Below are 56,016 nucleotides of genomic sequence, written 5' to 3'. Positions count from 1 at the left end.
TAGTTTTCCAGCGCCAGGAGCCGGAGCGGCGCCAGATAGGCGCCGGTCGGGGCCGCGCTCAGGGCCTGCAGAGCCGCATAGGTCTTTCCCGAATTCGTGGGCCCCATATGGAAGAGGATGCGCCGGTTCAGCCGGCGGGCCGCGGCGAATTTCTCGATATAGGCACCGAACCCAACTTGATCCCGCAGCCGCCGCAGGCGCGAGCCCTCGCGCGCCACGGCTTTTGCACGCTGGCGGACCGGCGTCAGGGCGTCCGCGAGGGAGCGGGCGAGTTTCGGACCGAAGGTGAACGGGCGAGAGCGCAACGAGCGGTCCAGATGCTCAAGATAGGCCGCCGCATCGGCGCCCACCTCGCGAAGATCGTCGAGGATCTGATACCTGAGCCGATCGACCGGTTTGCGTAGGTCGCGCGTGGTCTGGATCGCCATCTCCGCCACGGCGGCGCGCAGTTCTTCCAGCCGGCGCGTCGGATCGTTCCGCGCGGCCATTCCGTGGAGGATCTCGGCGGTGATCGGGTCCGGCGCAGCATCGATGCGCAGGTCCATGCGGCCGGCATCGAGCAGGGGGATGCCGACCCGGACGCTCCACCGGATGCTCTGGTCCTTGGCCACTGTGGCCCTGAGGACGGGGACCGCTCGCTTCAGGGCCGGAATGCCGGCCTCGACGAAGGCACGCGCCGTCTTCATCTCTCGCAGAGCGTGCGCCACACGATCATCCTCGACCGCCGCTCCGAACTCCGGCAGTTCGAGGTGGATGCGCAGAGCCTCGACATCGATCGCTGCCGGGGACAGGCCGAGACGGCCGGCGGCCTCGATCAGGCTTTCGGCTGTGGGGCGAAGACGCTTGCGGGCCATGCACTCACTTTCGACGACGTCCGTCCCGAAGCCGGATCGCCCAGCCTCACCTTTCCGTCGTTCATAACCCGTTTCGGTCGGGGTGTTCTCCGGGGTGGCGAGCGCCAAGGCGCCGCGGGCGACACGTGCCTCGAAAGAGTGAGGCTCGGAAAGGTCAGGTGTGCCGCCGGTCTCGCATTCCTAAACTGTCACTCACCTGCGGAACCGCCGCCTCGAACGGGCATGGGATCGGTCGGCACAGGGGGGATCGATGACGACGCTTGTTCTCTCGCAGAATTCTGACGGTCTCTGGACGGTTTCGACGGTAGGGCTTGTCGTCACGGGCTTGCGTCGACAAGAGGCAGAGGCATTCATCGCGTCTTACGAGCGTTGTTCGGCTGCTGTGAGCTGCTGACATCCTTGCGATGCGCGTGCGAATAAAGCCGTCCGATCGGTCGATCGCAACTGGCGCGCTCGTGCCATTTTGGTAACAGTGCGGTTAACCCTTTTCGCCTAAAAGGCCTGTTCACAGAAATGGACAGGCCTTCATGACGAGAACCGCTCCGAAGCCGGTCGCCCGCAAGCCCGAGGCTGCAAAGTCTGCGTCTTGGAGCGATTACGATCCGTACTTCTCGCCTCGGAAGGCACCGGCCGGCTCACAGGGGCGACCGACCGCTCCCGCTCTGAACCGCAGCAACAGCCCGTATTTCCCGAGATTATCCGGCGTGTCACAGGGCTGATTGGGAGGTTCTGAGGCAGTTGGGGGCTGCGCTGCGAGCTGAAGCCATGGTGCTGGCGACGGTGATGCCCATGAGTGCGGCACGCTCACATCGGCCTCGCATTTTGACGCTTCGCCACCATGTGCGGGCCGGTTCGAGCACGCCGCCCTGTTCGGCCCATGCCGCGGCGCGTGGCTCGTTAAAAGGTTGAAGCGGGCGCGGAAACCGCGACAAAAACGATGCTCGGGCGGTGGAACGACGAAGGCATCAGCATCGTGGCACGTCGCTATCTCGATCACGCGCCCGTGGCCATCGGTTCATCCATTCCCGTGGTGTAGAGCACCCTGCGCTCAGGTGTGCTCGCGTGAGGGACGGCGATGGCGAGGCGGCAACCGGAGCGACCTGATCGGCGGGATGAGGCGTTCCGGCTTCGGCTTGCGATCGGCGGCTTGCTCATCGGCCTGTTGGTCTATGGCGGCTGGCAGGCTGTCGCTTGGTTCGCGGCCTCATTCCCAAGGGATTTTCGGTAACGGCTTCCCCCGTCTCGGCCCTAACGCAGCGATCCGGCAGGAGACCGAGGGGGGCGGTGGAAGTCGGCCGCTTAACGTCAGTGCCGACAACCGGATGATCGCGGGGCTGAGGCGGATGCACGCGATGGGCGCGCACGCACGAAAAAACCCCGCCGCGGCTGGGCCGGGCGGAGCAAGGTGGGATTTACGAAACCCGCTTGAGGCGGGCATGAAATAGACGGGTCGTGAGCGCCGTTCAGTCCGGCGGCCCTGCCGCGCGCTCAACGCACGGCGCCTGCATCCCCCTGATCATGGCGACGCCGACCAACCGGTCCGTTGCACCCTGAGCCGCGCTGAGCGCCCACGGTCGAGCCGGCCGATCAGCGCCCGCTGTGATGCGGTCAGGGGCACCATCCTACCGAGCCACCCGCTTCGGCAGGACGGCGGCCGTGGGAGCGGCGGCCTCGGGAGCGGCGGCCTCCCATTGGCGGTCCTGCTCCTGCAGCAGCTCGGCGCGCTCGCGTGCGGCATCGGCTTCGGGCGCAGCCGCAGGGGCCGGCACACGCGGCCGTTCCGGCAGCAGCGCTCGGGCGAGAGCGGCGGCGATCCGGTCGAGGTCGGTCGCGGGGATATCGAGTTCCGCTCTGATATCGGCGCAGCGCCGCAGGGCGAGATCCGCGCAGGTCTCGCCGGCCCAGCCGAACCGTCCGCCCGGCATGGCGCGCAGCCGCTCCAACCGTCGCCGGTCGGTCGCCTCGCTGTCGTGATCGGCTCGCGCGCCAGGGACCAGCCGCGCGAGTTCGCCGAGCAGATGGACCCGGATTGCGGTGACCCGGAGCGGGCCGATCTTGCGCACCGCCATCAGCTCGACCGGCGAGGCGAGCGCCAGCGCGGCCATGTCGGCGAAGCCGGCCTTGCGCAGCTGGGCCCGGAGCGAGGCCGTCAGCAGCCCGCGCCCGTAGCCGACGGCCGCGAGGCGTTCGACGGCTCCCTCCGGCAAGTCGTCGAAGAGCGGCAGATGCGTGGAGACCTCGTCGAAGAGCGTGGGCTGGAGCTTTCTCATGCCTTGGCCGGATCGGTTTCACCCGCTCCTACAGCGACCGCTCGTCGATGTCTGTGGCGTTGCGGTCGGCCAGAGGCTCCTGAGCCGCGCGGTCGATCAGCCGCGCGGCGTCGTAATGGTGGGCGAGTTCGTGTGTCGCCTCAAGCGGCACGCACATTGGCCAGGAATTTCTCGACCTCGGAGCGCAGGGCGGCGGATTGGTCCGCGAGACCGTCGGCGGCGATTGCGACGGCTCGGGCGGCCTGTCCGGCGCCTTCGGCCTCCTGTGCGACTTCGGCGATATTGGTCGTCACCTCGACGGTTCCGGACGAGGCCTGGGACATGCTGCGCACGATCTCCTGGGTGGTCGCTCCCTGCTCCTCGATCGCGGTCGCGATGTTCGTCGTGACGCTGCGCATCGCCTGAATCTGCCCCGCAATGTCTTGGATCGCCTGCGAAGCGCCCTCGGTGGCACCCTGGATCGCGTTGATCTGCTGGCCGATCTCGTCGGTGGCCCGCGCCGTCTGGCTGGCGAGTTCCTTCACCTCGGCCGCGACGACGGCGAAGCCGCGCCCGGCCTCGCCCGCACGGGCCGCCTCGATCGTGGCGTTGAGCGCCAGAAGGTTGGTCTGGCTGGCGATGGTCGAAACCAAACCGACCACGTCCCCGATGCGGGTCGCGGCCTGGGCGAGCGCGGCCATCGTCTCCTCGGTGCGGGAGGCCGCCTGCACGGCCGCGGCGGACATGCCGGTGGCCTGCTCGACTTGCCGGCCGATCTCTTGGACGGTCGCTTCGAGTTCCTCGGCCGCTGCCGCCACGGCGTTGACGTTGCTGGCCGTCTGCTGGGCGGCGCCAGCGACGCTGGTCGAGCGCTGCGCGGTGCCGGACACGGCGTTTTGCATCGTCGCGGCCGAGCCCTGCAGACCCCCGACTGCTTGGGCCACCCCGGCGACGATGCCACCGACGGAGTCCTCGAAACGGTCGGCGAGGTCGCGCAGAAGGGTTCGGCGCGCCTGCTCCTCGCGCAGCCGTGCGGCCTCCGTCGTCTTGAGCTGCTGGGCGGCCTCTTCCAGAGACATGTCGCGGATCGTCACCACGGCACGGGCGATATCGCCGATCTCGTCCCGGCGGCGGCTGCCCGGCACCTCGGCCAAGGTCTCGCGGGCGGCGAGCGCGGTCAGGGCGCGGGTGAGCGCGCTGAGCGGCCGGACGATCGAGCGGGCCAGTAGCAGCCCGAGGATGGCCGTCCCCAAGAGCACGACGAGCGCGGTGAGGGCGAGCGTGCGCGAAAGGGCCTGCACGGCACCGACGGCTTCCGCCTCCGTCTGCTCCGCCACCACCGTCCAGGGTGCGCCGAGCACCGAAACCGTAGCGCTCGCCGCCATGTGGCGACCATCCGCCGCCGGATAGGCGAAGCTGCCGCCCGCGAGTTGCGCGGCGGAGAAGCCGAGGTCCGAGACCGGCGCGCCGGCCTTCACGGCGGGGTTGAGAGGAGGATTCGAGCGGAGACGGCCATCGGCGCCCGCGGCCAGGATTTGCCCGGTGTCGCCCAGACCCGCCCTTTTGGCGAGCGTCCGGTCGAACAGGGCAGGGGTCACACGAAGCGCGACGAAGCCGATCCGCTCCACCGCCTGCGCCGTGCCCATGGCGACGTTGGCGCGCTTGGTCATGGCCCGGCCGATGAAGGCCGAGGGTCCGCCGCCGACCGGATAGGCCGCGAAATCCTCGAACGCCGTCGCTGCCGGATCCTGGCTCTTCAGGCGCGCGACGAGGCGCGCGAGCCCGGTATCCTTGAGGCTCGGGTCGTCGAGCGACTTGGCGAAGTCCGTGCCTTTGGTCGTCGTGTAGACGATGCGTCCGCTCTCATCGAGAAAGATCAGATCGGCATAGCCCGGTTCGGCGACGATCCGGCGGGCCACTTCCTGCACCTTGACGTGGCGTCGGCCGTACATCGCGGTCGCGGGCGTGCTGTCCAGGGCAATGCGTGCTTCGACCGTCGGGGGGCTCTGGTAAGCCTCGACGATGCCGGCAAAATCGGGCTTCGCAGGGTCGAGGGTCTCGACGAGATCGGGGAAGTTCGAGACGATCTGCGGGTGACCGGCGGCCGTCAGAAAATCCGCCTGCATTCTGTCGGCCACGAGCTCGATGCCATCGCGTCGCGCAGCCGCAGCGAGTTCGAGACGAGCCCCCGCCGCTTCGATGAGGCCTGACTTGGCCGATGACCAGCTGAACCCCCCCATGGCCGCAGCGCTTAAGAGGGCGAGACCAATGGTCGTCGCGGGCAAACGGACCCCGAGACGGGATGCAGCGATCATAGTTCAGCGAGCCAAGTAGCAATTCGTCGGCCCAGAGAAGTGCCGTCCCGGCGCTTAAGTTTCTTATAACGGCTGGCCGGGCAGTCGATCACAGAGGGGCGCGGTCCGGAATTTTCGTGAATTCGCACGCTATACCTAATGCCAAGCTTACTAACCACAGTTTGTAGCTTGGAAACACGCGCAACTGAAAGCGCTATGCTCTCTCCGCCCCACGGCCTCCAAACGGTTGGATCCGCAGCGCTGCATCGGTCTCGTTCCTGGCCCTGCCTCGCTCTCGGATGTCGCTGATCAATCTGACGCGGTCAGCCGTTCGGCGAGCGCCCTGTTGTTCGGGCGGCGTGAGGTCCGTTCGCTCCGACACAAACGGGGACCAGGGATTGGCTGAGATGCGGGGGTGGACGCGCGCGGAGGCGCCCACAGGCCCGAACCGAAAATCTGCCGCGGCTGCGGGCAGGGCCTCGACAGGGCCACAGTACTGCAACAGACGCCGCCCCTCGTCAGAGTGAAAGGTCGAGCATGGTGTGCGCGGTGGCCGCAGCGCGAGCGGATGAGGTGGAGGTGCTCGTCGAACAGTATCTCGACGTCGAGGGGCAATGCCGTGGCCGCACTCCGACAGGCCATCTCGGACGCGCTGCAAGATGCTGTCGAGTGCCGCCATAGACTGGAGGCCGCGGAACGGGCCGCCTCGCGCGGATTCAAGCGGCAAGTGCCTCTGCCGCGAATGACAGGGACGGCCTCCAACTAGGCAGTCCGTCCCTCTCGTAGGGGGCGCGGACGCTAGCCAGCGGCCCGGCCGAGGTTGCGGTCGTTGATCGCGGTACCCATCACGAGCTGCCCGGTTCGGCCACCCTGGGTTCGGCCCGCCGATGCCTGTTCGCGGGCGGCGCCGAAGGTCAGCGCTTCGACCTTCAGACCCCTGCGCATGGTGTCCGGAAGATCGGAGTGGTCGTAGTAGCCAGCGTCATGGGCCATCGCATCCATGGCCTGAATTTCGTTGGCCGCCGCGCCAGTCCAGAGAATTGCGCCCGTGCCGCCCTGACGAATTTGGAAAACCGACATTGTCGCGTCCTCACTGGGTGTTCCAGGATGAGACGCGTGAAGCGAGGCGTCGTTCCCCGAGCTAAGGCGGGAACCTGTCGGCTCGGTGGTTCAGATCAGGGGGCGTGAGCCTGCACTGGAATACCCGCCCGTCGGATGTGTCCGACGACGAATGGGCGCTGGTCGTGCCGCATCTGACACGGGTGCGTGAGGATGACGGTTTGGACCCCTAACGCCGCGCCAGCCTCGATGAAGCGGGGACGCGCTCTACGATTCACTCTTTGAGGAGCCGGTAGGGCTTGTCGCTAGGACAGGCTGCGCGCCTTTCTAAGAAACGACGGCATCGTCATTGGGCTGATGGAATTTCTGGCGGAGGGAGCGGGATTCGAACCCGCGATACCGTTTCCGGTATACACACTTTCCAGGCGTGCGCCTTCAACCACTCGGCCACCCCTCCGGAACCAGCCGGGGACCGACGCGGGCGCTGGGCGCGGGCGGTGGTCTCTTGCGGCAGGTGCGGGTCTGTAGCCGGGGCGTGGGCGTCTGGCAAGGCGAAGAATGCCACAGACGCACGCCTTGTGCGCCGCCCGGCTAGAGTCCGGGCGGCGTGGGGCTTCAGGCGATGCGGCGCGGACGGTCCGCCGGGGTGGCTTGCGCGGCCGGTGACGGGCCGGGGGGGCCGTTGACCGGAGCGGACGTCGGCACGACCGAGGGGGTGCCTGCACCGGTCTGGAGGAAGCCGGGCGCGGACGCGGCCGGGCTGTCCGTGGTGACCGGAGCCGGCACAGGCGTGGCCGGGATCGCGGCCGGAGCGGTGGACTCGGCGGGAGCCGGGGCAGGGGCGTCGTCGTCCTCGGGGCCGGCCAGGATCTCCGGCGGGGTCTTCCACACGAAGGCGTCGAGGCGGCCGGAGACTGGCGAGACCGGGGCCCAGCGCTCGGAGATGATGCCGTCGGCGACCCAGGCCGGGTCGCGCGGGGCGCGGGCGGCCCGCGCGAGCCACTCGCGGGAGCGCCCGCTCTCGGCCCCGTGCTCGGCGGCCTCGATCCGCGCCATCATCTGGCAGACGCGCGCCGTCGGCCGGTCGTCGGTCAGAGGCGCCAGCGCCTCGCGGGCGCGGCCGAAATCCTTGGCCTCGGTCGCGGCCTGGGCGATCACCAGACGCGATTCCGGCTCCCAGGACGAGAGCTTGGCGAGATTCTCGGCGCGGGCCAACCGGTCGCGGGCGGAATCGCCCGTGCGCAGGTTGAGGTAGACCTTGGCGAGCTCCGGATGCGGGGTCGTCTTCCAGGCGGCTTCGATGATCTTGGCAGCTTTCCGCAGATCGTTGCGCCGGGCGAGCAGCCGGCCGGCGATGACGGCGGCCGGCACCAGATCGGGGGCGAGCTTGACGGCCTTGAGCGCCTGCTCGGTGGCGGTGTCGGGCTCGCCGGCCTCGTGGCGCTGGGCGGCCGCGGTGAGCAGTACCGCCCGCTGGCGACGGGCGGCATGCTTGTCCATCAGCCCCAGCGCCGCGCGGCGCTCCACGGTCTCGGTCGCGGCGGACCACTCGCCGTCGGCGCATTGCGCCTCCAGCACGGCCTCGTTGGCCCAGGTGACGCTCGGCGCGAGCCGGGCAGCCTCGGAGGCGTAGGCGCGGGCCGCACCCTCGTCCTCGCGGCGGCGGGCTTCCACGAACAGGCCGCGCAGACCCAGAACGCGAGTCTCCGGATCGTCGGCCATGCGCTTGAACGCCTGTTCGGCCGCGTCCCGGTCGCCGGAAATCTGGGCCGCCTGGGCCTTGAGCAGGAGCGTCAGCGGCTGGCTGCCGAGCAAGCGCTCGGCATCGCCCGCATGGCGGCGGGCGGCGAGCGGGTCACCGGAGCCGACGGCGATCATGCCGCGCGAGAGCGAGGCGAGACCCTTGTTGCGGCGGCGCTCGCGGGTCGAGCGGCTGATGCTGGCGGGCAGGCCGATCACGCCGGTCACGATCGCCCAGATGAGGCCGAGGATGATCGCCGCCACCAGCACGCCGGTAAGGGCGATGGCGAGGCTCATGCCGATCTCGTAGCCGTTCCAGACGACGGTCACGGTGCCCGGATGGTCGGCGATCCACACCGCGCCGTAGGCGGCGACGGCCAGGAGGGCCAGGAAGACGAGGGCGCGCCACATGGGTCAGGGCCTCCTTGGGAGCACGGGGAGCGGGCGCACGCGGCCCGGGCAGAGTGGAAGGGGGGAACGCCGCGCAGGGCGCGGCTGGTTCGTCGTCATCGGTGCCGGTCCTGGCCGTCAGCGTGCCGGCGGCAGGCCGGTGAAGGCATCGGCCAGCAGTGCCTGGGCCGCGCGGCCCGCCTCGGCGCGCGCCGAGAGCCGCGCTCCGAAATCGCCGCCCTGCGCCCGCGCCTCCTCGGGCAAGGTGGCATAAGCCTTGGCCGCCTCGGCGAGGTCGCCGCGGTCGAGCGCCGCCTGAACCTGCGCGACCGACGACGTACCGGCGGCGGCCTGGGTTCCGCCCGCGCCGGGCTCGTCGGCGCGCTTCACCTGCACCAGGGAACTCGCCATGTTCATCAGACGGTCGCCCACGCTGCCGGTTTCGGCGACGGATTTGGCCTGGGCCGCGCGCTTGGCCTCGGCGATCTTCTCGGAGATCCGGCGGAACTCCGTCGCGAGGCCCGAAGCGGTCGGCGCGCCCTTGTCGGCGAAGGGGCCGAGCACGTCGAGGCGCTTGGAATCCGCCGGTTCGAGGTTGCGCAGGCTGGCCAGCGCATCCGGGTAGGGCTGGCCCGCCTCCAGCGCCGAGGCGATCCGGTCGACTGCGACGATGCGCAGGGCCGATTGCACCGTGGATTGCTTGGCGCTCTGATCGACCGCCTTGTCGAGGCCGGCGATCCGGTCCGACTGTTCCTGAAGCTTGCGCTCCAGGCCCTTCACGGCTTCGTCGGCGCGGGTCTGGGCGGCGTCGGCGGCCTGCTTGCTCGCCTGCGTCGCCTCCTGCACCGTCTGGGTCGCAGCGGCGATGCGCCCGTCCAGCGCCTTCTGCACCTCGTCCACGCGCTTGCCGAGCGCGGCCTCGGCGGCTTCATCCGCCTTGGCACGGGACGCGATGTCCGCCTGCAACGCCGCGATCTTGTCCGAGAGATCGGACGCGGCACTCTTGGCGCCGTTCGCTTCGAGCGCCTTGAGCCGGTCGTCGAGGGCAGCGAGGGCGGCCGGATCCATCGCCTGTGCGGTCTTCACCTCGGCCGTGCCGTCGCGGCCGGGCTCCTCCTGCAGCGCCGAGACACGCTGGTCGAGGGCATCGAGACGGGCCGCGACATCGGCGGGGACGGCCGACGCCGGAGCCGAACCGTCGGCCGAGGGGGTGGTGCCCGCCTTCTCTAACGCTTCGTTGGCGCGGTCGGCGGCAACCTTGGCCGCGGCCTCCGCCCGGGCCACCGCGTCGGGCAGGGGCTTGAGCGCCTGCTCGTTGGCGGCGAGGCGCTTATCGAGACCCGCCACCGCATCCTTCGTGGCAAGGCCCGCCAGGGACTTGTCGAGCGTTGCGAGGCGGGGATCGGCGCCCCGCTGATAGGTGGTGACGCCGTAGAGAAGGCCGGCGCCGATCAGGCCGCCCAGCAGCCCAGAAGCGGCCACGGAGCCGAAGCCCGCGCCACCGCGGGCCGGTGCCGCCTTCGCGGCTTCGTTCTTCCCGGCGTCCTTGGCTGAAGGGGGGGCGCTCGGGCCCTCCTTGCCGGCCTCGGGCTTCGCGCCCGGCTTGGCGGCGTCGGCCGCATCGGAGAGGCGCTTGGCCTTGAGATCGAGGATCGGGCCGTCGGTCAGCGAGGCCGTCTCCGTCACCCGCGTGGCACCGGGCGCCGCGCCCGGCTTGGCGCCCGAGGTCGCGTCCGGCTTGGTGCCGCTGGAAGCGGCGCTGCCTGCATTGGCACTTCCGGAGGCCGGCGTCTCGGGCTTCACCGTGCTGCTGCCCGTGGTGCCGGCCTTGGCGGGCGCTTCCGATTTGGCATCGGTGGCCTTGGCCCCGGTCGGATTCGGCGGAATCGCGCTGCTGCCGGTGGCGCCCGGCTTCGACGGCGCATTGCCGCCCGGCGTCCCGGAGGCGGCACCCGGCGCGCCGGACGGCTTTCCGGGCTCCGCGGGTTTGCCGGACATCGTTCCCGTGCTGGTGGAGGCGGCGCTCGACGGCGGGACCGCGCTGCTGCCGGTGGGGCCCGGCTTCAACGGCGCGTCGGTTTTGGTGTCCTGTGGGCGCGCGGACGACCCTGGCGCATTGCCGCCGGGCAGGGCGCTGCTGCCGGTCGGACCCAGTTTTCCGGGCTCGGACTTGACCGGCTCCGACGCTGCAGGCCCCGCCTTGGCCGGCTCGACCTTCGTGGTGGAGGCCGCTGCGGATGGCTCGGCCGGCCTGCCCATCGCCTTGTCGGCGGGCCGGGACGAATCCTTCGTCACGTCTTTGGCCTGCTCCGGAGACTTGGCGCCGTCCCTGGCGCCGTCCTTGGGTGAATTCACGGGCGTTCGCTCCATTCAGCCGCCGCACCGGCGCAGTGTGCTCCCATAGAAGAGCGAACCGGCGCCGTCATCCATCGGAACCGCTTCCGGGTTCCATCTCCGACGCTCCGACACGCTCTCGCGTCCCCATCGCGCAGGGGCGACGAGGCCGTTCAGTCCGAAGCCGCGAGACCGGCAAGGAGAGCCTCCTCGCTCGGGCGCACCGCTACAAAATGGGCCGCAACGCCGAGCTCGACCAGTCCCAAGGCCACGTCCGGGGACAGGCAGTAATGCGCCAGCGCCCGAAACGCTCCGCTCAGACCGGCTTTGCCGGACAAATGCACCGCGATTTCCGCGCTCCGCCGCGAAAAATGCAGGGCCGCGACGAGGGGCGGCGCGCCGTCCCGGCCCGTCAGCGCCCGGGCCGCCGGTTCCGGCAGGGTCGCCTCGGCCAGAGCCGCGTAGGCGGTCCAGGTCGTGACGCGGTAGCCCGCGGCCGTGAGACTCGCGGCGGGCTCGGCCTTGCGGTCCTCGCCGGCCGCGTGGAGGAGCGTGCCGCCCGGCCGCACATGCGCGGCGACGAGCCGGGCCAGGGCGACGGCATCCCCGTCGGCGCAGTGCACGGCGCGCAGCCCCGCCCGTTCCGCCCGCTCGGCGGTGCGGGTGCCGACGGCGAAGACCGGGGCCTCGGGAAGCTCGGCTGCGGCGAGCGGCGCGGCGGCGTTGGCGCTCGTCAGGATCAGCCCGTCGAACCGGCCGGTGGGCGGCGGTCCGTCGCTCGGCGCGATCCGCAGCACGGGCGCCACCAGCGCCGCATGGCCGAGCGCGGCCAGCCGCCGTGCCGTGCGGCTCGCGCCCGGTTCGGGCCGCGACACCCAGATCCGCATGCGCCCCTCTCCCTCATGCCATCCACAGCGTCCGTCGGTGGTCCGTGCCTCACCTGTATCCGTCGCCGGTTTCGTCGTAGACGTGTTGCCGCGACCGGTATGACCGAGCTTTCGCGAGAGATGGAGTAGGCGGGCCGGCCCCCGGCGCGCAACGGTGCGTGGACGTCAGCGTGACACTCATGAAGATCCTCGGCATCGAGACCACCTGCGACGAGACCGCCGCCGCCGTCGTGACCCTCGGTGAGGACGAGCGCGGACAGATCCTCGCCAACGAGGTGCTGAGCCAGATCGCCGAGCACGCGGCCTATGGCGGCGTCGTGCCGGAGATTGCCGCCCGCGCCCATGTCGAGGTGCTCGACCGGCTGATCGCCCGAGCATTGCAGCGGGCGGGGACGACGCTGAAGGAGATCGACGGGATCGCGGTCGCCGCCGGGCCCGGCCTGATCGGCGGCGTGCTGATCGGCCTCGTCACGGCCAAGACCCTCGCCCTCGTCGCGCGCAAGCCGCTTCTGGCGGTCAACCATCTCGAGGCGCACGCGCTGACGCCGCGTCTCACCGACGGCCTCGCCTTCCCCTATCTGCTGCTGCTCGCCTCCGGCGGGCACACGCAGCTCGTCGCGGTGAAGGGAGTGGGCGATTATGTCCGGCTCGGCACCACCATCGACGACGCCATCGGCGAGGCTTTCGACAAGGTCGCCAAGCTTTTAGGGCTCGGCTATCCCGGCGGCCCCGAGGTGGAGCGGCAGGCGCAGAGCGGCAATCCGGAGCGGTTCGCACTGCCCCGGCCGATGATCGGGCGGCGTCAGGCGGACTTCTCGCTGTCGGGTCTCAAGACCGCCCTGCGCATCGAAGCCGAGCGGCTCGAACCGCTCGCCTCGCAGGACGTGGCCGATCTCTGCGCGAGCTTCCAGGCGGCGGTGGTGGATGTGATCGTGGACCGCGTGCGCGTGGCCCTGCGCGCCTTCGCCGGTGTTGCCGGGCATCCGACGGCGTTGGTCGCGGCGGGCGGCGTGGCGGCCAACGGAGCGATCCGCCGGGCGCTTGCCGCGCAAGCCGGTGAGGTGGGCCTGAGCTTCGTCGCGCCGCCGCTGCCGCTCTGCGGCGACAACGGCGCGATGATCGCCTGGGCCGGGCTGGAGCGCCTGCGCCTCGGCCTCGTCGATGACCTCACCGTGCCGGCCCGCGCCCGTTGGCCTTTTGCCGAGGTGGCGCCGGCGGCCTGAGACCGAGCGCCCGCGATCAGGCGAGCGCGCGGGCGGAGGCGGTCACCTTCTGCACGGAGAGATCGACATCGTTCGCGGCCAGCGCGATCCCGTCGGCGTTGCGGCGCACGGAATCGACGCTGCGCGCGGCAGTCTGCATGTTGGACGCGATCTCCTGCGTGACCGCGGCCTGCTCCGTGACGGCGGAGGAGACGCTCATCGAGATCTCGCTGAGATCCGTGATGGTCGAGACGATGGCGCGGATCGCCTCGACAGCGCGGGCCGAGGAATCCTGCACGGCGGCGATCTGCTGGCCGATATCCTCGGTGGCGCGCGACGACTGGCTCGCTAGCGCCTTCACTTCGGTGGCGACCACGGCGAAGCCGCGGCCGGCCGCTCCGGCGCGGGCCGCCTCGATGGTGGCGTTGAGGGCGAGTAGGTTGGTCTGGTCGGCGATCGAGCGGATCACGGAGACCACCTCGCCGATCCGCTCGGCGGTGGCGGTCAATCCGCTCACGATGCCGCCCGCTTCCTCGGCGCGGATCACGGCCGCGTCGGCGGCGGTCTTGGCCTGCGAGGCGTGGCGGCTCAGTTCCGAGATCGAGGCCGCGAATTCCTCGGCGCCCGCGGCCACCGACTGGACGTTGTCGGCGGTGACGGCCACCGCAGCCGCCGTCTCGTTGGCCTGACGGCTCACATGCGACATGGCACCGGTGATCGTACCGAGATCGGACTCGATGGCGCGCTGACCGCTCGCGCGCCGATTGCGGTCGGCCACGGCCTGGGTGACGTCGCTGGCGAACTTCACCACGGCGCAGGGGCGGCCCTCGCTGTCGAGAACCGGATTGTAGGTGCCGTAGATCCAGATCTCCCGTCCGCCCTTGGCCAGCCGCCGGAACTCGCCGGCTTGATAGGTGCCGTTGGCGAGCGCGCGCCAGAACTCGGCATAGGCTGCGCCCTTCACCTCGTCGGGATCGACGAACAGGCTGTGATGCCGGCCGCGGATCTCGTCGAGCCGGTAACCCACCGCATCGAGGAAGTTCGCGTTGGCATCGGTGATCGTGCCGTCGAGGCCGAAATGGATCACCGCCTGCGAACGGTTGATCGCGGCGATCTGACCCTCGTAGCCCGCATTGCGCTCCGTCTGAGCCGTGATGTCGGTGGCGAACTTCACCACCTTGTAGGGCTGCCCGCGCCGGTCGAAAATCGGGTTGTAGGAGGCCTGGATCCAGATCGACCGGCCGTCCTTGGCGACGCGCCGGAACTCGCTGGCCTGAAACTCGCCGCGGCGCAGGGCCTCCCAGAATGCCTTGTATTCCGGGCTCTCGCGCTGCTCCGAGGGCATCAACATCGCGTGCGAGCGACCGCGCACTTCATCGAGGGTGTAGCCGACGAGGCTCAGGAAGTTGGCGTTCGCCTTCGTGATGGTGCCATCCATTGCGAACTCGATACGGCCTTGAGCCCGATCGACGGCGGCGAGGATGGAATCTTGTTCGGAATGGAAGATCGCCACGGCTTACTGCTCCAGGCATCGCGGAATTTGTTGAAAACAATTTCCCAGAATTCTCTTAACTCGCCCTTAATTTTGGACACTTCGACCAGTAAGGGCCGTATTTAATTGTCTACTAAGTGACAATATGGCGATTTTGAAAAGTAATCCTTTCATCACAAATTTGTTTGGTAGACTTGAAGCAAGCTGACATCCTGGAAATTAGAAACGTAAACCTAAGGTGGTATGGTGGCCGGCCGGGAAAGTTGAATTCGTGAAAAGGGCGAGAACAGATCGACCGATTTGCCAGGGGTGCGCGACGAAAACCTTTTCATTTCGATCTGCGCCGACGAATGTCAGGACATGTCGATCCCACCTCAGTCCTGCCCCCCAAAAACATCGTAAGCGATATCTTGAGCGAGCCCGGTTCGCCGGGATCGGGCCTCCCTCATCTCGGATTCGCGGATCGGTGCTCGCTCTTCCGCCAACAGATCGTTATCGCGAACCCGACGATGTGGCTCCGGGGCCGCAGCTTGGCCCCAACAGCCGAGGATGCGCCAGGTTCCCGATGGAGGCGGACATGAAGTCAGGCACGCAGCGGGGGGACGAGGTCGTCGCCGTCATCGGCGGCGGATCCTGGGGCACGGCTTTGGCCAATGCCGCCGCCGCGGCCGGGCGCCCGGTCACGCTCTGGATGCGCGATCCCGAGGCCGCCGCGCGGATGGAACAGGCGCGCGTCAACGAACGCTATCTCCCCGGCGTCGCCCTGCATCCGGGGGTGCGCGCCACGGCCGAGGCCGCCGCTTTGGGGCAGGCCGGCACGGTGCTGCTCGTCGTGCCGGCCCAGACCCTGCGCTCGGTGCTGGCGGCGCTCGCGCCCTCGCTGGCGCCCGGCGCCGCCGTGGTGCTCTGCGCCAAGGGGATCGAGCGGGGCAGCGACGCCTTCATGAGCGCGGTGGCGGCCGACGTCCTGCCGGCCGGCGCCCCAGTCGCGGTACTGTCGGGGCCGAGCTTCGCCTCCGACGTCGCCCGCGGACTGCCGACAGCGGTGACGCTCGCCGCGGCGGATGGGGCGCTGGCGGCGCGGCTCGCCGGGCTGCTCTCGGGGCCGGCCTTCCGGCTCTATCACACCGATGACGTGCGCGGCGTCGAGGTCGGCGGCGCGGGCAAGAACGTGCTCGCGATCGCCGCCGGCATCGTCGCGGGCCGCGGTCTCGGCGAGAGCGCCCGCGCCGCGCTGATCGCCCGCGCCTTTGCCGAACTGATGCGCTTTGCCCGCGCCTATGGGGGCCGGGCGGAGACGCTGATGGGGCTGTCGGGCCTCGGCGACCTCGTGCTCACCGCCTCCTCGCCGCAATCGCGCAACTTCGCCTTCGGCGAGCGCCTAGGGAAGGGCGCCTCGCCGGAAGAAGCCGCCGGCGGCAAGCTCGTGGAGGGCGCCTTCACCGCGCAGGCGCTGGTCGATCTCGCGCGGACGCGGGAGGTCGAGATGCCGGTGGCCGAGGCCGTCGCCGCCGTGGTGGCCGGGGCGCTGACGGTCGATGCGGCGATGACCGGCCTGCTGTCGCGGCCGCTCAAGGCGGAGACGGCGTAAGCACCGCCCGCCAAGGGGCCGGGGGCGAAGTGGAGCGCGCCCTTCAAGCGCGGCCGGATTTTCGATAAGCGAGGGCGCCTTTCCCGACGGAGCCGTCCCGCGCCATGGCCTACTGGCTGTTCAAGTCCGAACCCTCGACCTGGTCGTGGGACCAGCAGGTCGAGGCGGGGGAGGGCGGCACCTTCTGGAATGGGGTGCGCAACCATCTGGCCAAGAAGCAGATGCAGGCGATGCAGGTCGGCGAGCGCGGCTTCTTCTACCATTCCAACGAGGGCAAGGCCGTCGTCGGCATCGTCGAAGTCATCAAGCCCTATTATCCCGACCACACCGACGAGAGCGGCCGCTTCGGCATGGTCGATGTGCGGGCGGTGGCGCCGATGCCGCGCCCGGTCTCCCTCGACGCGATCAAGGCGGAGACGGCGCTCAAGGACATGGCCCTCGTCACCAATTCCCGCCTCTCGGTGCAGCCGGTGACCGAGGCGGAATGGGCCACGGTCTGCGCCATGGGCGGCTACGGCGCCAGCTGAGCGGCGCCCCATCCCTCAGCGGGTGAGCGCACCGGGCGCCGGAAATCGGCTGCGTAGCCGCGTGCCGGCGATGTGGAGGACACGTCCGAGGCCCGCGCGCAGGGGCGGCTCGATCCGATGCGACACCAGCAGGGATGCGGCCACGGCCGTCAGAATGCCGCCCGTCAGGCTCGCGGCGGGCGGGAACCCGGAGGCGGCCAGGAACCGCATCGCCAGGGCGCCGACGAAGGTGTGCAGCAGATAGAGCGGGTAGGTCGCCAGACCGAGATCGCGAAACCGCCGCCCGAGGCCGGGAAAGGCATCGGTCAGCGCCGTGTTTGCGCGGATCGACAGGCAGAACAGCACCATAAAGCTGGCGTAGAGGAACCACGCCATCGCGGGGCTCCGGTCGAGGCCGAGCGCGGCGCTGACGAAGCCGGCATCGTAGCGGATCTGCAGGAAGCCCCCCACCAGACAGAGGGCGAGGCCGGCGAGGCGCGGCGCCGTCAGACCGTTCCGCACCGCGCTCCACAGCAGCACGCCGATGGCGAAGTGGCAGCCATGGGTGAGAAGGGCGAGCTTGGCGATCCGCGTGCTGATGATCCGGCCGAGATCGGGCCAGAACGGCGTCGCCGCCAGCAGCCACGCCCCCGCGCTGATGACGCCGACCACCAGGATCACCGGTTCCAGCCGCTCGAACCGGTTCAGGACCAGAAGGGCGTAGACCAGACCGTAGAACATGATCTCGATCCCGAGCGTCCAATAGACGCCGTCGATCCAGCGGGGGACCGGGAACAGGACGAGGGTGCGGATGTAGCGCTCGAACAGGACCGAGACGGCCTCCGGGTAGAACAGCAGCGCGAGCCCGAAGGAGACCGTGGCGCAGAACCAGATGCCCGGCACGAGGCGCAGGATCCGCCCGGTGAGAAAGCGCGCCGCGCTCGCATGCGAGGCGGAATAGGCGATCACGTAGCCTGAGATCACGAAGAACATCGGCACGCCGACCCAGCCCTGCGCGCTAACGGGCAGCAGGGTCGGGAAAGGGATCGGCTGCCCGACGAGGGCGGCGGCCTCGCTCGACGGGACCATCCAGGCGGTGCAGGCGAGGTGATAGAGCACCACGAGGCACGCCGCGCCGAAGCGGAGCAGGTCGAGGCCGATCAGGGGCCGGGCTGCGTGCGGGCGCGACGCGGCCGAGATCGCGCTGCCGGGCTGGACGATTGACATGCCTGTGGTCCTGGTCCCCGGCGCTCGAACGTCGTCCCGAAAGGCGGATACCGACTTTCGGAACAAGACGATGCTGGTGCCGGACAATCATCCGGCAACGCGATGCTCGTTTGTTGTGTCTTCGGGCAAACCCGCGCGCGGGACAACGGCAGGAAAATACCGATGCCGCCTCTTTCCCCGCGGCAGTTTCAGATCTCGGCTAAGAAAACCGAAATCCAGTCTCACGCAGATGTGAGGCTTGACCTTGTGACCGGCACCGAGCGAAAGCCGCCCCACGCCGCTTCGATTGACGTTCCGTAAGCTGCCGACCGTCTGCACCGTTCCTCGACGCCGGCTTGCGCGTTTCGGGGGGGGGCGACCCAGGCAGCCTCGGTGGTCCGGCGTCTCTCCGGGCGTGCTCGAAACCAACGGGAGACTTCATGGCGCCGCGCGAACCCTTGCTCATCTCCGTGCCGATCGCGGAACTGCGCCCGACGCAGATCACGGTGGGCTACCGCGAGGTGGAGGAGAAGCGACGCCGCTGGCGGGCGCACGATCCCGAGAAGAAGGCGGAGTTCCTCGGCTCGCACATGATACCGGTGCTGCTGGGCCCCAAGAAGAAGCACTTCGTGATCGACCACCACCACCTCGCCCGCGCCTTGCAGGAAGAGGGCGAGGAGAACGTGCTCGTGACCGTGGTCGCCGACCTGCACAAGCTCGACAAGGACGCCTTCTGGACGGTGGCCGACCACAAATCCTGGGTCCATCCCTACGACGCCGCCGGTCAGCGGGTCGGCTTCGACGACATCCCGAAGGGGGTCGCCGATCTTGCCGACGACCCGTTCCGCAGCCTCGCGGGTGAGCTGCGCCGGGCCGGCGGGTTCGCCAAGGATACGACGCCGTTCAGCGAGTTCCTGTGGGCCGACTATCTCCGGCGCAACATGAAGCGCAAAGCGGTCGACCGCGACTTCACCGCGGCGCTGGAGCGGGCGCTGCAACTCGCGAAAGCGCCCGATGCCGGCTACCTGCCCGGCTGGTGCGGCCCCCTCGACGGCTGAGCCGAGACCCGGGCAACGAGCGCGGCCGCCGCGGCGAAGAGGCCGAGGCCGGCCGCGATCATCGCGTTCCAGCCGGCGAGCGAGAGGCCGAGGAAGCGCCACGCGGCGGCCGTGCAATCGACCGGCCGCACATTCTCGAGGTTCTTCAGGAAGTCGGATACGTCCGCCGGTCCGGCGCCGGACCCGCCGCCGCAATCGCTGGGGCCGGGCCAGAACCCCCACTCCGCGCCCGCGTGATACACGCCGAGGCCGGCGCCGTAGATCAGCACCAAGGCCACAAGGCCGAGGACGAAGCGCGCGAGCCGCGGCGGAAGCAGAGCAGCAGCGAGCGCGAGCGGCGCGGCGAGGTAGTAGGGCACCCGCTCCGTCAGGCAGAGCTTGCACGGCACGTAGCCGAGGCCGTGCTCGAACACGAGGGCGCCGCCGACGGTGAGCGCGGCACCCAAGGCCACGACGAGTGCCGCAGCGCGCAGGGGTATGCGGCTCACAGCATCACCTTGAAGGCGACGAAGCCCAGGATCACCACCGCGGCGAACAGCCCCGCCACCACGTTGAGGTGCCGGTCGAGCACCGCGCGGATGCCGATGCCGTAGCGCCCGAGCAGCCAGGCCAGCAGGAAGAAGCGTGCCCCGCGGGTGATGACCGAGAGCAGCATGAACCAGAACAGCGAGTAATGCGCGAAGCCTGAGGTGATGGTGACGAGCTTGTAGGGGATCGGGGTGAGGCCCTTCAGCAGGATCACCCAATGCCCGTAGGTGGCGTAGGAGGCCTGGAAGGTGTCGGCCTTGTCGGCGAGCCCGTAGAGGTTGAACAGCCACAGCCCGACCGAATCGAACAGCAGTGCGCCGATGGCGTAGCCGAGCAGCCCGCCAAGCACCGAGGCGACGGTGGCGATGGCCGCGTAGAGCCACACCCGGTCGGGCCGGCTCACCGCCATCGGCACCAGCATCGCGTCCGGCGGTACGGGGAAGAACGAACTCTCGGCAAAGGCCACCGCCCCGAGCGCCCAGGGCGCGGACGGCTTGGCGGCGAGCGCGAGTATCCACTCGTAGAGCCGGCGGATCATGGGGCCTCGTTGGGGTCCGGGAAGCGGAGCCCTTTCAGCACAGATGCGCCACGGACGCGAGGGTCATGCCCGATGCGGAAAAAATTCGCTCTGGTCCGTCGCCCCGGCTTGTGCCAAGAGGCGCGTGCGTCGCGGGTATGGCGGAATTGGTAGACGCGGGCGACTCAAAATCGCCAGCCGAAAGGCGTGGGGGTTCGATTCCCTCTACCCGCACCAGCCCCCCAAACGGACGCGATCACGGCAGCATCGGCTCGGCCGTGAGACGCGCGCGGATCGCGGCGCCGTCCCGGCCCGGTGGGGCTCCGAACAGGCGGCGATAGTCGCGGCTGAACTGCGACGGGCTCTCGTAGCCGATGGCGTAGCCCACGCCCGCCACGTCTCCGGCGGCGAGCAGCAGGCGCCGCGCCTCGTGAAGCCGGACCTGCTTCTGGAACTGGACCGGCGTCATCGTCGTAACGGCCTTGAAATGGCGGTGGAAGCTCGCGGGGCTCATGCGCGCCCGCGCCGCCAGATCGGCCACGCGCAGGGTCTCTGCATAGTGCTCGCGGATCCAGGCCGTCGCCCGGCCGATCCGCGCGGCGTGGCTCTCGGGCAGGCCGAGCTGCCGCAGGGCCGGGCCGAGCGGACCGCCGAGCAGGCGCCAGACGATTTCCCGTCCGATCAATGGCGCCAGCACCGGCAGGTCGCGCGGGTGATCGAGCAGGGTCAGAAGCCGCGCGAGAGGATCGCACAGATCGGGGTCGAGCGTGACGGTGCGCAGCGGCGCGAAAGCCGGGGCGGGTGCTGCCGCCTCTGTGAGGGTTTCCGCCTGGGCGCTGAGCAGGTCGGCCAGGGCGTCGAGGTCGATCGCGAGGCTCAGCGCGAGATAGGGCCGCGCCGGGCTCGCCTCTGTGATCCGCGCCGTGACGGCCAGATCGAGGGAGGCGAACAGCGCTTGACCCGCAGCGTAACGGAAGGCGGTTTCCCCGAGCAGCGTCGCCTTGGCGCCCTGCGCCACGACGCAGAAGGAGGGGCGGTAGACCGAGCGGATCGGCCCGCTCGGCGCCTCGGCGCGGTTGAGCAGCAACCCGTCGGCCGGCGTCTCCCGGCCGAAGCGATGCCATTGCCGTTCGATCAGCGCCGTGAGGCCGGAAAGGTCGGTCGTCATCGTTCAGAACTTAGCGCGCCGGCGCTGCCCGCGCATCATGGGAATGCGGCCCTGAGAGGATCGGGCAAGGGCTTGAGAGGATCGGCCGTGCGCGCGACGCCGCGGACGCCGTATCAGGGGGCGTCCCTTCCAGACGGAGATCTCTCCATGCGCCTACGCCCCCTCGGCCGGAGCGGCCTGTTCGTGTCCGAACTCTGCCTCGGCACCATGACTTTCGGCGGAAGCGACGGTTTCTGGGGCCAGATCGGCCGGCTCGGTCAGGACGAGGCCGACACCCTCGTGAAGACCGCATTCGACGCCGGCATCAACTTCATCGACACCGCCAATGTCTACGCGGGCGGGATGAGCGAGCGCATCCTCGGCCAGTCGCTCAAAAATCTCGGCATCCCCCGCGACGACGTGGTGATCGCCACCAAGGTGCTGGGTCCGATGGGCGAGGGGCCCAATGCCCGCGGCGCCTCGCGCGGGCACATCCTCAGCCAGTGCAAGGCGAGCCTCGCCCGGCTCGGCCTCGACCATATCGACCTCTACCAGATCCACGGCTTCGATCCGGCGACCCCGATCGTCGAGACGCTGGAGGCGCTCGACACCCTCGTGCGCCACGGCCATGTCCGCTACCTCGGCCTGTCGAACTGGGCGGCGTGGCAGGTGATGAAGGCGGTGGGCATCGCCGAGATGCGCCGGCTCGCGCCCCTCGTCTCGCTTCAGGCCTATTACACCCTGGTCGGGCGCGATCTGGAGCGCGAGATCGCGCCGATGCTGACCGCCGAGGGCGTGGGGCTGATGGTGTGGAGCCCGCTCGCCGGCGGCTATCTCTCGGGCAAGTATGACGGCGAGGGCGCGGCGGCGGACGGGCGGCGCACCACCTTCGATTTCCCGCCGGTCGATCGGACGCGCGGCGCCGTCGCCCTGGACGCCATGCGGTCGATCGCTGAGGCGAAAGGGTGCCGCGTGGCGCAGGTGGCCCTCGCGTGGCTCCTACACCGGGATGTGGTCACCAGCGTCATCGTCGGCGCCAAGCGCATCGGGCAGCTTGAGGACAATATCGGCGCCACGCGTGTACGGCTCAATGCCGACGACCTCGCCCGGCTCGACGCGGCGACCCGCCTACCGCCGGAATATCCCGGCTGGATGCTGGAGCGGCAGGGCGCTTACCGCGCGTGATCGAGAGCATCGCCCCGAAAGCCGGCAGCCACCTTTCAGGACGATGCACTAGGCCGCGTGGACTCTTGGTGTTCACGCGTTGAGTAAGCCGTGATTCAAAGCTGTCTTTTGGAGGACAGCCTTGAGCGTTCAGGATCGCCTTGTTCTCAGCGACGCGCAGTGGGAGCGGATGGCGCCGCTGATCATCGGTCGTCCCGATCAGCGTGGCTCGACCGGGCGCGATAACCGCATGTTCGTCGAAGGCGTTTTGTGGCTCGTGCGCACCGGCTCGCCCTGGCGCGATCTGCCTGAGGCGTTCTGCGAGTGGAACAGCGTGTTCCGCCGCTTCAGCCGCTGGAGCCGGAAGGGCGTGTGGTGGCGCATCTTCGCGGCGATGTCGGACGATCCCGACTTCGAGTATCTGATTGTGGATTCCACCATTGTGCGCGCCCACCAACATGCGGCGGGCGCGAAAAAAGGGGGGCTGGAGATCGCCCCTTGTCCGAGCCAGGGCCGGATCAGGCGCTCGGCCGCTCACGTGGCGGCCTGAGCACCAAGATCCATCTGGCAGTGCGCGGGCTCGGCTGCCCGGTGCGTTTTACCCTCACAGCCGGCCAGAAAGGCGAGGCACCGCAGGCCGAGATGCTGCTGAAGGACCTACCGGCCAACGTGATCTTGGCTGATGCCGCCTACGACAGCGACCGGTTGCGCAAGCTCGCCTCCGATAAGGGCGCAAAGGCCGTGATCCCGAACAATCCCTCGCGCGCCAGGAAGTACGATCTCGACAAGACGCTCTACCAAGAGCGCCATCTGGTCGAGTGCTGCTTTGCCAAGCTCAAGCAGTTCCGCCGCGTCGCCACCCGATACGAGAAGACCGCGCGCAACTATGCTGCCGTCGTCACGCTGGCCGCCATCGTCCTATGGCTCCGGTAAATGTCCACACGCCCTAGCGGTCGGTGAGTGGTAGCGGTAGGCCGACCAGCACCCGTTAACTGTGAAAGATAATTTTCGCCTGCCGACCGATCAGGGCACCCTTGGTGTCTCTTGGTCCGGGAGGGTTATTGCTGCCCCGTCCTGGAACAGGATGGTTCGCAAGCGTTCTCGCCCCAGCACCCGGCCGAGTTCCCGGAACGCAAAATAGGGGATCAGAGCCACGGCCATGATGAGGCCGACCGACGCGACCCCACGGGCCCCCCCACCGCCGATGACTGGCACGCTCCCAGCCAACGTCTTCCCATGCCAGAGACCAAACGCCATCTTCTCGATGGCATAGGCACATACCAGGAGTGCTGCAAATACGAAGGATCGGGCAAGGATTGGAAAGATCAACGGTCGTCCTCGGAAGATGGGGAGCATATCTAGGCTCTCGCCCACGAGCATAACCTTCGCCAAGATCCAGGCATTGATGAAAGCCAGCCCGTAAAACCCATACCCCATGCCATGGCGCGACAGCACGATGTGTTCGTGCAGGATGAGAAGCCCGAAGACGACCCAGAGATAGGCGAAGATGCCGAGGATCCGCTTGACCTCTGTGAGGAGCCAGCGCCCAATCCGGTGAGTCCAGCCATCAGCATGGTCGGCAGGCTTTGAAGGTGCGGTCATCGGGGTAGATGTAGAGGGAGGCTGGGGCATCGACGGATCGTATCAGTAACGTCGCTCCATGCGTCGGTCGTGCCGATCCATCCTCCTTTCCTGCCTATTCACCTGTCGGTCCATCCGTCTGTCGTGGCGGTCCATCCGCCGGTCATTGCGACGCTGCATTCCAAGGGTCTGGGTCTGGATGACCAGCCCGTCAGCTACGCCAGACGCTTCGATCGCAAGCCGAGAATTGCTGAGTAGAGCAGACTGGGCTCCACTTCCGAGACCGAGGGCAAGTGCCGAAGCAATAAAGAGCCTCGCAAGGTCCAGATACGACATAGCCCTATCCTTGGTCTCGTCGTGGCCGCCGGAACTGGCACGCCTCCTCCATTATTGCGGCTTCATCACGCACTGCTTGATCAGGTGGGCCAAGCTGATCGGAATGCAGGAGCTGCATGACAGATCGCCAGCGAACGTCCGTTTCAGCGAAACCGCCGAGATTGGTCGGATGGCTGAAATGGGCGCAAGGCGGAACCTCCGCTTGCGGGCGGCGAGCCAATCTCCGCTTTCCAGCACATCCGGACCTTCGGCGGAAGCGGGTCAAATGTCCGCAAGGGGTCGAATGCGGCCCCTCGTATGGTCAAGCTAGTTGAATCTTGAACCTAGATCGCCGGATCGAAGGCGGAAATCGTCGCCGGCGCTGCGGGCTTGGCCACGAGCCGCACCAGCAGTACGGCGATGCCCATGATGGCTGCGAAGATCGCGAAGATCAGTGGGTTGTAGACGATGAGCGCCCCGAGGCAGACCACGGCCATGACGAGCGCGAAGGCCGGCGCGTAGGGATAGAGCGGCGCGCGGTAGGGCCGAGCGAGATCCGGCTCGCTGGCGCGAAGGCGGAACAGCGCGGCCATGCTCATGACGTACATGGTGAGCGCGCCGAACACCGCCATCGTCACGATGCCGGCGGTGAGGGACTGCCCGGCGACGCTGATCAGGCTGTCGCTGTAGATCGCGGCGATGCCGACGATGCCGCCCGCCAGCGTCGCGATGTGCGGGGTCTGGAAGCGCGGATGCACCCGCGCGAACAGGGCGGGCAGGAAGCCGGCGCGGGCGAGCGCGAAGATCTGGCGGGCATAGCCCATGATGATGCCGTGGAACGAGGCGACGAGGCCGAACAGGCCGAGCCAGACCAGCATGTGCAGCCAGCCGCTCGACTCGCCCACCACCCGCTTCATCGCCTGGGGCAGGGGATCGTTGAGGTCGGACAGGCTCTTCCAGTCCCCGGCGGCCCCGGCGAACAGCATAACCCCGAAGGCGAGGGCGGTGAGCGTCAGCACGCCGGTGATGTAGGCGATAGGGATGGTGCGCTTGGGGTCCTTCGCTTCCTCCGCGGCCATGGCCACGCCCTCGATGGCGAGGAAGAACCAGATCGCGAAGGGGATCGCGGCGAAGATGCCGCCGATGGCCGCCGGACCGAACGTGTCTGCTCCGGCCCAGCCGCCGTCCGTGAAGTTGTCGAGGCGGAAGGCCGGGGCGACGACGCCCATGAAGACCAGAAGCTCGGCCACCGCCAGCACGGTGACGAACAGCTCGAAGGTGGCGGCGATGCGCACGCCGACGATGTTGAGGCCCATGAACAGCAGATAGGCGCCGAGCGCCGCGTGCTTCGGGTCGAGGCTCGGATACTGGACGTTGAGATAGGCGCCGATGGCAAGCGCGATCGCGGGCGGCGCGAACACGAACTCGATCAGCGTCGCGTAGCCGGCCAGTGCCGCCCCCGTGGGCCCGAAGGCACGCAGGGCATAGGCGAAGGGGCCGCCCGCCTGCGGGATCGCGGTGGTGAGTTCGGTGAAGCTGAAGATGAAGGCGACATACATCGCGGCCACGCCCAGCGTGGTGACGAGAAAGCCGAGGGTGCCGGCCTGCGCCCAGCCGTAGCTCCACCCGAAATACTCGCCCGAGATCACGAGCCCGACGGCGATGCCCCAGAGATGGAAGGCATTGAGGCTCTTGTCGAGCGTGGTCGAAGGCGTCGGCATCGTGCAACTCCGCAGTCCCGGCCTAAACGGCTTCGGCGCGAGAGGCGGCGTCCGAGCGAGGGCTTGGTGCTTGGGGCCTGGGCCAAGCAAGAGCGTTGCCGCTACTCGGGCGAGGGGCGCTGGCCGGCGGGATCGAAGGGGATTGGGGCGATCCGTCCTGTGACCGGATGCGCGCTCAGCTCGACGTTGAAGGTCTTGTAGATGAAGGCGAGCAGCTCCTCCGCCGCGCGGGCGCGCGTCTCGGACGAGGCCGCCGCCGCTTTCGCCTCATGATAGCGACGCGACAGGGTCTCCTTTTCCGACAGCGCCGTTCGTAGGGCCATCTTCGTCGCGGTGATCGTCAGCCGGCACTCGTTGATTTCGTTCATCAGCGCCGATCGTTCCGATTGCCACCGGACGCGCTCCTGCTGGACGCTCTGAATCAGGTTCAGCGCCTGCGGCTCGATCATCTCCTTCCAGCGCTGCAAGTCATGGATCGTGTCCGCGGCTTGCTTCACCAGGCCCACTGCGTCGTCGTGCCTGACCTCGACGTCGAACAGGGCCCATTCGGAGGGCTGGACCGGCGGTCCGCTCTCGCTGGCGATTGGATATGGGCTGTCGAGGTCCATCGGAACGCGTTCACGCCTTACGGCGCGTCCTGTCCGCTGTCGCCGGTCTCCGCCGGGACGGCCTTGTTCTTCGAACCGAAGGCCGTGAACACGGCGTCATAGATGCGGACCAGCCAGGTTTCCGCCTCCTTGGCCCGCGCCTCGGCGCGGCGGGCGCGGTCCTCGGCCTGGCTCAGCAGGACTTGGTTCGAGGCGAGCGTCTTCTGAAGCTGCCGCACCTCGTCCTCAGCTTGGGTAATGACGCTTCGCAGCTGGTTCTCGAGATCGACGGCGCGCTCTTCGCTGATCCGGATCGCTTCGGCGGCCTCCTGCACGAGGTCGATCGCGGAGACCCAGTCGCGTGGCGGCAGGGAGGCGGCGCCCCCGTCGGAGGCGGAATCGGAGGTGGCTGGCGAGAAGTTGATGATCTTGTCTCCCGGTCGCGTCACATTGGCCTGCCAAGCCCGCATGAGAATGGAATTGCCGGAGGAAGGGGCGGCGTCTTTCACGGCCTGTTCTGACATTCAAACATCCTCCCGAATCTTCTTTGCCGTGAAACGGCGAACTAGAGCGCATTCCGACGAAATGGTGACTGGTTCGTCGAAAGAATGCACGTCAGAATAAGGGCCTAGAGACACCGGCCTGATGCCATCAGGTCGGATGCGGCTCTAGGCCGACTTGCCCGTGGAGCTGAACGGACGAACGTTGCTCACCGCGTCGGCCGCGGCCTGCGCGGTTTCTTCGTCGAGCTCGTCGTTCACCTGCTCCCGCCACGGGCGGCCCGAGCGTTTCAGGGCATCGTGCTGCTTCTGCAGCGTGACCCGGCTTTCGCGCGCGATGTCGAGGGCGCCTTGCAGCAACGCGCGCTCCGAGCGCTCGTTCTGCAGTTCTTCCATCAATCTTCGATTGGAGGCTTCGAGATCGGCGCGGGCGGCTTCGTGCCGGTGGGTCAGGTGCTCGATGCGATCGTTGAGAACCGCGTTGCGGTTCGTCGTCTGCTCGATCGCCGCATCCTTGGCCGCGAGCGCCTTGTTGAGCATGTCGCAACGGCTGTCGAGTTCGCCGCGGATGCGCTGGATTTCCAGGAACCGCTCGGTCTGACGCGACAGGTCGGCTTGCAGGGCTTCGAGGCGGCGTTCCAGCGTGCTGCGCGCGATGGTCGCTTCCTTGAAGTTGCGATCGACCGAACGGAATTCCTCGTCCTTGTCCCGCAACTGGTTGCGGGCCTGCACCAGCAGCTGCTCCGTCGAGGTCGCCCGGTTCAGGGCGGCTTCGAGCTTCATCGCGAGGCTGGCGCGATCGTTTCGGAGCGCGGATAGCTCGGTTTCGTGCTGGGCCTCGTTGCGCTCCCTCACGGAGATTTCGGTCGCGAGCTGGGTCTCGACGATGCGCAGGCGCTGCCGGTCGGCTTCCGCCGTGGTCGTCAGGTCGCGATGGCGGGCATCGAGATCGGCGAGCTGCGTCGCCTGCTCCTCGCTCAGAAGCTGGAGCCGGCGTCCGTCGACCTCCAGCAGGCTGTTTCTTTCGCGGACGTTGTTCAACTCGTGCTCGGAACGCGCCAGGGCGCTGTCGGCGGCCTGCGCTTCCTGCCGCAGCGCCCGGCTCTCGCTCGTCAGCGCCTTGTTCTGCTCGACCTCCGAAAAGAGCTGGCGCTCCAGATTCTCGATCGCCGACACCTTGTCGCGCAGATCGATCTGATGCGCCTCGACCGCCGCATCGCGCTCGCGCAGGCTTTCCAGGGTTCGCTTCGCGTGAACCTGGGAATCCGCCAGCTCGCTGTTCATCCGCGACAGCTTGGTGGAGAGATCGGCCACCTCGTCGCGCAGGCTGCCGTTGGCGCTGACCTCCTGCGTCAGCGTGTTCTCAAGCTCGGCGATCCGCACGCTGGCCTTGGACAGCTCGCTGCTGATGCTCGCCAGCGGCTGCAGGATCAGCACGAAATCGTCTTGGAGGCTTCGCAGGTCGTCCAGGCGGCCGACCATGGCGTCGATCCGCTGCCGGACGACCTCGTCCCGCTGGCCGATGGCATCGAGGTTGGTCGGAGCGGGTTCGGGGGCCGAGCGGGCGCGTCTGCCGCCCTCCATCAGGTCGGGGACGACGGCCTTCGGCAGCCGCGGCGAGGGGGGCGGCTCCGGGTTGCGCGACCGTTGTTCCGCGTCTCGGTCGCGTGAGGCGGATGACGTCGGCAGCACGTTTCGGAACGGCATCCAAGCCATCGCGGTGTGTTTTCCCATGACCACACGACGAATTCGCGTGCTTACTGCTTTTTTAACAGATTTGCCGCGCAACGCGAGTCGCCAGCCCCTTTGGCAACAGGCTTCTTTCTGATCAAGCGAGCATCAAACTTTTGATAATTAAAGGGTGATGACCGAATATTTTATAGTATATCCTGGTTTTATTGCTGTGTTTTCGCCAGCAATGTGCTGAATTGAGAAGACTTGCCTCATAGGGCGTCGGGTTGTGGCTGACCGTGATCGAGATGGCCGTGAGGTTGCGCGGGTTTCTGTGGCTTGGATGATCCGGCCGAAAACGCATCGGCGAAGTACGCTGCGACATGGATCGAAGCGATACTCGCGGAATTCGCTCAACGGGAAGGGCGCCTCACGATCACAGCCGTAGGCCGTGGCCGGATCGGGCGCAGCCGCGCGCCACCGAAAACCGCGTCACGTCGGCGCGGAGGCTGGTCCCGGCCCCGACCCCCCTGAGGGCCGTCGCGGTCAGGCCGCGCTCGGCCCCGTTCCCAGCGCGGACGCGTCGCGGGTGCGGATGTCCATGGCATTGCCGCGCCAGACGATGGCGGTGCGGGCCCAGGCGCTCGCCCAGATCGCCGGCAACAGGGCGTCGCGGACGAGGAGGGCTGCGAGCATCCGCGGCGAGCGGTGCCAGCCGGCGCGCGCGGCCAGCGCAATCTCCGCCCCGTACCAGAGGGCGCCGGCGCCGAAGAGCCAGAGCGTGGCCTCGACGCTTCCCGCCACGAGACCGGTCAGCACCAGCGGCAGCAGGGCGCCGATGCCGATCTCGGGGGCGAAGAACAGCGGGAAGGTGACCCGCCGCAGCCGTGCCCAGCGCACCTGCCGCGACCAGACCTCCGACAGGGCGCGGTGCCCGAGCGGCTGCTGGAAGGGCGAGGCGACGAGATGCACCCGCTTGCCCGCCGCGCGCACGAGCTTGGTCGCGGCGGCGTCCTCGGCGATCTCGGCGTTCAAGGCGCGGATGCCGCCCTGCGCTTCGAGGAAGGGCTTGTTCCAGAGCATGCTCTTGCCCTGGGCAAAGCCGAGGCCCAGCGCCTCGCCGGCATATTGCCAGCGGGCCTGCAGGGTGTTGAGGAAGGCGCATTCCACTTCGGCGAAGAAGTTCTCCGGCCGTGCGCCGATCGGCGTCGAGCAGACGAGGCCGCTGCCGGGCCGCCACGCCGCCTGCATCTGCTGGATGTAGTCGGGCGGCATCAGGACGTTGGAATCGGCGAGGATCACCCAGTCATGCCGGGCGGCGTCCCAGCCGCGCACGCAGTTATTGAGCTTCGGGTTGCCGCCGATGCGCTCGTCGCCGAGGATCAGCCGCGACGGGATCTGCGGGTGCGCCGCCCGCATCCGCGCCAGCAGCGGCAGGATCGGGTCGCCGGCCTCCGCCAAGCAGAAGATCAACTCGTAGGCCGGGTAGTCGAGCCGGAAGCTCGCGAGCAGCGTCTCCTCGCTGAACGCTTCCAGGCCGCGCAGGGGCCGCACCACCGAGACGGGGGCGCCCGCGGGGAAGGCGGACGGCTGGCTCTCGTCGTGGTTCTTGTCGCGACTTTTGCGCCCGATGCGCAGGGCCGCCACCGCGAGGCTCGCGAGGTTGACGGCGACGAGAACCGCGCAGAGCGCGAGGGCGGCGAGCGCGCCGCTCTCCGGCAGGGCGATCATGCGCGGCGTCTCCCGTCGAGGGTATTTTCGGGCGCGACGGCGCGTCCCATCACGCCCCTAGCAGCGCGGCCTTATCAGGCGTGTGACACTTCAAACGCCGTCCCAGGCCGTCCCCTTGATCCCGATCGTGTTCCACCCGGCCTACGAGGCCGAATTGCCAGAGGGCCACCGCTTTCCGATGCGCAAATACGGCCGGCTCGCCGAAACCCTGCGCGCCCGCGGCCTGGTGCCGGACGGCTTCGTGACTCCGGAGCCCGCCGACGCGGCGCTGCTGTCGGGCGCGCACGATCCGGCCTATGTCGCCGCGGTGCTGGCCGCGCAGGTGCCGCGGGCCATCGAGCGGGCGATCGGCCTGCCGGTGACGGAGGCGGTCGCCGCCCGCGCCTGCGCCTCGGCCGGGGGGACGCTGCGCGCCGCGCGCCTTGCGCTGGCCCACGGACTCGCCGGCAGCACGGCCGGCGGCAGCCACCACGCCCGGCGGGCCGGCGGGGCGGGTTTCTGCGTGTTCAACGACGTGGCGGTGGCCGCCCTCGCCCTGAGAGGCGAGGGCGCGATCACCCGCGCGCTGATCGTCGATCTCGACGTGCACCAGGGCGACGGCACCGCCGATTGCCTCGCCCGCGAGCCCGACCTGTTCACGCTCTCGATCCACTGCGAGCGCAACTACCCGCACGACAAGGTGCCGGGCGATCTCGATATCGGCCTGCCCGACGGGCTCGACGATGCGGACTATCGCGCGGTGCTGGAGGCGCGCCTGCCCGCGCTGGTCCAGAACTTCGCGCCGGATCTGATCTTCTACAATGCCGGCGTCGATCCGCACCGCGACGACCGGCTCGGCCGCCTCTGCCTCACCGATGCGGGCTTGCTCGCCCGTGATCGATATGTTGTCGGCCTCGCGCGGGCGCAGCGGATTCCGCTCTGCGCCGTGATCGGCGGCGGCTATGGCAGCGACGTGGACGCCCTGGCCGCGCGCCATGCCCTCGTCTTCGAGGCGATGGCCGCCGCTGCCTGAGGAACGCCGGTCCGCGCCCCCGGTTTGCCCAGCCACGCAGACGACGCCACAGGACAGAGACGATGCCGGACGACGCGTTCGACCTGAACCGCTTCGTGGATGCACAGGACGGCCTCTACGAGGATGCGCTCGCGGAATTGCGGAACGGGCGCAAGCAGAGCCACTGGATGTGGTTCATCTTCCCCCAGATCGCCGGGCTCGGCTCCAGTGCGATGGCAAGGCGCTATGCAATCCGCTCGCTGGACGAGGCGCGGGCCTATCTCGCCCACCCCTTGGTCGGCGAACGGCTGCGGACCTGCACGCGGACCGCGAATGCCTGGGAGAACCGCTCGGCCCACGCCCTGTTCGGCGCGCCCGACGACATGAAGTTCCGCTCCTCCATGACGCTGTTCGCGCAGGCCGCTCCGGACGATCCGGACTTCGCCCAGGCGCTCGCAACGTTTTTCGAGGGACGGCCCGACCCGCTGACCCTGGAGAAGCTGAAGCAGCGCTGAGCCGGGGTCGTCGCCCGGCCGCTCGTAGAATTCGGCCAGGTCCGGAAGCGGAAATTGGGGTCTAATCCGATTTTTCCGGACCGCCCATCAGTATAGAGGTATTATAAAAAGTTGAATGTGCTGACGATTGGTTGTTGACGGTAGAATGCTCGTAAACATAGATGTTTCAAGATCGCCGATCGAAGATCAAACATTATTCCGTTCTCTGAGCGTTCGTGGATTGGTCGGACATGAGGCATTATGATGAAGCGCGCGCTTGTCTTAGCCAATGGCCCGCGCATCCAATACCGAGTTTTGCGATGTGCAGGCGAATGCTTCGATGAAGTCTACGTTCTGGGTGCAAATGATGCATATCTTTTGAAGCGCTCGCGGTTTTGCAAGAGATTTATTGATTTCACGGGAGATTTTGCTTATATTCGGCCGTCGGATCTTGCTGATATTCGCCGGCTCTGTGCCGTCCACAAGATCGATATGGTGCTCCCAAGTTGCAGCCGGACGACGCGTCTCCTGGCGGCCCACGGCGCCGAGATCGGGGCGCCGTACTATCCCGTGCCGGATCAGGACACCTTCGACGCCCTCGACGACAAGTGGCGCTTTGCCGGCGTCTGCGCCGACCTCGATCTTCCCGTCCCGCTGACGCGGCGGTTCGCGACGATGGCGGAACTGCGCCGCGACCCGGATTTTGCCCGCTTCGGATTTCCCCTGATCCTGAAGCCGGCGGCCATGTCGGGCGGCTACGGCGTGCGGCGGATCGATTCCGCCGAAGAGCTTCCCGAGCATCTCGATTACGCACCGATCATCTGTCAGGCTTACGTGCCCGGCGAGGAGTTGAGCGCGTTCTACCTGTGTGAAGCCGGAAAGATCTTCGCGTCTTTCTCCTATCGCCGGACCCTCACCAAGCTGGAGGAGATCCGCGTTCCGGACATCGATGCCCATGCCAGCCGGCTCGTCGCGCATTTCCGCTACGACGGGGTGATCGGGTTCGATATCCGGCGCCGGCCCGATGGCGAGATCGCCTTCATCGAGTGCAACCCGCGCTTCTGGTACCACATGGAGGTGGCGATGCTGGCGGGGCTGAACTTCGTCACCCTCGGCTGCCGCCTGCGTGAGGAGGAGGGCGGACCCGCCGATACCGACACGCTGAAGATCCGTTCGCCCCGCCGCCTGTGTGGCAACCTGCTCACGCCCTGGCGCCTGAACCGCGCCGAGCGGGCCTATCTCCGCTACATCGTCCGCGATCCGGCGATCTCGGGCTGGGCGGCGTTCCAGAGCGCGATCGGCCGCTACCGTCTCGCCGGCGGACAGCTCCTGTGAGATCCGCTGGAGATCGGCGTCGCGTCCGGCCGGGGCCGGCCTGCGCATCGGGATATCCCCCGCATAAGCGCGTGCTTCGCGCGCAGCTTTGCTGTCGTTCTCAGTCCGCAGAGATGACGACCGCGTCAGCCGGCCCGCGAATGCAGGGCCGGCGGCGCAACGAGACCGAGGAGAGGGGCCGTCCATGGATTCGAGCGGCGACTTCGCGAGCCTGCCTCCGGCCGAGCCGGCGCCCCCGGCTTTGGTGCCCGATGCGGTCTCGCAGCGGCCGGCTTTTTCCGTCGAAGTCGCGACCGCGCCGCGCTTTCGCTCCCTTGCCGCGGAATGGCGCCGGCTGGTCCGACGCTGCGCCGAGCCGAACGTGTTCATGGAGCCCGCCGTCGCGGGTGCGATGTACACGGCGACCGAGACGCCGCTGCATGTTCTGCTCGCCTGGTCCCGCCGCAGCGGGGAAGAGGCCGCGCTGGTCGGCGTCTGGCTCCTCGTGATCGGTCGGCCCTCGTCGCGCCTGCCGATCCGGACGCTCGAAGCCCCGTGCAACTCGCTGACCTTCCTCGGCTCGCCGGTGCTCGATCGCGACCATGCGGTCGAGGCCCTGGCGGCGATGCTCGATGCCGTCGCCGAGCACCCCACCCTCCCGAAGCTGATCTGCGCCAACCAGATCGCGATGGACGGGGCGGTCTACGCCGCCCTCGCCGCCGCCGCCGGCCGGTGCGGTTTCCGGATCGTCGAGATCGAGCGCCGGCAGCGCGCCCGGCTCGATGCGCCGGTCGCGGGACAGGCAGCACCCGCCGCGTCCGGCTCCGCGAAGCGGCGTGCGGAGTTGCGGCGGCACCGCAAGCGGCTCGCGGAGCAGGGCGAGTTGCGCCACGTCAGCCTCCGAAAGCCGGAGGAGGTCAGCGCGGCGTTCCAGGAATTTCTCGATCTGGAGGCCGCGGGCTGGAAGGGCCGCAAAAGCCGGCGCGGACGGGCGATCCGCAACGCGCCGCCGCTCTGCGCCTTCGCCCAGTCGATGATCGCGGGCTTGGCGCGGGACGGCTGTGCCGGGGTCGAGACCCTGCGCCTCGACGGCCGGACCATCGCGATGAACATCTGGCTGCGATCCGGCCGCACGGCCTTCGGCTGGAAGATGACGTATGACGAGACTTACGCGAAATGGGGGCCCGGCTCGCTGCTGATGGAGGCGTTGACCGAGACGGCGTTTGCCGACGGGACCATCGACACCATCGATTCCTGCAACCGGGACACCTCGGCGGCGCTGGCGCAGATCTGGCCGGACCGCCGGGAGATCGCGGATCTCCTGATCGACGTCGCCCCCGGCGGCTCGGTACGCGGCCGGCTGGCGGCCCTGTCGGAGACGTGGTTCCGGCATGGCCGCACCGTCGCCCGCCGGACCTACAAGACTCACGTCAAGCCGGTCTATTTGCGCGCCCTGGCCCGGTTGACCGCGCAGCCGAGAACCGGAGCGGGGCCGCAGGGGAAGACGGACGGGTAGCAGGTCCGATCCGGCCGGATCAGGGCGCTGCCGGCGTCTCCGTGCCGGCGCGATCGACCCGCGCCTCCGGCCGGCTGTCGGTCGAGGCGAAATAGGGCTTGATGTCGAGCAGCGGCGTGCCGTCGATGCAATCGAGCCCGCGCACGCGAACGGTGCCGTCGGCGATGTCGAGCCGCTCGACCACGGACAGGGCGATGGGGTTGGGTCGCGCCGGCGAGCGCAGCGAGAAGGTGCCGCGGCTGCCCGGCGCGTGGCGCGGCTGCTGGCGCACGAGGTCGCGGGCGGCCCGGTCCATCCAGTAGAGCACGATCAGGTGGGTGGCGCCCTCCAGGTTCTGGAGTGCGGGCCGGTAGGCGGCATCGACTTCGAGGGTGCAGACCGCGTCCGTCTGCGTGCCGTTTTTCGGGCACTCACCCCGGTTCTGCCACGGCGTACGCACCCGGCCGATGAAGTAGAGTCCGGCATCGTAATCGGCGGGCAGCGGAATCGCCTCCTCGCCGGGGCGCCGATCGATATCCTCGTTCATCCGGACTCGCTTCCCCGTTTGGCGATGCAGGCCTTGTCGCCCCGGTCTGCCGCCACCGCAAGCTGGGCCGATCCTGTGCAAGACAAGGCTCTTGCTCGTCTCGCTGCCAACAGCGGTGTAGACGTCTTGGGGTCAGCGGGGAGAGCACATGGTCATCGACGAGTTGCGGCCGATGGAGGCCGTCGCCGACGCAGAGACGGCGGTGGATCGGCTCGAGGCGCTGCACGCGGGCGCGACCCAGGCGCTCCAGGCGGCCCTGGCGCGCTATCTCGAACACCGCATCCCGCCGGACGCGACCGAGCGGCTCCAGTTCCGCTATCCGGAACTGCGCCTGACCTACCAGCCCGCGGGGCCGCTGCCGCGGCTCAACCGGGCCACCGCCAAGTTCCAGGCGCCCGGCCTCTACGCCACCACGGTGACGCAGCCCGGCTATTTCCGTGCCTATCTCCTGGAGCAGTTGCGGCCGCTCGTGCATGATTACGGCGCCAGCATCGAGGTCGGCCTGTCGGGCCAGGAGATTCCCTACCCTTACATCGTCGAGCCCGGCACCGATCTCGGCGGCAGCGGCGTCAGCACCAGCGATCTCGCCACCCTGTTCCCGACGCCGCTCCTCTCGGTGGTGGGCGACGAGGTCGCCGACGGCCTGTGGCTGGAAAATGCCGGCGATCCGCGCCCGCTCGCTTTGTTCGACGGGGTGCGCACCGATTACTCCCTGCGCCGGCTGGTGCATTACACCGGCTCGGATTGGCGCGAGATCCAGCCCTGGATCCTGCTCACCAACTATCACCGCTACGTCGATGGCTTCGTCCGCCACGGGCTGGAGCGTCTGGCGGCAGGGGAGGGGGAGCGGCTGGTGCTGCCCGGCGGGATCGTGGTCGAGCAGGCCGATGCCGCCTCGGCCGATCCGGCGGCGCTGATCGCCGCTTCGCCCTGGCACAAGTACCAGATGCCGGCCTACCATCTCGTCGGCCGCGGGCCGGACGGGGCGCCTCAGGGCACGACGCTGGTCAATATCGGCGTCGGCCCCTCCAACGCCAAGACGATCACCGACCATCTCGCGGTGCTGCGCCCGCATTGCTGGCTGATGGTCGGGCATTGCGGCGGATTGCGTCAGTCGCAGACCATCGGCGACTACGTGCTCGCTCACGGATATCTGCGCCGCGACCGCATCCTCGACGACCTCGTGCCGCCGGAGATTCCGGTGCCGGCTTTGGCCGAGGTGCAGATCGCCCTGCAAGCGGCGGCGGCCGCCGTCACCGGGGAGCGGGCCGACGCCCTGAAGCAGCGCCTGCGCACCGGCACGGTCGTGACCTACGACGATCGCAACTGGGAGCTTCGCTTCAGCCAGGAGCGGCGGCGCATCAACCTCTCGCGGGCGATCGCGGTGGACATGGAGAGCGGCACCATCGCCGCGCAGGGCTATCGCCTGCGGGTGCCCTACGGGACCTTGCTCTGCGTTTCCGACAAGCCGCTGCACGGCGAGATCAAGCTGCCGGGTGCGGCCAACGCCTTCTACGAGCGGGCGGTGGCCGAGCATCTCAAGATCGGGCTCGCCACACTCGATACGCTACGCGCCGACCGGGCCGGCCTGCACTCGCGCAAGCTCCGCAGCTTCGACGAGCCGCCGTTCCGATAACGGTCGGGGGTTTCGAAAGGACGAGTCCTTTCGCGGGTCCAGGGCTGAGCCCTGGTTGAAGGGAAGCCGGGGCTCTGCCCCGGCACCCCGCCAAAGGGATGATCCCTTTGGGATCTCTCGCTGGGGCCTACGCCGCCCGCACCGTGGCGAGGAACTGCGAGACCTGGGCGCGCAGGGCCTCGGACTGGCGCGACAGCTCGCCCGCGGCGCCGAGCACTTGGCTAGCCGCCGCACCCGTCTCCTCGGCGGCGTTGGCCACCCCCACGATGTTGCCCGTCACCTGCGACGTGCCGGACGAGGCCTGGGTGACGTTGCGGACGATCTCCTGCGTTGCCGCGCCCTGCTGCTCCACCGCTGCCGCGATGGCGGTCGCCGTCGTATCGATGTCGCGGATGCGGCCGGCGATGTCGCCGATCGCCGCGACCGCCTGACCGGTCACGCCCTGGATCTGGCCGATCTGCGCCGAGATCTCCCCGGTCGCCCGGGCGGTCTGGTTGGCCAGTTCCTTGACCTCGGCGGCGACCACCGCGAAGCCGCGGCCGGCCTCGCCGGCTCGGGCGGCCTCGATGGTGGCGTTCAGCGCCAGAAGGTTGGTCTGTCCGGCGATGGAGGAGATCAGGCCGACCACATCGCCGATGCGGCCCATGGCGGAGTTCAGTTCCTGCACGAGATGCGCGGTCCGGTCCGATTGCGTGACGGCGGCCTGCGCCAGATCGGTGGAGCCCGCCACTTGCCGGCCGATCTCGGCGACCGAGCTGCCGAGTTCCTCCGCGGCGGAGGCCACGGTGTTGACGTTGGTCGCGGCCTCTTCCGCGGCCGCCGCGACGGTGGTCGCCTGGGTGGCGGTCTCGGCGGCCGTCGCGGTCATGGTCGATGCGGTGGCCTGAAGCTCGGTCGCCGAGGACGAGACCATGCCGACGATGCCGCCCACGGCCGTCTCGAAGCGGTCGGCCAGCTCGATCATCGTGCGCCTGCGCTCGTCGGCGGCCGCCTCGTCGGCGATGCGACGCAGTTCGGCCTGCTCGGTGGCCTTCTGCGCCACCATTTCCCGAATGCCTTCGACGGCGCGGCCGACCGCGCCGATCTCGTCGCCCCGCTTCGCCTCCGCGATGCTGGCGTCGATGTCACCCTGCGCCATCCGCCGCAGCACCGTCACCAGACGGCCGAGGGGGCGAACGATGCCGAAGACGACGATGAGGCCCGCCAGCAAGAGGGCGACCAGCAGGGCCAGGGCGGACCCCGCCATGAGGACGTTCGTCGCGAAACGGGCATTCTCGAAGACCGCCTGTTTCTCGGCCTGCATTTCGCTGCCGACGCGATCGATGCGGGACTGCACCTGCTCGCGAAGCTTGGCGCGCGCGGGCGATGCCTCCTGCTGCGCGATCTTCATCGCGGCGGCGGGCTCGTTCCTCAGACCCAGTTCGGTCGAGCGCGCCAGGATGTTGAAGAATGTCTTCGCCGATTCGCGAAGCGCTTCGTTGGCGGCGCGACGCTCCGAATCGCCCGCGAGCTCGATCAACTTGTCGAGTGACGCATAGGTCGCGGCAATCGACGCATCATGGCGGGTCTTGTAGGCCGCCATCTTCTCGTTGGCGGTTTCGATGATGATGTTGCGGTTCTGGATCGTCGCTTCGGTGATGTTGACTTGCGCCTTGAGGATATGTTCCTGCCGCGCGGCCTGCACGTCGGTGACGCTTTGTGTTTGACTGGCGATGCTGTCCAGCGAATGCTTGGCGTAGACGATCGACCCGACCGACGTGACGGTGAGTAGTATGAGTGGGATCGATACCTTGAGGGCGATCCGCGTGTTATCGACGATTTTCACGGTGTCTGCCTCGGAAGCGGAAACTTCACCATGCTGTATTTTGATCTACATTAATTTTCGATTGCAGACGTTGCACTTTCGTTCGCGCTCGCAGAAAATTCGTTGGGGATTGTCAAGGCCGAGGTGAGTCAGCGCTCGCGCTGCCACAGCCCGGCGCGCTCGGCGCGCGCCTGATCCTCGGCCTCGACGAGATCGCTCGGCGCGTCCTCGGCGGCCCGCGCCCCACCCGCTGTCACGATCAGCGAGGCGAGGTCGTCGCCGTCCAGGCGGCAGCGCGAGGAGGCCGGATCGCCCGAGCAGATGATCTCCCGGCGGCGCAGGTAGCGTGCGAGTTGGCGGGCGAGCGCGCCGCCCTCGCCGACCACGCCGAGCAGCCGCACCCTGCGACCGCGGATCGTCAGCGTGCCGGTATCGACCACCTCGGGCACGCCGCGGACTTCGCCTGTTGCCGACGCGCTCGGGGCGGGGGCCGGCGCCACGGCGCTGGCCGGGGCCGGCTCAGCCCGTGCCGCGGAGGGGGCCGGGCGCTTTCGTCCCTTCAGCACCTTCTGCGCCCGCTCCACGAAGTCGTGGAAGACGCGGGCCGGGATGTCGCCGCCGGTGACCTTGTTCATCGGCGTGTTGTCGTCATTGCCGACCCAGACGCCGACGATCATGTCCGGGGTCAGCCCGACGAACCACGCGTCGCGATAGTCCTGGCTGGTGCCGGTCTTGCCGCCGACCGCGAGACCGTTGACCCGCGCGGCCTTGCCAGTGCCGGATTCCACCACCGCCTGAAGCGAGTCGAGCATCATCGACTGGACCTGCGCGTCCATCGCCGCGCCGGGCTTCGGCGCGGGGCGCTGATAGAGCGGCTGCGGCGTGTTCCCCCGGAGCGCGCGGACGAGATAGGGCTCCACCGGCACGCCGGAGCCGAGCACGCCGGCATAGGCGCGGGTCATCTCGAGGAGCGAGACGTCGGCCGAGCCCAGAGCGAGGCTCGGCACCTCGGGCAGGTCCGACTGCACCCCGAGGCGGCGGGCCTCGGCGACGATCGCGGGCAGGCCGACCTCCTCGCCGAGCTGCGCCGCGATGGTGTTGACCGAGAGCGCGAAGGCCGTGCGCAGGGGCAGGGCGCCGCGGAAGCGGTTGTTGGAGTTCTGCGGCTCCCACTCGCCGATCTGGGTCGGGCGGTCCACGAGCACGCTGTCGGGGAAGAAGCCTTTGCCGTAGGCGGCCAGATACACGAACAGCTTGAACAGCGAGCCGGCCTGCCGCTTAGCCTGGGTCGCGCGGTTGAACTGGCTGTCCTCGTAGTCGCGGCCCCCCACCATGGCGAGGATCGCCCCATCGGGCGCCATCGCCACGAGCGCGCCCTGGCCGACCTTCTTCTTGCCGCCCTCGCTGTCGAGGCGGCGGGCGAGCACGCCTTCGGCGAGACTCTGGAGTTCGAGGTTGAGGGTCGAGCGCACGGTGACGTCGCCGGCCGCCTCGGTCAGCCGCTTCAAATCGCCCGACACCGCGTCGAGGAAGTAATTGGTGCCCGGCGGCGTCTCGGGCGGCGTGTGCAGGGTGAGCTTTTCCGCCCGCGCCTTGTCGGCCTCGGTCTGGCTGATCGCGCCGGTCTCGACCATGGCCTGGAGCACGAGGTCCGCCCGCTCCTTGGCGCCGCCGAAATTGCGGGTCGGGGCGAGCTGGGAGGGCGCGCGGACGAGGCCGGCCAGCATCGCCGCCTCCGGCAGGGTCAGACCGGCGGCCCCGTGCCCGAAATAGCGCCGCGCCGCCGCGTCCGCGCCATAGGCGCCGGCGCCGAAGTAGGCGGTGTTGAGGTAGCCGACGAGGATCTCGGGCTTCGTCAGCGTGCTCTCCAGGCGCAGCGCCAGGAAGGCTTCCTGGATCTTGCGCTTGAGCGTCTTTTCCTGGGTGAGCGAGGTGAGCCGGGCATACTGCTGGGTGATGGTCGAGCCGCCTTCGCGCACGCCGCCGCCGGTCGCGTTGCGCCAGACGGCGCGGGCCATGCCGCGCAGGTCGATGCCCCAATGGCTGTAGAAGCGCCGGTCCTCGATCGCGACGATCGCCTGGGCGAGCCGGGGCGGCAGGGTCTTCTCGGTCAGCCGCTCGCCCTGGAACGCGCCACGGGTGGCAAACGCGCGTCCGCTCTCGGACTCGACCACGAGGGCGCGCTGGTTGGCCTCCGGGGCCACCCCGCCGAGCGGCGGCAGGGAGGCGAAGGCGGCCAAGACGTATCCGGCCAGGATCACCAGCGGCAGGCCGATCACGACGGCCAATCCGATCACCCAGGGCCGACGGCGGCGGGGCGCGCGCGCGGAGGGCGGGGTGAAGGCTTGGCTCTGCGTGTCCGGCCGGTCCACCGGGGCTGCGACGGGCGCGGCCGGTGCGGCGTGCGGCCCGTTCGAGCGGAGGCGGTCCGCTTTGCGCGCGAAGACCGGCTTCGCCCCCTTCGCGGCTCCCTTGGCTGCATCCCTGGCGGCGGCGGCTCCGCTGCGCCAGGCGCTGCGTCCCGCGCTCCCGGCAAGGCGGCCGAGCTGGCGCGCGAGCAAGGCGGCCGCTCGCGCGGCTTCGCGCGCGGCGGCCCGCGTCTCGGTCCCGTCCTCGCCCGGCCTGTCCGGTCCCTGCGCCGTCATCGCGAACCGTTCGCCGCCTGCCGGAAATCATGCGTCATGAGGCGGACCTTAGCGGAGCGGAGGCCGGCAAGGCTACGCGCCCGAAGGGGGGCGCGAAGAAGGGCGCCGAGAAGTGGCCCCGGCGACACGCTCGGGCACTGCCCCTCGCTGCCGTCGCATGATCCGGTCGGCGGCCGGGGCTCGGATCGAAAACCGATCAGCTTGACCCTGCTGAGGGCTGGAAAGCCGGTATGCCCTTTGCAATCGCTGTTAGGGCTATTGTCCGCTCCATAAGGGTCTCAGTTCGTGTCCGACGCATCCTCGGCAGCCCTGCCCACCGGCCTCCGCCCTTTTGTCCCTGCGGCAGACTTCGAGAAATCCAAGCGTTTCTATGAAGGATTGGGATTCTCGATCGAGTTCGAGGATGGCAGAGTGGCCGTCATGTGTGACGGGCAAGCCCATTTCATCCTTCAGAATTTCCATGAGAAAGGGCTTGCGGAAAATCTGATGCTTCAACTGGTTGTTCCCGATGCTGAAGCTTGGTGGGCAGAGCGTCAACCAGAACAACTCGCGCAGACATTTGGCCTTCGCGATCCCCAGCCACCCGCGATGCCGCCTTGGGGGCGCAAGGTCAGTTACATCACCGACCCGTCCGGCGTTCTCTGGCACATCGCCGAGCTGGGGTGAGGTCCGCAACGAGTCGAAACTGGCCCTGCCGAGGGCCGAGCGGATCGAGGTTTGACCCGCGTTCGGCAGAACCCGGAACGCGGACTATAACCCCGGCCGGCTTTCCCGGATCTACGACCTTGACCTCCCCTCCGCTTCTCCGCCGGCCCTCTCCCTGGATCGCGCTCGCCTGCGGCGCGGTCATCGTGACGATTGCCCTGGGCCTGCGCCAGGGGTTCGGCCTGTTCATGCGGCCGGTGGAGTTGGATCTCGGCGTCGGGCGCGAGAGCTTCGGCCTTGCCATGGCGGTGCAGAACCTGATCTTCGGGCTCGCCCAGCCCTTCGTCGGGGCGCTGGCGGACCGGTACGGGCCCGGACGCGTCGCGGCGGGCGGCGGCCTGCTCTACGCCTTCGGCCTCGCGCTGGCGGCCTTCGTGTCCTCGGCCTTCGGCCTCACCGTCACGCTCGGCTTCCTGCTCGGGCTGGCCATGACCGGCGTCACCTTCGTCGTCGTGCTCGGCGCGGTCGTGCCGCTGATGCCGGCCGGGCGCCGGGGCGCGGCTGCGGGCATCGTCACGGCGGGCGGTTCGGTCGGGCAGTTCCTGCTCGTGCCGATGACCCAGATCGCGGTGGACGGACTCGGTTGGCGCGGGGCGCTGCTCGTCGGCGCAGGGCTGGCCGCCCTGATGGTGCCGCTCGCCCTCGGCATCGCCCGGAAGGCCGCGCCCGCCGCGGCGCGGACGGCCGCCACCGCCGACGCGATCCCGCTCGGCGCCGCCCTGCGGCAGGCGGCGGGCCATCGCGGCTACTGGCTTCTCAATGCCGGCTTCTTCGTCTGCGGTTTCCACATCGCCTTCGTCGCGACCCACCTGCCGGCCGTGTTGAGCGATGCCGGCCTCGATCCGGGGATCGGCGCCCGCGCGCTGGCCCTGATCGGCCTGTTCAACATCCTCGGCTCCTACGCCTTCGGCGTCGCCGCGGACCGGCTGCGCAAGAAATACGTGCTGTCGTGGATCTACTTCGCCCGCGCGGTGGTGATGACTTTGTTCATCGTCCTGCCCTTCACCCCGCTCACTGCGACTTTGTTCGCCTGCGCCATCGGCTTTCTGTGGCTCAGCACCGTCCCGCTGACGAGCGGCCTCGTCGGGCAGATTTTTGGCGTGCGCTATCTTTCGACGCTGTTCGGCATCGTCTTCATGAGCCATCAGGTTGGCGCCTTCTTCGGCGCGTGGGGCGCGGGTTTCATCTTCACCCAGACCGGTTCCTACGACGCGGCCTGGGCCCTCTCCATCGGCATCGCGGTCCTGGCCGGTCTCCTCAACCTGCCGATCCGCGATGTGCCCCTGGCGCAGCGGGCGAGGCCGGTATGAGCGTTCGGGACGAACTCGTCGTCCTCGCCTTTCTCGGCGCGCTGACCCTGGCCGGCGCGCTTCTCTGGGCCCGCGAGGGGGTGGGGCTCTGGCTGCGCGCTGCCCTTCCCCTCTGCTTCTAAGCCGGGCCCCGACTCACCGCGCGATGGCGCGGATGAAGTAGACGAGCGCCGTGAAGGCGAGGAGGCTCAGGCCGTAGAGGGCGGCGAACCAGAGGATGCGGCGGGCGCTCAATGGTAGCTCGCCGCGTTCGGATTCTCCTCGATCTTCCCCCGGAAGACCCAGTAGGCATAGGCCGTGTAGGCGAGCGTCAGCGGCATCACCACCGCGTAGCCGACCAGGGCGAATTGCAGCGCCGAGGTCGCGTTGGCCGCCTGCCAGATCGTGAGCTTGGGCGGCACGATGTAGGGGAACAGGCTGATCGCCAGCCCGAGGAAGCCGAGCAGGAACAGGGCGATCGAGAGAAGGAACGGCGCGACATCGCGCCCGTCCTCGATCGCCTTCCAGATCCGCCAGCAGACGAAGGCCGTCAGCAGCGGCACGGGCGCCACGAACAGCACGTTCGGCCAGGAGAACCAGCGCCACTGGATATGCAGCCCGAGGAACGGCACCCAGGCGCTGACGACCGCCATCGAGAGGACGGTGCCGATCAGGAACTGCCGGGCCTTGATCCGCGACCAGATTTCCAGCTCGCCCGAAGTCTTCATCACGCACCACGTCGCGCCGAGCAGCCCGTAACCGCAGACGAGGCCGATGCCGGTCATGACGCTGAAGGGGGTGAGCCAGTCGAGCGTGCCGCCGGAGAATCCCCTTCCCTCGGTCTGGAAGCCCTGGACGAAGGCGCCGAGCACCATGCCCTGAGCAAAGGTGGCGATCAGCGAGCCGTAGTGGAACGCGTTGTCCCACACCACCTGCGAGCGCTCGGCCTTGAAGCGGAATTCGAAGGCGACGCCGCGGAAGATCAGCGCGATCAGCATCAGGATGATCGGCAGGTAGAGCGCCGGCAGCAGGATCGCGTAGGCGACCGAGAAGACCGCGAACAGCCCGCCGCCGCCGAGCACGAGCCAGGTCTCGTTGCCGTCCCAGATCGGCGCCACCGAGAGCATCATCCGGTCGCGCCAGTTGCCGGGCCGCGCGGCGGTGAAGAGGATGCCGACGCCGAGGTCGAATCCGTCGATGACGACGTACATCGCCACCGCGAGCGCCAGCAGGCCGGCCCAGACCAGCGGCAGCCAGAAGGCCAAACCCTCGTATTCGCTTCCGAAGCCGAACATCCGCGTTCCCTCCCGGCCGATGCCACCGGTGCGTGACACGAGCACCGCGTGAGTGTCGGTCACAAAAAGCCCGCTGCGCCGCCCTGCTCAGAGAGGAGCGGCGGTCAGGCGTTTTGCGAGGCCCTCACATCAGGCCAGAACCGCGCTCAGGGGGAAGTTGCTCCCCGCCAGGGCGGTTGTCGATCGCTGGCGGACAGAGTGTCGGCGGAAGGCGGGGGCGGCGCGATCCGTCCGCCGACCTGGCGGATGAGGGCGTTCGCCCCGGTCCGCGCCATGTCCTCGCGTGCCTCGGGCGGCAGGGCGTTCACGGCCTCCACCAGCGCGCCGATGCCGCCCGTGGTCAGGTGATCCATCACATTACCCGTCGCGATCCCCGCCCCGGCGACGTGCGGCCGGGCCGGATCGGGGCCGCCCTGGCGCTGAAGCGCGAGATAGGAGAGGGCGCCGATCACGAGGGCGGCGCGCAGAAGAAACGACATCGATCCGGTTCCGAAAGGCGCTGCTTTGCCGGCACGCGGCCGGCGGAGGTCGATCACCTGATCCTGCCATCCCCGCGGCACCGCCGGATGAACCCGAGGAGTCGAAAACGCCGACGTGGTGAACGAAGTGTTTTTCGTACCAACACGCCCCTCCCGGACCCCTGTTTACCCTCTGTGAAGCGGTTCGCCGGCCCTGCCCGGGGATTGTGAAAAGCGGGTATCGGCGCCTCCGCCGGGGTCCGTCGCCGCCGCGGTCGGCGGCAAGTGAGCGACCCTTTTCATCCTCGCTTAAACCGCCTCTGCGACGGTTTGCTCGAGATCGTAACGAGCAGTCGAGGGGCGCAAGACACCCGTGTACCGGGTCAAGGCTTGCGTTGTGCGTGGTGGTGTTGCGTAAAGACGGTGCCCTTGCCTCCCTGTTCGATTCCCGCCTGGCCGGGCTGGTCCATGCGTCTGCGCTGGGCGAGCCGGGCGTGCGCTTCCGCCATGAGCGGTTCCTGATCTCGCGGCTCGCCACCGGCGCCGTGATGTTGGCGGGCCTGCCGCCCTACCTCGTCTGGCGCGGTGTCCCGAGCGGCCTAGAGGCGATCGCCATCGCCAGCCTGTTCCTGCCGCTGCTAGCCGCCGTGATCCTGTCGCGCACCGGCTCGCTCTGGGTCGCCCATGCCCTGTCCTCGCTCGGCCTGACCGGCATCGTCGTCTGCCTCGCCGCGCTGACCGGCGGCGCGAGTTCGGCCGCGGCCATCTGGCTCGTGGCGGTGCCGCTGGAGGCGATGATCTCCGGTTCGCGCCGGGCGACGATCGCCGCGTCCGTCATCGCCGTCCTCGGCGCCTTCGCGATTGCGCTGAGCGGCTACCTGCCGGTCGGCGCCCTCGCGCTCGATTGGCCCAACGCGGTCGTCATGCCGGTCTTTGCCGTGACCGCCATCGGCCACATCGCGGCCCAAGCGATGGAGCACATGCGCCGCGAGGGCGAGTGGCGCGCCCGGATGCAGGACAACGAAGCCCGCGACCGCCTGCTGCTCTCGGCCATCGACGACCTCGTGACCTGGCACGACGCCAATGGCCGGGTGCTGGAGGCGAGCGGCTCGGCCGCCCGCTTCGTCGGCGCCGAGGCGAGCCGCCTGCGCGGCCATGGCCTGCTCGACCGGGTGCATATCGGCGACCGTCCGGCCCTGCTCCAGGCCATCAGCGACGTCGCCGCCTACGGCACGCCGGCCACTGTACCGTTCCGCCTGCATCTCGACGTCCCGCGCGGCGACGGCAGCCGCACGATCTTCGCCGAGATGCGCGCCCACCGGATCGAGGCGGGGCTCGCGGGTGCCAACGGCTCGACGGTCGTCGCCGTGACCCGCGACGTCTCGGAGCATCGCCGCCACGCGCAGGAACTCGACCGCGCCCGCGCCGAGGCCGAGCGCGCCGACGAGGTGAAGACCCACTTCCTCGCCACCGTTAGCCACGAGCTGCGCACCCCGCTCAACGCCATCATCGGCTTCTCGGACGTTCTGGGCGGGGAGGGCGCGGTGAGCCTCTCGCCGGAGCGGTCGCGGGAATATGCCGGCATCATCGCCCAGTCCGGGCGCCACCTGCTCGACGTGGTGAACACGCTGCTCGACATCTCGCGCATCCGCGGCGGGCATTTCGACTTCCAGCCGGAGCCGGTCGATGTCGAGGCGCTGATCCGTGCCTGCTGCGACCTGATGCGGCTCAAGGCCGATGCCTCGGGCATCACCCTGACCAGCGCGCCCGTGCCCGCCGGCTGCGCCCTCGTGGCCGATGCCCGCGCCTGCCGCCAGATGCTCATCAACCTGATCTCGAATGCCGTGAAGTTCACGCCGCGCGGCGGGCGGGTGGAGGTGATGGTGCGCCGGGGCGGGGCCTATCTCGACATCGTGGTGAGCGACGACGGCATCGGCATCACCGAGGCCGACCTGCCGCGGCTCGGCGACCCCTTCTTCCAGGTCGGCGGCGGCTACGGGCGCACCCACGAGGGCACCGGGCTCGGCCTCTCGGTGGTGCGCGGCCTTGCCGGGCTGCATGGCGGCGCCGTCTCCGTCGAGAGCGCGCCGGGCAAGGGCACCGCCGTCACCGTGACCCTGCCGCTCGATTGCAGCCGCGCCAAAACCGGCACGGCCGGCGCGCGGGACGGCTCGGTAAGCGGTGCGAAGGCTGCCGCCCCGGCTCAGCCGGCCCCGATCCGGACCTCGGTGCGAGTCGCCGCGATGCCGGAGCCGGCGCCTGAGCCGATCCGTCGGCCGGCCGGCCTGTTCGATCCCGCCCCGCTCTCGACCAACCCGCCGATGCGCCGCGCCGGATGAGCGATCCGAGCGAGGCACCATTTCCACGTAAAGGAGCGAATTGATGCGCGAGCCGCCCGCCCGACGGGACCAGCGCGAGATCGTCGTCCCCGGTGACATGCGCGTCGCCCGAAGCCCGGCCAAATCCGCCCCGCGCCGCAAGCCCGCCCCCCGCGGGCCTGCGGCGTCCGGCTGGAAGGCCGCTGTCCTGTCCGCGGCGACGGGGGCCGGGCAGGTCTGCCGGCGCTATCCCGGCGGCGTGGTCGGAACGTTCCTCGGGGTCGGCGCGGCGGTCTATGTCTGCGTCAATGCCATGGGCCTCCAGGCCGGGCCGCACCCGGCTCCGATCCTGCCGACCGTCGAGCCGAAGCCCGTGGCCGCCGCGCGGCCCGCAGCGCCACCAGCCCGGGAGGTGCGCGCCATCGAGACGCCGAAGCCCGCCCCCGTGCGGGAGGTGCCGGTGCCCGCCCGCGACAGCATCGCCGACATGATCCGCTCCGGCGAGACGACCGCTTCGGTCACGCCCAAGGCTGAGCGCAAGCCCGCACCCAAGCCCGCCGCGAATGAACCGAAGGTCGAGGCGAAGACGGAGGCCGGCAAGTCCGAGGGGCCGAAGCCGGACCCGACCGTGATCCGGGCCCAGCGCGCCTTGGCCAAGCTCGGCTACGGTCCGCTCAAGGATGACGGCCTGATGGGGCCCGGCACCAAGACGGCGATCGAGAAGTTCGAGCGCGACCGCAAGATGCCGGTGAAGGGCGAGGCGACCGGGCCGACCCTGCGCGCCCTGACCCGCGAGATGACCGCCAAGGCGGGCGGGTAAAGCGCGCCGGCACTGATGCTATGCCGCCGCGCCATCGACGCGGCGGCCATCGGCGCCTATGAACCGGGCATGCCACGCCTTCGCTCGGATTTCTGGGTCTCCGCGCATCTGCGCCGCCTCAACGGCGAGAACATTCCCGCCGTGCAGCGCCGCCGCGGTTCGGCGGAGGCGGGGGCGATTTTCGTCAAGATCGACCGGCTCGACGGCACTGCCGACCTCTACGGCCCGGCGCCGCAGGCGTTGATCGAAGCGGATGACGACGGCGATCGCCGCTTCACGCCGATCCTCACCGCCGCCCCGTCCCCGGATGTCGAGGAACGCCTCACGCGGGAGATCCGCTTCGATTCCGATCTCTGGATCGTCGAGATCGACGACCGCGAGGGCCGGCACGGCCTTCCGCTCGCGGAGTAGCGCTCAAGCGCGGCGTCAGCTCGTCCGGCGCAGGCGCATCGGCAGCACCGTGCGCAGGCGCTCGGCCGCCGTGCTGCCGCGCTTGGATTCGGGGCCGTGCAGCGGCTGGTGCTCGCCCGCGGCGCGCTCCATCACGGGCACGCCGAAGATCGCGCAGAGCAGGTCGCGGGCGGTGGCCCGGCTCGTCTCGCGAAACAGCGTGACGAGGGAAAACACCCGATCGACCGAGCGCGCGACGCTGTCGTTGAGGGTAAGGAAGACGAAGACCGCTTCGCCCTCGCGCAGATCCGCCGCGCGCAGCGCAAGCGTCAGCAGGTCGTAGCGGGCCACCGGATCGACGGCGGCGCCGAGATAGTTCGGCGGCAGCCCGAGCCCTTGGCCGAGCGCCGTGATGAAGGCCGGCACGTCGCGGGCATGGGAATGCTCGACGAGGCGCGTCGCGAGGGCGCGGGGGGCCGGCGGGCAGGGGCGCAGGGCGGCGGTGGCCTCGACGGCCTGGGTGATCGCGCTGCGCTGCTCCGGACCGGCATAGAGCCAGAGCGGCGCGAGGTCGGCGGGCGGGATGTCGGGCCGGGCGAGCAGGATCTGGGCGAGATCCGCGTCGGTCCGGGCGCGGGTGAGCAGGCGGTCCAGCACGCGGGTGCCGATCAGCGCGCCGGGATTTTCGGCGAGCGCCCGGTCGGCCTCCGCTTCCGTTTCGGGCTCGGGAGGGAGCGCGATGGGGAAGCCGCGGGCTTCGAGCGCGGCGCGCACGTTGGCCGGGACATCGGGGCATCCCTTGAGCTTCTCGGCGACGACGCGCGCCGTTTCCTCGTCCACCGTCGGGATCAGGCCCGCGGCGAGGGATTCGAACTCCCTGAGGATCGCCCGGTCATGGACCGGAGCGGCCAGGAACAGGTCGGTCTGCACCCGCAGAATCACGGGTTTCAGGTCCAGCGCGGGATCGCGCGAGAGCTCGATGAGGCCGGACAGGTCCGGCGCGCCGGCGACCGATGGGGGCATGGCACTCGATTACGCAGAACTTACTCTGAGGGTGAGTCAAACAGTTCTGCGTGAATCGACCTTTAAGAACGCGGGAGCGCGAGTGTCCCGCAGCGGCCGGATCAGGCGAGCGCGAGCCGGTCGATGACCTCGGCCACCCGATTCCGGACAGGCTCGGGCAGCGGCAGGATCGGTCGGGGCGGATCGGTTCGGCACAGGCCGAGATGGCGGGCAGCCGCGTAAGTGACCCGCAGGCTTGAGAATTCCTTGAACAGATCCCAGAGCGGCTGCATCCGCGCGTGCAGGGCCCGCGCCCGCGCGACCTCACCGGCGCGTGCCGCCCGCAGGATCGCGAGGCAGGGTTCGGGAAACAGCCCGGCCGCGACGCTGTACCAAGCCTCGCCGCCCGCCAGCAGCGCTTCGGCCGCGTTCCAGTCGCCGCTGAAGCCGAGCCGGAACTCGGCCGGCACCGCCCGGCGCAGGGCGTCGAACTGGCCGGCCACCGTCTCGGAATCCGGCGCCGGGCTCTTGAGCGCGCGGATGCCGGGCACATGGGCCAGCCGCCCGACCAGCGAGGGCGTGAACCGGAAATGCGTGGTGCCGGGATTGTCGTAGATGCAGATCGGCAGGCCGCTGCCCGTGGCGACGGCGGAGAAATGCTCGAACACCTCCTCGTCGGTCAGCGGCGTGTAGGAGACGGCAGCCAGGAGCCCGGCGGCGGCACCCGCCGCCCGCGCGTCCTGCGCCAAGGCCACGGCCTCGTCGGTGCGCAAAGCTCCGATTCCGACGATGACCGGCACCCGGCCGCCGGCTTCCTCAAGAGCCACATCAAGCGCGCGGCGGCGCTCCGCGCGGGAGAGATAGGCGTAGGTGCCGGTGCTGCCGAGAAGCCCGATCGAATCCACCCCCGCAGCGGCGAGGGGCGCCACCAGCGCGCGCAACGCCGCCATATCCACGCATCCGTCGGGGGAGGCGGGGGTGATCGGGAAGGCGGAAAGGCCGGTAAAGCAGGTCATGGCGGCGGCAGGATGCGAGCAGGAATAGATGGGATCAACAGGAGTCTTGTCACCATTTTCCTGTGGTATCTATCCAACGACCACGCAGCGCTTGAAAGCCGGCCGGATATGGAGTGTCCAGCTCACGCTCCGCTTGAGCAGTTTTGAAGCGATTTCCAGAAATCTTGCGGACCACGGCTGAGAATGCGCATCGGGATCAATCTCAGGGGCGATCTTGCCAAGCTGAGCGTTCAGGAACTTAGCGACCGGATCGATCTCCTGTTTGCTGAACGTGCTGATGCGTCGAATTCAATTTCCGACTTGATGTCGATCGGAAACAAGACGCTCTATCAGAGTGGATGGGGGCTTCCGTTCGGGCGAGGCCTCATTCACGCAAGCCTAATCTATAAGATGACAGGATTCTTCTATGGTGGCTCTCACAAACGTAGCTTGGGTCGCCTGTACGTGATCGATTACGAGCTGAAGGATTTGATCGACGAATGCCGACGGCGCACCTGATCACAATCAGGAGCGCACCTCGCGCTTGGCGACGAAGTTCAGTTCGTCGACCAGCACGTCCTTCACCACATCGGAGCCGAGGCGCTCGTTCACCTTGGCGCGGATCTGGGCCAGCCGGCCGTTGATGTCGTAGCGGGCGAGCTTGCGGAAATCGATGGTGGTGTCGCCGTAGATCTGGCGGAAGGCCTCATCGACCACGAAGGCGTTGGGGGCGACGGGGAGCGTGTGCATCAGCTTGGCGTCGGCCGTGAAGACCAGCACGGCGATGACGTAGCCCTGCACCTTGCCCTCGGCGACCATCGGAATGTTGATGGGTGCAAGCTTCTGATATTGCAGCCCTTCGAGATAGGGCTCGGTCGATTTCGAGAAGAACCCGCCGCCGAAGGTCACCGCCGCGTAGCAGGAGGCGATGGTGACGGCGCAGATCCAGAGGCCCGAGACGAGGATGCGCATGGCTCAGTCGCGTCCCAGGCGCGCCGAATAGGTGCCGTCGGACTCTGCGGCCTGAAGGCTGGCCTGCAGCGTCTCGCCGACCTCCTCCACCGCCCGCAGATGCAGGGCGACGGCCTCCTGATTGCGGATCAGCTTGTCGCGCAGGCGCGCCAGCACGATCCCGGTTTCGGCATCGAGGGTCGCGACATCGAGGCCGCGGGCGAGGCGGGTGAGTTCGAGGAGGCTCCGGCTCTTGGCCCGGTTGACCGCATCGAGATCGAGGGCCGCATTGGCACCGAGCGCTTCGGTCTCGGCCTCGACGGTGGCCTCCAACCGCTTCAGGGATTCGAGCAGCATGGCGGTCAGACCTTGCTCGCGACGCCGGTGCCCGTGGGCGCCACCGGGGTGCTGGCGGGGCGGGCGGCGTTCAGCATGCGGGCGATGCCGATGCCGCCGGTCTGGGCGATCTGCTGGCCGAGCTGCTCGGCGAGCATCGACTTCCAGATGCCGCCGGCATTGCCCTTGCCGAAGACGTTCTCGGCCTTGGGCAGCATCGCCTCGACGAATTGCTGGATCACCTGCCCCTCGAACTTTCGGTAGGGGTCGGCAGAGCCGGTCCGGGCGGTCTCGTTCTTCAGGCCCGTCAGCGCCCCGTGGACGTCGAGGGGCATATGCGTGGTCAGGCCCGCCTCGCGCGCCGCGTCGTCGGCGGCGCTGGCGAAGGCGGCCGGGTCGCCGGGCTGCGACAGCTTGGCCGCAGCCTCCTGATAGCGGGCCGGATCGGCGGCGCGCGCCACATCCATCACGATGTCGGAAGGGGGGGTGATGCTCATCGCGCCGTCAAACCTTGATGCGGCGCGAACCGGGCGCACACCGCTGAGGATGGAGGGGAGTGTAGATCCGCTGGCTTACGGGAGGCTTGCATCGCGGCGCTGGGCGAGGCTGTCGAGCCGCTCCATCGCCTCGACCCGGTCGCGTTCCCGGTCGAGCAGCGTCTCGATCCGCTCGGCGCTCAGCTCCGCGCGCTTCTGCGCGAGGCCCTGCTCGCGCACCTCGTCCGCCTGGGACGCGGCGATCCGTTCGAGTTCGGTCGCCCGCGTGGCGAGCCCGCGCAGGCGGCGGTTGGCGGCTTCCAGGAACAGGTGACCGTGGGCCGAGGAGCCGACCGCGGCGAGCAAAGCCGCCCGATCCGCCTCGACCGCCTCGACATTGCGCCGGGTCTCGGCGAGCTGCCATTCGGCGGCGCGGCGCATCTGCTCCTGCACGGCGGTGAGGCGCTCGGCGCGCTTCAGGCGCTTGGCGATGTCGGCGGCGGACATGACGCTCAGCCCTTTCCTCTCAGCCTTTGCGAAGCCAGGCGACGTAGCCGGAGAGGAACTGCGTCATGAACTCGCTGGAGAGATAGTAGAGCAGCAGCAACGCACCGAACATCACGAAGGGCGTGGCGACGAAGTAGACGGGGATCGTCGGCGTGAGCTTGTTCACGAAGCCCGCCGCGAGGTTCACCGCCACCGCATAGATGATGAAGGGGGCGGCGATGCGCAGGGCGAGGGTGAAGGCCTCGCCGATCTGGTCGGTGATGCGCACCAGCGCGGTCTGCGTCCCGAAGCCCTCGCCCGGCGGGATGCGGCCGTAGGAATCGACGAGGCCGCGAAACAGCTCCCAGTGCAGGTCGGCGGCGAACATCAGCGCGACCGCGGCAAACACGATCAGCGATTCGACCGCGGGGATCGCTTCGGTCCCCTCGACCGGCGTGCCCGGCATCGAGCCGAAGCCGACCATGGTCGAGACCGCGTTCATCACGGTTTCCAGCACGAAGATGAAGATGCGCCCGAGCAGGCCGATGAGCAGCCCCGTGATCGTCTCGCTGGCGATCCATGTCAGCGTCTCGGTCGGCGTCTGGCCGGAGAGCTTGGTCTGGAACAGCGGCAGCAGGAGCGGCGTGACGGCGAGCGAGACGCCGCCGGCGATGAGGAGCCGCACCTGCGCCGGCACGCGCGGGCTGGAAAAGCCGGGCACGATCAGGAGGCAGCCGCCGATCCGGCAGAAGATCAGGAAGACGCCGAGGAAGGCCTCTCCGCCGAGCAGGCCGCCGAAGCCCGGAATCACGAGATGGTGCCCAACGATTTCAGCTCGACGCCGCGGGCGATCTCCAGATGCGAGAGCACAGGCAGGGTCGGGAAGATCCGCTCGATGATCATCCGCACATAGGGCCGGGCGTCGGGGGCGGTGACGAGGGCGAAGCCGTGGACCTGCCGCATCCGCTCGCGGATCGCCTCGCCGGCTTCCGTGCCGAACTGCTCCACGAGGCGCGGGTCGATGTCGAACTCGATGACCTCGCCCTTGGCATCGCGCTTCAGGCTCTGGTGGAAGGTGAGATCCCAGTTGGCGCCGAGCCGCAGCACGTGCAGCACCCCGTCCTCGGCCAGATCGCCGCAGATCTGCTGGGCGACGCGCATCCGGACATGTTCGGCGATCTGCTCGGCGCGGCGGGCATGGGGGCTGATCTCGGCCACCGCCTCCAGGATCAGATGCAGGTTGCGGATCGAGACGCGCTCGGAGAGCAGCAGCTTCAGCACCGCCTGCAGGCCCGAATGCGAGATCTGCGAGGGGCAGATCTCGTCGATCAGCCGCTTGTATTCGGGGTCGAGCCGGTCGAGCAGTGCCCGCATGTCCTTGTAGGACAGGAACTGGGGCAGGTTGTTGCGGATCACCTCGGAGAGGTGCGTGAGGAGGACGGAGGCGCCGTCGATCGCCTCGAAGCCGGAGCGGCGGATCTCGCCGGCATAGGCATCGACCACCCACAGCGCCTTCATGCCGAAGGCGGGCTCGCGCACCTCCTCGGACGGCACATCGGGGCGCGGCCCGTCGCCGACCACGACGAGCAACTCGCCGGGCCGCATCTCCTGCGTCGCGGCCACCGTGCCGTGGATGCGGATCTGGTAGGTCTTGGGCGGCAGGTTGAGGCTGTCGGTGAGCTTGATGTCGGGCACGACGAAGCCGTACTGGCGCGCGAACTTGCGGCGCATCTTGGCGACCCGGTGGTGCAGCTCGGCGTGGTTCCCCTGGATCTGCGCCGCGACCTGACGGCCGAGGCAGAGTTCGATCTCCGGCGTGCGCAGCTGCTCCTTGACCGATTCCTTGGTCTCGGCCTGCTTGCTCTCCTCCTCGCGCTTCACCTGGGCCGCCGCGGCGGCGGCGCGGGCCGCCTGGCGCTTCGGGATGGTGATCGCCACGAAACCCATCAGGCCCGCGAGGGTCACGAAGGGCAGGAACGGCAGGCCGGGGACGATGGCGAACATCAGCATCAGCGCGGCGGCGACGATCAGCGCACGCGGATAGGCGCTGAGCTGGCCGAGCACGGCTTCTTCCGCCGCGCCGCGGGTGCCGCCCTTCGAGACGAGGAGGCCGGCGGCCAGCGAGACGATCAGCGCCGGGATCTGCGAGACGAGGCCGTCGCCGACGGACAGCTTGACGAAGACGTCGGCGGCCTGACCCAGCGGCATGCCGTGGCGGGTGGTGCCGATGATGACGCCGCCGAACACGTTGACGGCGATGACGATGAGCGACGCCACCGCCTCGCCGCGCACGAATTTCGAGGCGCCGTCCATCGAGCCGAAGAACGCGCTCTCTTCTTCCAGCTCCCGGCGGCGGCGCTGCGCCTCCTTGTCGTCGATCAGCCCCGCATTGAGATCGGCGTCGATCGCCATCTGCTTGCCGGGGATGGCGTCGAGGGTGAAGCGGGCGCCCACCTCGGCGATACGGGTCGCGCCCTTGGTGATGACGAGGAAGTTGACCGTGATGAGGATCACGAAGACGACGATTCCGATGACGAAATCGCCGCTCATCACGAATTGCGAGAAGCCCTGGATGACGTGGCCGGCGGCGTCCACGCCCTTCTGGCCGTTGGCGAGGATCAACCGCGTCGTGGCGATGCCGAGCGCCAGCCGCAGCAGCGTCGCGATCAGCAGCACGGTGGGGAAGGCGGAGAATTCGAGCGGCTTCTGAATCCAGAGCGCCACCATCAGGATCAGCACCGAGAGCGCGATCGAGAAGGCGAGCCCGACATCGAGCAACACCGCCGGCACCGGCAGGAACAGCACCGCGAGGATCGCGACGATGCCCGCCGCAAACCCGAAGTCGCGCCGCGACCGCTTTTCCAGGACGAGCGCTTCGCTCACCGCCATGACGTGAACCGATTCCCTCAAGGTCGAGGCGGTTGTGGCGCGGCAAGCTTGCGTGGGGATGGGTGCCCGCGGGCAAAAGCGGGAAGCGGTCGCTCATCGGGTGAAGGGGGCCAAGCCCGTGTCATCGGACACGGCGCGGCGCGCCGGAACGGGTCTCCTGGCGACCCGACCGTCCTGCGGACAGGGTCCAGATCACGACAATTTCATCATTTGATAATGTCTGCTACGCCACTGTAGGGGGTGAGGATAGACTGGCTTATTCTAGAAATTGCGAGGCAACAAATGCAAGTTCTAAGAAATGCGAGAATCATCATCAAATCGTTCTTGCCGATTTTGATGACTGTATTTGTCTCTAT

Annotated in this window: 50 protein-coding genes, 2 tRNA genes and 1 pseudogene (2 of these 53 cut by a window edge); 20 read left to right on the top strand and 33 right to left on the bottom strand. The window is 68.9% G+C overall.

All coding sequences use genetic code 11. The annotated features are described in order from the left end of the window. The 9 genes from ASF53_RS04295 to ASF53_RS04260 all read right to left on the bottom strand — a co-directional run. On the bottom strand, positions 1–854 hold the 5' portion of the coding sequence (locus tag ASF53_RS04295) for a helicase-related protein (RefSeq protein ID WP_056194374.1). The gene continues 1,291 nt to the left of window position 1, outside the view; the window shows 854 of its 2,145 coding nt (coding positions 1–854); it begins with the start codon at positions 852–854; its stop codon lies beyond the left edge, outside the window. Between the two features lie 1,622 nt (positions 855–2,476). Further along, positions 2,477–3,124, bottom strand: a complete 648-nt coding sequence (locus tag ASF53_RS04290; RefSeq protein ID WP_056194371.1) for a hypothetical protein — start codon at positions 3,122–3,124, stop codon at positions 2,477–2,479. A 28-nt stretch (positions 3,125–3,152) separates the two neighbouring features. After that, the gene (locus ASF53_RS26500; RefSeq protein WP_286134118.1) at positions 3,153–3,281 is read right to left on the bottom strand and encodes a hypothetical protein; all 129 of its coding nucleotides are present in this window, start codon (positions 3,279–3,281) and stop codon (positions 3,153–3,155) included. Continuing rightward, positions 3,265–5,418, bottom strand: coding sequence for a methyl-accepting chemotaxis protein (locus ASF53_RS04285; RefSeq protein ID WP_056194368.1), 2,154 nt, complete (start codon positions 5,416–5,418; stop codon positions 3,265–3,267). Before ASF53_RS04285 ends, ASF53_RS26500 begins: the two co-directional genes overlap by 17 nt. Positions 5,419–6,195: 777 nt before the next feature. Beyond that, on the bottom strand, positions 6,196–6,477 hold the full coding sequence (locus tag ASF53_RS04280; protein ID WP_056194365.1) for a hypothetical protein: 282 nt from the start codon (positions 6,475–6,477) through the stop codon (positions 6,196–6,198). A gap of 346 nt (positions 6,478–6,823) precedes the next feature. After that, positions 6,824–6,913, bottom strand: a tRNA-Ser gene (locus ASF53_RS04275). A gap of 158 nt (positions 6,914–7,071) precedes the next feature. Further along, a complete protein-coding gene (locus ASF53_RS04270; RefSeq protein WP_056194362.1) occupies positions 7,072–8,607 on the bottom strand; it encodes a heme biosynthesis protein HemY in 1,536 nt (511 codons plus the stop codon). A 117-nt stretch (positions 8,608–8,724) separates the two neighbouring features. Beyond that, a complete protein-coding gene (locus tag ASF53_RS04265; RefSeq protein WP_082482293.1) occupies positions 8,725–10,941 on the bottom strand; it encodes a hypothetical protein in 2,217 nt (738 codons plus the stop codon). Between the two features lie 152 nt (positions 10,942–11,093). Next, entirely contained in the window at positions 11,094–11,807 is a 714-nt protein-coding gene (locus tag ASF53_RS04260; protein WP_056194355.1) for a uroporphyrinogen-III synthase, read from the bottom strand. A 179-nt stretch (positions 11,808–11,986) separates the two neighbouring features. Here ASF53_RS04260 and tsaD point away from each other — a divergent pair, with 179 nt between their 5' ends. Next, the gene (gene tsaD / locus ASF53_RS04255) at positions 11,987–13,030 is read left to right on the top strand and encodes a tRNA (adenosine(37)-N6)-threonylcarbamoyltransferase complex transferase subunit TsaD (RefSeq protein WP_056194410.1); all 1,044 of its coding nucleotides are present in this window, start codon (positions 11,987–11,989) and stop codon (positions 13,028–13,030) included. A gap of 16 nt (positions 13,031–13,046) precedes the next feature. Here tsaD and ASF53_RS04250 read toward each other — a convergent pair whose 3' ends face one another. Beyond that, the gene (locus ASF53_RS04250; RefSeq protein WP_056194352.1) at positions 13,047–14,522 is read right to left on the bottom strand and encodes a methyl-accepting chemotaxis protein; all 1,476 of its coding nucleotides are present in this window, start codon (positions 14,520–14,522) and stop codon (positions 13,047–13,049) included. 544 nt (positions 14,523–15,066) lie between these two features. Here ASF53_RS04250 and ASF53_RS04245 point away from each other — a divergent pair. Beyond that, on the top strand, positions 15,067–16,092 hold the full coding sequence (locus tag ASF53_RS04245) for an NAD(P)H-dependent glycerol-3-phosphate dehydrogenase (protein WP_056194349.1): 1,026 nt from the start codon (positions 15,067–15,069) through the stop codon (positions 16,090–16,092). A 104-nt stretch (positions 16,093–16,196) separates the two neighbouring features. Continuing rightward, positions 16,197–16,619 carry an EVE domain-containing protein gene (locus ASF53_RS04240; RefSeq protein WP_056194346.1) on the top strand — a complete coding sequence of 141 codons (423 nt, stop codon included), beginning with the start codon at positions 16,197–16,199 and terminating at the stop codon, positions 16,617–16,619. A gap of 15 nt (positions 16,620–16,634) precedes the next feature. Here the strand turns inward: ASF53_RS04240 and ASF53_RS04235 are convergent, their stop codons facing one another. Continuing rightward, entirely contained in the window at positions 16,635–17,825 is a 1,191-nt protein-coding gene (locus ASF53_RS04235; RefSeq protein WP_056194343.1) for an acyltransferase family protein, read from the bottom strand. 419 nt (positions 17,826–18,244) lie between these two features. On the opposite strand from ASF53_RS04235, the gene ASF53_RS04230 reads away from it, so the two are divergent. Continuing rightward, the gene (locus ASF53_RS04230) at positions 18,245–18,862 is read left to right on the top strand and encodes a ParB-like protein (protein ID WP_056194340.1); all 618 of its coding nucleotides are present in this window, start codon (positions 18,245–18,247) and stop codon (positions 18,860–18,862) included. Here the strand turns inward: ASF53_RS04230 and ASF53_RS04225 are convergent. Together ASF53_RS04225 and ASF53_RS04220 are read right to left on the bottom strand one after the other, a co-directional pair. After that, positions 18,826–19,350 carry a disulfide bond formation protein B gene (locus tag ASF53_RS04225; RefSeq protein WP_056194339.1) on the bottom strand — a complete coding sequence of 175 codons (525 nt, stop codon included), beginning with the start codon at positions 19,348–19,350 and terminating at the stop codon, positions 18,826–18,828. The genes ASF53_RS04230 and ASF53_RS04225 overlap by 37 nt on opposite strands. Next, the gene (locus ASF53_RS04220; RefSeq protein WP_056194334.1) at positions 19,347–19,928 is read right to left on the bottom strand and encodes a YqaA family protein; all 582 of its coding nucleotides are present in this window, start codon (positions 19,926–19,928) and stop codon (positions 19,347–19,349) included. Before ASF53_RS04220 ends, ASF53_RS04225 begins: the two co-directional genes overlap by 4 nt. A gap of 131 nt (positions 19,929–20,059) precedes the next feature. On the opposite strand from ASF53_RS04220, the gene ASF53_RS04215 reads away from it, so the two are divergent. Beyond that, a tRNA-Leu gene (locus ASF53_RS04215) sits at positions 20,060–20,144 on the top strand. A gap of 19 nt (positions 20,145–20,163) precedes the next feature. On the opposite strand, the gene ASF53_RS04210 is transcribed toward ASF53_RS04215, so the two are convergent. Next, a complete protein-coding gene (locus tag ASF53_RS04210) occupies positions 20,164–21,075 on the bottom strand; it encodes an AraC family transcriptional regulator (RefSeq protein WP_056194331.1) in 912 nt (303 codons plus the stop codon). Positions 21,076–21,222: 147 nt separating this feature from the next. Between ASF53_RS04210 and ASF53_RS04205 the strand changes: the two genes are divergently transcribed. Beyond that, complete coding sequence (locus tag ASF53_RS04205; protein ID WP_056194328.1) at positions 21,223–22,239, top strand: aldo/keto reductase; 1,017 nt, start codon at positions 21,223–21,225, stop codon at positions 22,237–22,239. A 169-nt stretch (positions 22,240–22,408) separates the two neighbouring features. Then, positions 22,409–23,088: pseudogene (locus ASF53_RS24670) on the top strand (IS5 family transposase); the annotation flags it as partial. 153 nt (positions 23,089–23,241) lie between these two features. Here ASF53_RS24670 and ASF53_RS04190 read toward each other — a convergent pair. The 6 genes from ASF53_RS04190 to ASF53_RS04165 all read right to left on the bottom strand — a co-directional run bounded on the left by ASF53_RS04190 (position 23,242) and on the right by ASF53_RS04165 (position 30,324). Next, entirely contained in the window at positions 23,242–23,850 is a 609-nt protein-coding gene (locus ASF53_RS04190) for a hypothetical protein (RefSeq protein ID WP_056194322.1), read from the bottom strand. A 608-nt stretch (positions 23,851–24,458) separates the two neighbouring features. After that, entirely contained in the window at positions 24,459–25,835 is a 1,377-nt protein-coding gene (gene eat, locus ASF53_RS04185) for an ethanolamine permease (protein ID WP_056194319.1), read from the bottom strand. A 101-nt stretch (positions 25,836–25,936) separates the two neighbouring features. Next, on the bottom strand, positions 25,937–26,443 hold the full coding sequence (locus tag ASF53_RS04180; RefSeq protein WP_056194315.1) for a hypothetical protein: 507 nt from the start codon (positions 26,441–26,443) through the stop codon (positions 25,937–25,939). Between the two features lie 17 nt (positions 26,444–26,460). Further along, positions 26,461–26,946: a TolC family protein gene (locus tag ASF53_RS04175; RefSeq protein WP_056194312.1), complete on the bottom strand. Its 486-nt coding sequence runs from the start codon at positions 26,944–26,946 to the stop codon at positions 26,461–26,463. Positions 26,947–27,090: 144 nt separating this feature from the next. Continuing rightward, on the bottom strand, positions 27,091–28,629 hold the full coding sequence (locus ASF53_RS04170; protein ID WP_286134113.1) for a chromosome partitioning protein ParA: 1,539 nt from the start codon (positions 28,627–28,629) through the stop codon (positions 27,091–27,093). A gap of 510 nt (positions 28,630–29,139) precedes the next feature. After that, positions 29,140–30,324 (bottom strand): ceramide glucosyltransferase, encoded by a 1,185-nt coding sequence (locus ASF53_RS04165; RefSeq protein WP_056194307.1) that lies wholly within the window; start codon positions 30,322–30,324, stop codon positions 29,140–29,142. Between the two features lie 115 nt (positions 30,325–30,439). Between ASF53_RS04165 and ASF53_RS04160 the strand changes: the two genes are divergently transcribed. The 4 genes from ASF53_RS04160 to ASF53_RS04145 all read left to right on the top strand — a co-directional run bounded on the left by ASF53_RS04160 (position 30,440) and on the right by ASF53_RS04145 (position 34,639). After that, positions 30,440–31,336, top strand: a complete 897-nt coding sequence (locus ASF53_RS04160; RefSeq protein ID WP_056194304.1) for a histone deacetylase family protein — start codon at positions 30,440–30,442, stop codon at positions 31,334–31,336. Positions 31,337–31,398: 62 nt separating this feature from the next. Continuing rightward, positions 31,399–31,830: a DUF1810 domain-containing protein gene (locus ASF53_RS04155; protein ID WP_056194299.1), complete on the top strand. Its 432-nt coding sequence runs from the start codon at positions 31,399–31,401 to the stop codon at positions 31,828–31,830. A 471-nt stretch (positions 31,831–32,301) separates the two neighbouring features. Further along, on the top strand, positions 32,302–33,144 hold the full coding sequence (locus ASF53_RS04150; protein WP_286134111.1) for an ATP-grasp domain-containing protein: 843 nt from the start codon (positions 32,302–32,304) through the stop codon (positions 33,142–33,144). A gap of 184 nt (positions 33,145–33,328) precedes the next feature. After that, the gene (locus ASF53_RS04145; RefSeq protein ID WP_056194296.1) at positions 33,329–34,639 is read left to right on the top strand and encodes a GNAT family N-acetyltransferase; all 1,311 of its coding nucleotides are present in this window, start codon (positions 33,329–33,331) and stop codon (positions 34,637–34,639) included. 19 nt (positions 34,640–34,658) lie between these two features. On the opposite strand, the gene tsaA is transcribed toward ASF53_RS04145, so the two are convergent. Further along, positions 34,659–35,165, bottom strand: coding sequence for a tRNA (N6-threonylcarbamoyladenosine(37)-N6)-methyltransferase TrmO (tsaA, locus tag ASF53_RS04140; protein ID WP_056194292.1), 507 nt, complete (start codon positions 35,163–35,165; stop codon positions 34,659–34,661). A gap of 148 nt (positions 35,166–35,313) precedes the next feature. Here tsaA and ASF53_RS04135 point away from each other — a divergent pair, with 148 nt between their 5' ends. Continuing rightward, positions 35,314–36,801 (top strand): AMP nucleosidase, encoded by a 1,488-nt coding sequence (locus tag ASF53_RS04135; protein WP_056194290.1) that lies wholly within the window; start codon positions 35,314–35,316, stop codon positions 36,799–36,801. A 127-nt stretch (positions 36,802–36,928) separates the two neighbouring features. Here ASF53_RS04135 and ASF53_RS04130 read toward each other — a convergent pair whose 3' ends face one another. Both ASF53_RS04130 and ASF53_RS04125 read right to left on the bottom strand, forming a co-directional pair. Further along, entirely contained in the window at positions 36,929–38,626 is a 1,698-nt protein-coding gene (locus ASF53_RS04130; protein WP_056194287.1) for a methyl-accepting chemotaxis protein, read from the bottom strand. A 128-nt stretch (positions 38,627–38,754) separates the two neighbouring features. Next, positions 38,755–41,250, bottom strand: coding sequence for a PBP1A family penicillin-binding protein (locus tag ASF53_RS04125; RefSeq protein WP_056194284.1), 2,496 nt, complete (start codon positions 41,248–41,250; stop codon positions 38,755–38,757). A 285-nt stretch (positions 41,251–41,535) separates the two neighbouring features. Between ASF53_RS04125 and ASF53_RS24665 the strand changes: the two genes are divergently transcribed. The 3 genes from ASF53_RS24665 (at position 41,536) to ASF53_RS26495 (ending at position 43,387) form a co-directional block, all read left to right on the top strand. After that, positions 41,536–41,916 carry a VOC family protein gene (locus tag ASF53_RS24665; protein ID WP_082482292.1) on the top strand — a complete coding sequence of 127 codons (381 nt, stop codon included), beginning with the start codon at positions 41,536–41,538 and terminating at the stop codon, positions 41,914–41,916. 119 nt (positions 41,917–42,035) lie between these two features. Next, complete coding sequence (locus ASF53_RS04120) at positions 42,036–43,265, top strand: MFS transporter (RefSeq protein WP_056194279.1); 1,230 nt, start codon at positions 42,036–42,038, stop codon at positions 43,263–43,265. Next, positions 43,262–43,387, top strand: coding sequence for a hypothetical protein (locus ASF53_RS26495; protein WP_286134110.1), 126 nt, complete (start codon positions 43,262–43,264; stop codon positions 43,385–43,387). Before ASF53_RS04120 ends, ASF53_RS26495 begins: the two co-directional genes overlap by 4 nt. A 108-nt stretch (positions 43,388–43,495) precedes the next feature. On the opposite strand, the gene cydB is transcribed toward ASF53_RS26495, so the two are convergent. Both cydB and ASF53_RS04110 read right to left on the bottom strand, forming a co-directional pair. Further along, positions 43,496–44,539 carry a cytochrome d ubiquinol oxidase subunit II gene (gene cydB, locus ASF53_RS04115; protein WP_056194274.1) on the bottom strand — a complete coding sequence of 348 codons (1,044 nt, stop codon included), beginning with the start codon at positions 44,537–44,539 and terminating at the stop codon, positions 43,496–43,498. 146 nt (positions 44,540–44,685) lie between these two features. Then, the gene (locus ASF53_RS04110; RefSeq protein WP_056194401.1) at positions 44,686–45,018 is read right to left on the bottom strand and encodes a hypothetical protein; all 333 of its coding nucleotides are present in this window, start codon (positions 45,016–45,018) and stop codon (positions 44,686–44,688) included. 380 nt (positions 45,019–45,398) lie between these two features. Here ASF53_RS04110 and ASF53_RS04105 point away from each other — a divergent pair, with 380 nt between their 5' ends. From ASF53_RS04105 to ASF53_RS04095, 3 genes are all read left to right on the top strand, one after another. Beyond that, entirely contained in the window at positions 45,399–47,336 is a 1,938-nt protein-coding gene (locus ASF53_RS04105) for a sensor histidine kinase (RefSeq protein WP_056194397.1), read from the top strand. Between the two features lie 43 nt (positions 47,337–47,379). Continuing rightward, positions 47,380–48,135, top strand: coding sequence for a peptidoglycan-binding domain-containing protein (locus ASF53_RS04100; RefSeq protein ID WP_056194271.1), 756 nt, complete (start codon positions 47,380–47,382; stop codon positions 48,133–48,135). A gap of 69 nt (positions 48,136–48,204) precedes the next feature. Further along, positions 48,205–48,546 carry a DUF1491 family protein gene (locus ASF53_RS04095; RefSeq protein ID WP_056194393.1) on the top strand — a complete coding sequence of 114 codons (342 nt, stop codon included), beginning with the start codon at positions 48,205–48,207 and terminating at the stop codon, positions 48,544–48,546. 15 nt (positions 48,547–48,561) lie between these two features. Here the strand turns inward: ASF53_RS04095 and ASF53_RS04090 are convergent, their stop codons facing one another. Then, the gene (locus ASF53_RS04090) at positions 48,562–49,548 is read right to left on the bottom strand and encodes a hypothetical protein (protein WP_056194268.1); all 987 of its coding nucleotides are present in this window, start codon (positions 49,546–49,548) and stop codon (positions 48,562–48,564) included. A gap of 101 nt (positions 49,549–49,649) precedes the next feature. Continuing rightward, positions 49,650–50,543, bottom strand: coding sequence for a dihydrodipicolinate synthase family protein (locus ASF53_RS04085; protein WP_056194264.1), 894 nt, complete (start codon positions 50,541–50,543; stop codon positions 49,650–49,652). 183 nt (positions 50,544–50,726) lie between these two features. On the opposite strand from ASF53_RS04085, the gene ASF53_RS04080 reads away from it, so the two are divergent. Further along, positions 50,727–51,041 (top strand): hypothetical protein, encoded by a 315-nt coding sequence (locus ASF53_RS04080; RefSeq protein WP_056194261.1) that lies wholly within the window; start codon positions 50,727–50,729, stop codon positions 51,039–51,041. Between the two features lie 6 nt (positions 51,042–51,047). On the opposite strand, the gene ASF53_RS04075 is transcribed toward ASF53_RS04080, so the two are convergent. From ASF53_RS04075 to flhA, 6 genes are all read right to left on the bottom strand, one after another. After that, on the bottom strand, positions 51,048–51,494 hold the full coding sequence (locus ASF53_RS04075) for a hypothetical protein (RefSeq protein ID WP_003604063.1): 447 nt from the start codon (positions 51,492–51,494) through the stop codon (positions 51,048–51,050). 3 nt (positions 51,495–51,497) lie between these two features. Further along, entirely contained in the window at positions 51,498–51,830 is a 333-nt protein-coding gene (locus ASF53_RS04070; RefSeq protein ID WP_056194258.1) for a hypothetical protein, read from the bottom strand. A 5-nt stretch (positions 51,831–51,835) separates the two neighbouring features. Further along, positions 51,836–52,306 carry a rod-binding protein gene (locus ASF53_RS04065; protein ID WP_056194254.1) on the bottom strand — a complete coding sequence of 157 codons (471 nt, stop codon included), beginning with the start codon at positions 52,304–52,306 and terminating at the stop codon, positions 51,836–51,838. A gap of 75 nt (positions 52,307–52,381) precedes the next feature. Further along, a complete protein-coding gene (locus ASF53_RS04060) occupies positions 52,382–52,792 on the bottom strand; it encodes a hypothetical protein (RefSeq protein WP_056194252.1) in 411 nt (136 codons plus the stop codon). Between the two features lie 19 nt (positions 52,793–52,811). After that, positions 52,812–53,582 carry a flagellar biosynthesis protein FliR gene (gene fliR / locus ASF53_RS04055; protein WP_056194249.1) on the bottom strand — a complete coding sequence of 257 codons (771 nt, stop codon included), beginning with the start codon at positions 53,580–53,582 and terminating at the stop codon, positions 52,812–52,814. Continuing rightward, entirely contained in the window at positions 53,579–55,660 is a 2,082-nt protein-coding gene (flhA, locus tag ASF53_RS04050; protein ID WP_056194246.1) for a flagellar biosynthesis protein FlhA, read from the bottom strand. The genes fliR and flhA overlap by 4 nt, the downstream gene beginning before the upstream one ends. A 282-nt stretch (positions 55,661–55,942) precedes the next feature. Between flhA and ASF53_RS04045 the strand changes: the two genes are divergently transcribed. Continuing rightward, on the top strand, positions 55,943–56,016 hold the 5' portion of the coding sequence (locus ASF53_RS04045) for a methyl-accepting chemotaxis protein (RefSeq protein WP_056194243.1). Its footprint extends 1,624 nt past the window's final position; 74 of the gene's 1,698 nt are visible here — the first part of the coding sequence; its start codon is at positions 55,943–55,945; the stop codon falls past the right edge of the window.

It is taken from the genome of Methylobacterium sp. Leaf123, assembly GCF_001423405.1.
Classification (GTDB): Bacteria; Pseudomonadota; Alphaproteobacteria; order Rhizobiales; family Beijerinckiaceae; genus Methylobacterium.
Note: the sequence above shows the minus strand (reverse complement) of the source record. Positions and strands in the feature narration are given on the sequence as shown.

Excerpts from the sequence above, each read along its gene's own strand:
- ASF53_RS04290 (WP_056194371.1), bottom strand. The coding sequence starts at position 3,124 with ATGAGAAAGCTCCAGCCCACGCTCTTCGACGAGGTCTCCACGCATCTG.
- ASF53_RS26500 (WP_286134118.1), bottom strand. The coding sequence starts at position 3,281 with ATGTGCGTGCCGCTTGAGGCGACACACGAACTCGCCCACCATTACGAC.
- ASF53_RS04285 (WP_056194368.1), bottom strand. The coding sequence starts at position 5,418 with ATGATCGCTGCATCCCGTCTCGGGGTCCGTTTGCCCGCGACGACCATT.
- ASF53_RS04280 (WP_056194365.1), bottom strand. The coding sequence starts at position 6,477 with ATGTCGGTTTTCCAAATTCGTCAGGGCGGCACGGGCGCAATTCTCTGG.
- ASF53_RS04270 (WP_056194362.1), bottom strand. The coding sequence starts at position 8,607 with ATGTGGCGCGCCCTCGTCTTCCTGGCCCTCCTGGCCGTCGCCGCCTAC.
- ASF53_RS04260 (WP_056194355.1), bottom strand. The coding sequence starts at position 11,807 with ATGCGGATCTGGGTGTCGCGGCCCGAACCGGGCGCGAGCCGCACGGCA.
- tsaD (WP_056194410.1), top strand. The coding sequence starts at position 11,987 with ATGAAGATCCTCGGCATCGAGACCACCTGCGACGAGACCGCCGCCGCC.
- ASF53_RS04245 (WP_056194349.1), top strand. The coding sequence starts at position 15,067 with ATGGAGGCGGACATGAAGTCAGGCACGCAGCGGGGGGACGAGGTCGTC.
- ASF53_RS04240 (WP_056194346.1), top strand. The coding sequence starts at position 16,197 with ATGGCCTACTGGCTGTTCAAGTCCGAACCCTCGACCTGGTCGTGGGAC.
- ASF53_RS04235 (WP_056194343.1), bottom strand. The coding sequence starts at position 17,825 with ATGTCAATCGTCCAGCCCGGCAGCGCGATCTCGGCCGCGTCGCGCCCG.
- ASF53_RS04230 (WP_056194340.1), top strand. The coding sequence starts at position 18,245 with ATGGCGCCGCGCGAACCCTTGCTCATCTCCGTGCCGATCGCGGAACTG.
- ASF53_RS04220 (WP_056194334.1), bottom strand. The coding sequence starts at position 19,928 with ATGATCCGCCGGCTCTACGAGTGGATACTCGCGCTCGCCGCCAAGCCG.
- ASF53_RS04210 (WP_056194331.1), bottom strand. The coding sequence starts at position 21,075 with ATGACGACCGACCTTTCCGGCCTCACGGCGCTGATCGAACGGCAATGG.
- ASF53_RS04205 (WP_056194328.1), top strand. The coding sequence starts at position 21,223 with ATGCGCCTACGCCCCCTCGGCCGGAGCGGCCTGTTCGTGTCCGAACTC.
- ASF53_RS04190 (WP_056194322.1), bottom strand. The coding sequence starts at position 23,850 with ATGCCCCAGCCTCCCTCTACATCTACCCCGATGACCGCACCTTCAAAG.
- eat (WP_056194319.1), bottom strand. The coding sequence starts at position 25,835 with ATGCCGACGCCTTCGACCACGCTCGACAAGAGCCTCAATGCCTTCCAT.
- ASF53_RS04180 (WP_056194315.1), bottom strand. The coding sequence starts at position 26,443 with ATGGACCTCGACAGCCCATATCCAATCGCCAGCGAGAGCGGACCGCCG.
- ASF53_RS04175 (WP_056194312.1), bottom strand. The coding sequence starts at position 26,946 with ATGTCAGAACAGGCCGTGAAAGACGCCGCCCCTTCCTCCGGCAATTCC.
- ASF53_RS04170 (WP_286134113.1), bottom strand. The coding sequence starts at position 28,629 with ATGCCGTTCCGAAACGTGCTGCCGACGTCATCCGCCTCACGCGACCGA.
- ASF53_RS04165 (WP_056194307.1), bottom strand. The coding sequence starts at position 30,324 with ATGATCGCCCTGCCGGAGAGCGGCGCGCTCGCCGCCCTCGCGCTCTGC.
- ASF53_RS04155 (WP_056194299.1), top strand. The coding sequence starts at position 31,399 with ATGCCGGACGACGCGTTCGACCTGAACCGCTTCGTGGATGCACAGGAC.
- ASF53_RS04150 (WP_286134111.1), top strand. The coding sequence starts at position 32,302 with ATGGTGCTCCCAAGTTGCAGCCGGACGACGCGTCTCCTGGCGGCCCAC.
- ASF53_RS04145 (WP_056194296.1), top strand. The coding sequence starts at position 33,329 with ATGGATTCGAGCGGCGACTTCGCGAGCCTGCCTCCGGCCGAGCCGGCG.
- tsaA (WP_056194292.1), bottom strand. The coding sequence starts at position 35,165 with ATGAACGAGGATATCGATCGGCGCCCCGGCGAGGAGGCGATTCCGCTG.
- ASF53_RS04135 (WP_056194290.1), top strand. The coding sequence starts at position 35,314 with ATGGTCATCGACGAGTTGCGGCCGATGGAGGCCGTCGCCGACGCAGAG.
- ASF53_RS04125 (WP_056194284.1), bottom strand. The coding sequence starts at position 41,250 with ATGACGGCGCAGGGACCGGACAGGCCGGGCGAGGACGGGACCGAGACG.
- ASF53_RS26495 (WP_286134110.1), top strand. The coding sequence starts at position 43,262 with ATGAGCGTTCGGGACGAACTCGTCGTCCTCGCCTTTCTCGGCGCGCTG.
- cydB (WP_056194274.1), bottom strand. The coding sequence starts at position 44,539 with ATGTTCGGCTTCGGAAGCGAATACGAGGGTTTGGCCTTCTGGCTGCCG.
- ASF53_RS04110 (WP_056194401.1), bottom strand. The coding sequence starts at position 45,018 with ATGTCGTTTCTTCTGCGCGCCGCCCTCGTGATCGGCGCCCTCTCCTAT.
- ASF53_RS04100 (WP_056194271.1), top strand. The coding sequence starts at position 47,380 with ATGCGCGAGCCGCCCGCCCGACGGGACCAGCGCGAGATCGTCGTCCCC.
- ASF53_RS04095 (WP_056194393.1), top strand. The coding sequence starts at position 48,205 with ATGCCACGCCTTCGCTCGGATTTCTGGGTCTCCGCGCATCTGCGCCGC.
- ASF53_RS04090 (WP_056194268.1), bottom strand. The coding sequence starts at position 49,548 with ATGCCCCCATCGGTCGCCGGCGCGCCGGACCTGTCCGGCCTCATCGAG.
- ASF53_RS04085 (WP_056194264.1), bottom strand. The coding sequence starts at position 50,543 with ATGACCTGCTTTACCGGCCTTTCCGCCTTCCCGATCACCCCCGCCTCC.
- ASF53_RS04080 (WP_056194261.1), top strand. The coding sequence starts at position 50,727 with ATGCGCATCGGGATCAATCTCAGGGGCGATCTTGCCAAGCTGAGCGTT.
- ASF53_RS04075 (WP_003604063.1), bottom strand. The coding sequence starts at position 51,494 with ATGCGCATCCTCGTCTCGGGCCTCTGGATCTGCGCCGTCACCATCGCC.
- ASF53_RS04070 (WP_056194258.1), bottom strand. The coding sequence starts at position 51,830 with ATGCTGCTCGAATCCCTGAAGCGGTTGGAGGCCACCGTCGAGGCCGAG.
- ASF53_RS04065 (WP_056194254.1), bottom strand. The coding sequence starts at position 52,306 with ATGAGCATCACCCCCCCTTCCGACATCGTGATGGATGTGGCGCGCGCC.
- ASF53_RS04060 (WP_056194252.1), bottom strand. The coding sequence starts at position 52,792 with ATGTCCGCCGCCGACATCGCCAAGCGCCTGAAGCGCGCCGAGCGCCTC.
- flhA (WP_056194246.1), bottom strand. The coding sequence starts at position 55,660 with ATGGCGGTGAGCGAAGCGCTCGTCCTGGAAAAGCGGTCGCGGCGCGAC.